The sequence below is a fragment of the Vibrio sp. 10N.261.54.A5 genome (assembly GCF_041471145.1).
GTDB classification, from domain to species: Bacteria; Pseudomonadota; Gammaproteobacteria; order Enterobacterales; family Vibrionaceae; genus Vibrio; species Vibrio crassostreae_C.
Map to the genome: position 1 here is coordinate 1 of NZ_JBFRNU010000020.1, position 57,671 is coordinate 57,671.

52 protein-coding genes and 1 other RNA gene (1 of these 53 running past the window's edge) are annotated in these 57,671 nt (G+C 45.8%); 14 read left to right on the forward strand and 39 right to left on the reverse strand.

Annotation, left to right across the window (positions count from 1 at the left end; genetic code table 11):
- The 14 genes from ftsA to rsmI all read right to left on the reverse strand — a co-directional run.
- Positions 1–853, reverse strand: an 853-nt coding sequence (ftsA, locus tag AB4329_RS05550; protein WP_371962959.1) for a cell division protein FtsA, incomplete at its 3' end; no start/stop codon positions are given.
- Complete coding sequence (locus AB4329_RS05555; RefSeq protein ID WP_017059290.1) at positions 846–1,538, reverse strand: cell division protein FtsQ/DivIB; 693 nt, start codon at positions 1,536–1,538, stop codon at positions 846–848. The genes AB4329_RS05555 and ftsA, both read right to left, overlap by 8 nt.
- 278 nt (positions 1,539–1,816) lie before the next feature.
- The gene (murC, locus tag AB4329_RS05560) at positions 1,817–3,277 is read right to left on the reverse strand and encodes a UDP-N-acetylmuramate--L-alanine ligase (protein WP_017059288.1); all 1,461 of its coding nucleotides are present in this window, start codon (positions 3,275–3,277) and stop codon (positions 1,817–1,819) included.
- Positions 3,278–3,290: 13 nt separating this feature from the next.
- Positions 3,291–4,352: an undecaprenyldiphospho-muramoylpentapeptide beta-N-acetylglucosaminyltransferase gene (murG, locus tag AB4329_RS05565; RefSeq protein ID WP_017059287.1), complete on the reverse strand. Its 1,062-nt coding sequence runs from the start codon at positions 4,350–4,352 to the stop codon at positions 3,291–3,293.
- A gap of 12 nt (positions 4,353–4,364) precedes the next feature.
- Positions 4,365–5,561, reverse strand: a complete 1,197-nt coding sequence (ftsW, locus tag AB4329_RS05570; protein ID WP_017059286.1) for a cell division protein FtsW — start codon at positions 5,559–5,561, stop codon at positions 4,365–4,367.
- Between the two features lie 22 nt (positions 5,562–5,583).
- Positions 5,584–6,900 (reverse strand): UDP-N-acetylmuramoyl-L-alanine--D-glutamate ligase, encoded by a 1,317-nt coding sequence (murD, locus tag AB4329_RS05575; RefSeq protein ID WP_372137793.1) that lies wholly within the window; start codon positions 6,898–6,900, stop codon positions 5,584–5,586.
- A gap of 57 nt (positions 6,901–6,957) precedes the next feature.
- Positions 6,958–8,040: a phospho-N-acetylmuramoyl-pentapeptide-transferase gene (gene mraY / locus AB4329_RS05580; RefSeq protein ID WP_136973928.1), complete on the reverse strand. Its 1,083-nt coding sequence runs from the start codon at positions 8,038–8,040 to the stop codon at positions 6,958–6,960.
- Positions 8,037–9,410 (reverse strand): UDP-N-acetylmuramoyl-tripeptide--D-alanyl-D-alanine ligase, encoded by a 1,374-nt coding sequence (gene murF, locus AB4329_RS05585; protein ID WP_017070828.1) that lies wholly within the window; start codon positions 9,408–9,410, stop codon positions 8,037–8,039. Before murF ends, mraY begins: the two co-directional genes overlap by 4 nt.
- Positions 9,410–10,894: a UDP-N-acetylmuramoyl-L-alanyl-D-glutamate--2,6-diaminopimelate ligase gene (murE, locus tag AB4329_RS05590; protein ID WP_017059282.1), complete on the reverse strand. Its 1,485-nt coding sequence runs from the start codon at positions 10,892–10,894 to the stop codon at positions 9,410–9,412. The genes murF and murE overlap by 1 nt, the downstream gene beginning before the upstream one ends.
- Before the next feature lie 18 nt (positions 10,895–10,912).
- On the reverse strand, positions 10,913–12,670 hold the full coding sequence (locus AB4329_RS05595; protein WP_136978384.1) for a penicillin-binding transpeptidase domain-containing protein: 1,758 nt from the start codon (positions 12,668–12,670) through the stop codon (positions 10,913–10,915).
- Positions 12,667–12,984, reverse strand: a complete 318-nt coding sequence (ftsL, locus tag AB4329_RS05600; protein WP_061019056.1) for a cell division protein FtsL — start codon at positions 12,982–12,984, stop codon at positions 12,667–12,669. The genes AB4329_RS05595 and ftsL overlap by 4 nt, the downstream gene beginning before the upstream one ends.
- Before the next feature lie 3 nt (positions 12,985–12,987).
- Positions 12,988–13,938 carry a 16S rRNA (cytosine(1402)-N(4))-methyltransferase RsmH gene (rsmH, locus tag AB4329_RS05605; protein WP_017059280.1) on the reverse strand — a complete coding sequence of 317 codons (951 nt, stop codon included), beginning with the start codon at positions 13,936–13,938 and terminating at the stop codon, positions 12,988–12,990.
- A gap of 228 nt (positions 13,939–14,166) precedes the next feature.
- Positions 14,167–14,606, reverse strand: an RNA gene (gene rnpB / locus AB4329_RS05610) — RNase P RNA component class A.
- A gap of 176 nt (positions 14,607–14,782) precedes the next feature.
- Positions 14,783–15,649 (reverse strand): 16S rRNA (cytidine(1402)-2'-O)-methyltransferase, encoded by an 867-nt coding sequence (gene rsmI, locus AB4329_RS05615; RefSeq protein WP_017066241.1) that lies wholly within the window; start codon positions 15,647–15,649, stop codon positions 14,783–14,785.
- A gap of 61 nt (positions 15,650–15,710) precedes the next feature.
- Here rsmI and AB4329_RS05620 point away from each other — a divergent pair, with 61 nt between their 5' ends.
- The 4 genes from AB4329_RS05620 to AB4329_RS05635 are packed head-to-tail and all read left to right on the forward strand — an operon-like array spanning position 15,711 to position 19,128.
- On the forward strand, positions 15,711–17,528 hold the full coding sequence (locus AB4329_RS05620) for a penicillin-binding protein activator (RefSeq protein ID WP_065584707.1): 1,818 nt from the start codon (positions 15,711–15,713) through the stop codon (positions 17,526–17,528).
- Positions 17,515–17,913 (forward strand): YraN family protein, encoded by a 399-nt coding sequence (locus tag AB4329_RS05625; protein WP_017059277.1) that lies wholly within the window; start codon positions 17,515–17,517, stop codon positions 17,911–17,913. Before AB4329_RS05620 ends, AB4329_RS05625 begins: the two co-directional genes overlap by 14 nt.
- A gap of 2 nt (positions 17,914–17,915) precedes the next feature.
- Complete coding sequence (locus AB4329_RS05630; protein WP_004729817.1) at positions 17,916–18,506, forward strand: phosphoheptose isomerase; 591 nt, start codon at positions 17,916–17,918, stop codon at positions 18,504–18,506.
- A 16-nt stretch (positions 18,507–18,522) separates the two neighbouring features.
- Positions 18,523–19,128 (forward strand): BON domain-containing protein, encoded by a 606-nt coding sequence (locus tag AB4329_RS05635; protein WP_017059276.1) that lies wholly within the window; start codon positions 18,523–18,525, stop codon positions 19,126–19,128.
- 254 nt (positions 19,129–19,382) lie between these two features.
- Here the strand turns inward: AB4329_RS05635 and sspB are convergent, their stop codons facing one another.
- From sspB to zapE, 8 genes are all read right to left on the reverse strand, one after another.
- Entirely contained in the window at positions 19,383–19,877 is a 495-nt protein-coding gene (gene sspB, locus AB4329_RS05640; protein WP_017072808.1) for a ClpXP protease specificity-enhancing factor, read from the reverse strand.
- A gap of 6 nt (positions 19,878–19,883) precedes the next feature.
- Positions 19,884–20,519 carry a stringent starvation protein SspA gene (sspA, locus tag AB4329_RS05645; protein ID WP_009848943.1) on the reverse strand — a complete coding sequence of 212 codons (636 nt, stop codon included), beginning with the start codon at positions 20,517–20,519 and terminating at the stop codon, positions 19,884–19,886.
- Between the two features lie 97 nt (positions 20,520–20,616).
- On the reverse strand, positions 20,617–21,354 hold the full coding sequence (locus AB4329_RS05650; RefSeq protein WP_017061436.1) for a cytochrome c1: 738 nt from the start codon (positions 21,352–21,354) through the stop codon (positions 20,617–20,619).
- Positions 21,351–22,616: a cytochrome bc complex cytochrome b subunit gene (locus tag AB4329_RS05655; protein WP_017061435.1), complete on the reverse strand. Its 1,266-nt coding sequence runs from the start codon at positions 22,614–22,616 to the stop codon at positions 21,351–21,353. Before AB4329_RS05655 ends, AB4329_RS05650 begins: the two co-directional genes overlap by 4 nt.
- A complete protein-coding gene (petA, locus tag AB4329_RS05660) occupies positions 22,616–23,206 on the reverse strand; it encodes a ubiquinol-cytochrome c reductase iron-sulfur subunit (protein ID WP_017061434.1) in 591 nt (196 codons plus the stop codon). Before petA ends, AB4329_RS05655 begins: the two co-directional genes overlap by 1 nt.
- A gap of 330 nt (positions 23,207–23,536) precedes the next feature.
- Entirely contained in the window at positions 23,537–23,929 is a 393-nt protein-coding gene (gene rpsI, locus AB4329_RS05665; RefSeq protein ID WP_004740758.1) for a 30S ribosomal protein S9, read from the reverse strand.
- A gap of 13 nt (positions 23,930–23,942) precedes the next feature.
- Positions 23,943–24,371 (reverse strand): 50S ribosomal protein L13, encoded by a 429-nt coding sequence (rplM, locus tag AB4329_RS05670; RefSeq protein WP_010434689.1) that lies wholly within the window; start codon positions 24,369–24,371, stop codon positions 23,943–23,945.
- A gap of 247 nt (positions 24,372–24,618) precedes the next feature.
- Entirely contained in the window at positions 24,619–25,722 is a 1,104-nt protein-coding gene (gene zapE, locus AB4329_RS05675; RefSeq protein ID WP_017061433.1) for a cell division protein ZapE, read from the reverse strand.
- 219 nt (positions 25,723–25,941) lie between these two features.
- Here zapE and zapG point away from each other — a divergent pair, with 219 nt between their 5' ends.
- From zapG to degS, 3 genes are all read left to right on the forward strand, one after another.
- On the forward strand, positions 25,942–26,397 hold the full coding sequence (gene zapG / locus AB4329_RS05680) for a Z-ring associated protein ZapG (RefSeq protein ID WP_017061432.1): 456 nt from the start codon (positions 25,942–25,944) through the stop codon (positions 26,395–26,397).
- A 126-nt stretch (positions 26,398–26,523) separates the two neighbouring features.
- Complete coding sequence (locus AB4329_RS05685; protein WP_372137843.1) at positions 26,524–27,879, forward strand: Do family serine endopeptidase; 1,356 nt, start codon at positions 26,524–26,526, stop codon at positions 27,877–27,879.
- 158 nt (positions 27,880–28,037) lie between these two features.
- Positions 28,038–29,102, forward strand: coding sequence for an outer membrane-stress sensor serine endopeptidase DegS (degS, locus tag AB4329_RS05690; protein ID WP_017061430.1), 1,065 nt, complete (start codon positions 28,038–28,040; stop codon positions 29,100–29,102).
- 102 nt (positions 29,103–29,204) lie between these two features.
- On the opposite strand, the gene parC is transcribed toward degS, so the two are convergent.
- From parC to nudF, 6 genes are all read right to left on the reverse strand, one after another.
- Positions 29,205–31,463, reverse strand: coding sequence for a DNA topoisomerase IV subunit A (parC, locus tag AB4329_RS05695; RefSeq protein ID WP_017067236.1), 2,259 nt, complete (start codon positions 31,461–31,463; stop codon positions 29,205–29,207).
- Between the two features lie 3 nt (positions 31,464–31,466).
- Complete coding sequence (gene parE, locus AB4329_RS05700) at positions 31,467–33,347, reverse strand: DNA topoisomerase IV subunit B (protein WP_017061428.1); 1,881 nt, start codon at positions 33,345–33,347, stop codon at positions 31,467–31,469.
- A gap of 239 nt (positions 33,348–33,586) precedes the next feature.
- Complete coding sequence (gene yqiA / locus AB4329_RS05705) at positions 33,587–34,192, reverse strand: esterase YqiA (protein WP_017061427.1); 606 nt, start codon at positions 34,190–34,192, stop codon at positions 33,587–33,589.
- Between the two features lie 15 nt (positions 34,193–34,207).
- On the reverse strand, positions 34,208–35,032 hold the full coding sequence (gene cpdA, locus AB4329_RS05710) for a 3',5'-cyclic-AMP phosphodiesterase (protein WP_017061426.1): 825 nt from the start codon (positions 35,030–35,032) through the stop codon (positions 34,208–34,210).
- 59 nt (positions 35,033–35,091) lie between these two features.
- Complete coding sequence (locus AB4329_RS05715) at positions 35,092–35,532, reverse strand: DUF1249 family protein (protein ID WP_008222561.1); 441 nt, start codon at positions 35,530–35,532, stop codon at positions 35,092–35,094.
- Between the two features lie 4 nt (positions 35,533–35,536).
- A complete protein-coding gene (gene nudF / locus AB4329_RS05720) occupies positions 35,537–36,166 on the reverse strand; it encodes an ADP-ribose diphosphatase (RefSeq protein WP_017061425.1) in 630 nt (209 codons plus the stop codon).
- A gap of 227 nt (positions 36,167–36,393) precedes the next feature.
- On the opposite strand from nudF, the gene tolC reads away from it, so the two are divergent.
- Positions 36,394–37,719: an outer membrane channel protein TolC gene (gene tolC, locus AB4329_RS05725; RefSeq protein WP_372137797.1), complete on the forward strand. Its 1,326-nt coding sequence runs from the start codon at positions 36,394–36,396 to the stop codon at positions 37,717–37,719.
- A 114-nt stretch (positions 37,720–37,833) separates the two neighbouring features.
- On the opposite strand, the gene hldE is transcribed toward tolC, so the two are convergent.
- The 3 genes from hldE to AB4329_RS05740 all read right to left on the reverse strand — a co-directional run bounded on the left by hldE (position 37,834) and on the right by AB4329_RS05740 (position 43,717).
- Positions 37,834–39,264, reverse strand: coding sequence for a bifunctional D-glycero-beta-D-manno-heptose-7-phosphate kinase/D-glycero-beta-D-manno-heptose 1-phosphate adenylyltransferase HldE (hldE, locus tag AB4329_RS05730; protein ID WP_017069485.1), 1,431 nt, complete (start codon positions 39,262–39,264; stop codon positions 37,834–37,836).
- A 121-nt stretch (positions 39,265–39,385) separates the two neighbouring features.
- Complete coding sequence (gene glnE, locus AB4329_RS05735) at positions 39,386–42,235, reverse strand: bifunctional [glutamate--ammonia ligase]-adenylyl-L-tyrosine phosphorylase/[glutamate--ammonia-ligase] adenylyltransferase (protein WP_372137799.1); 2,850 nt, start codon at positions 42,233–42,235, stop codon at positions 39,386–39,388.
- 225 nt (positions 42,236–42,460) lie between these two features.
- Positions 42,461–43,717: a methyl-accepting chemotaxis protein gene (locus AB4329_RS05740; RefSeq protein ID WP_102321460.1), complete on the reverse strand. Its 1,257-nt coding sequence runs from the start codon at positions 43,715–43,717 to the stop codon at positions 42,461–42,463.
- Between the two features lie 97 nt (positions 43,718–43,814).
- Here AB4329_RS05740 and AB4329_RS05745 point away from each other — a divergent pair, with 97 nt between their 5' ends.
- Positions 43,815–44,564 carry a potassium channel family protein gene (locus tag AB4329_RS05745; RefSeq protein WP_102321461.1) on the forward strand — a complete coding sequence of 250 codons (750 nt, stop codon included), beginning with the start codon at positions 43,815–43,817 and terminating at the stop codon, positions 44,562–44,564.
- 51 nt (positions 44,565–44,615) lie between these two features.
- Here the strand turns inward: AB4329_RS05745 and AB4329_RS05750 are convergent, their stop codons facing one another.
- On the reverse strand, positions 44,616–46,133 hold the full coding sequence (locus AB4329_RS05750) for a CYTH domain-containing protein (RefSeq protein WP_372137800.1): 1,518 nt from the start codon (positions 46,131–46,133) through the stop codon (positions 44,616–44,618).
- Between the two features lie 207 nt (positions 46,134–46,340).
- Here AB4329_RS05750 and AB4329_RS05755 point away from each other — a divergent pair, with 207 nt between their 5' ends.
- From AB4329_RS05755 to AB4329_RS05765, 3 genes are all read left to right on the forward strand, one after another.
- Positions 46,341–47,021: a TIGR00153 family protein gene (locus tag AB4329_RS05755; RefSeq protein WP_010434644.1), complete on the forward strand. Its 681-nt coding sequence runs from the start codon at positions 46,341–46,343 to the stop codon at positions 47,019–47,021.
- 128 nt (positions 47,022–47,149) lie between these two features.
- Positions 47,150–48,412, forward strand: coding sequence for an inorganic phosphate transporter (locus AB4329_RS05760; protein WP_017061418.1), 1,263 nt, complete (start codon positions 47,150–47,152; stop codon positions 48,410–48,412).
- Positions 48,413–48,617: 205 nt separating this feature from the next.
- Positions 48,618–49,229, forward strand: coding sequence for a TIGR04211 family SH3 domain-containing protein (locus AB4329_RS05765; RefSeq protein ID WP_017061417.1), 612 nt, complete (start codon positions 48,618–48,620; stop codon positions 49,227–49,229).
- A gap of 105 nt (positions 49,230–49,334) precedes the next feature.
- On the opposite strand, the gene AB4329_RS05770 is transcribed toward AB4329_RS05765, so the two are convergent.
- Positions 49,335–50,327, reverse strand: a complete 993-nt coding sequence (locus tag AB4329_RS05770; protein ID WP_372137801.1) for a general secretion pathway protein GspB — start codon at positions 50,325–50,327, stop codon at positions 49,335–49,337.
- Positions 50,327–51,997, reverse strand: coding sequence for an AAA family ATPase (locus tag AB4329_RS05775; RefSeq protein ID WP_372137803.1), 1,671 nt, complete (start codon positions 51,995–51,997; stop codon positions 50,327–50,329). Before AB4329_RS05775 ends, AB4329_RS05770 begins: the two co-directional genes overlap by 1 nt.
- 36 nt (positions 51,998–52,033) lie before the next feature.
- On the opposite strand from AB4329_RS05775, the gene AB4329_RS05780 reads away from it, so the two are divergent.
- On the forward strand, positions 52,034–53,350 hold the full coding sequence (locus tag AB4329_RS05780) for a multifunctional CCA addition/repair protein (protein WP_372137804.1): 1,317 nt from the start codon (positions 52,034–52,036) through the stop codon (positions 53,348–53,350).
- A gap of 91 nt (positions 53,351–53,441) precedes the next feature.
- On the opposite strand, the gene AB4329_RS05785 is transcribed toward AB4329_RS05780, so the two are convergent.
- From AB4329_RS05785 to folB, 3 genes are read right to left on the reverse strand one after another with little or no spacing between them, the layout of a single operon-like run.
- Positions 53,442–54,245: an undecaprenyl-diphosphate phosphatase gene (locus AB4329_RS05785; protein WP_017069477.1), complete on the reverse strand. Its 804-nt coding sequence runs from the start codon at positions 54,243–54,245 to the stop codon at positions 53,442–53,444.
- 15 nt (positions 54,246–54,260) lie between these two features.
- Positions 54,261–54,743: a 2-amino-4-hydroxy-6-hydroxymethyldihydropteridine diphosphokinase gene (gene folK, locus AB4329_RS05790; RefSeq protein ID WP_017062921.1), complete on the reverse strand. Its 483-nt coding sequence runs from the start codon at positions 54,741–54,743 to the stop codon at positions 54,261–54,263.
- Positions 54,740–55,099 carry a dihydroneopterin aldolase gene (gene folB, locus AB4329_RS05795; protein WP_017061412.1) on the reverse strand — a complete coding sequence of 120 codons (360 nt, stop codon included), beginning with the start codon at positions 55,097–55,099 and terminating at the stop codon, positions 54,740–54,742. Before folB ends, folK begins: the two co-directional genes overlap by 4 nt.
- Positions 55,100–55,237: 138 nt before the next feature.
- On the opposite strand from folB, the gene plsY reads away from it, so the two are divergent.
- On the forward strand, positions 55,238–55,834 hold the full coding sequence (plsY, locus tag AB4329_RS05800; RefSeq protein WP_009847793.1) for a glycerol-3-phosphate 1-O-acyltransferase PlsY: 597 nt from the start codon (positions 55,238–55,240) through the stop codon (positions 55,832–55,834).
- 92 nt (positions 55,835–55,926) lie between these two features.
- Here plsY and AB4329_RS05805 read toward each other — a convergent pair whose 3' ends face one another.
- Both AB4329_RS05805 and tsaD read right to left on the reverse strand, forming a co-directional pair.
- Positions 55,927–56,742, reverse strand: a complete 816-nt coding sequence (locus tag AB4329_RS05805; protein ID WP_372137806.1) for an alpha/beta fold hydrolase — start codon at positions 56,740–56,742, stop codon at positions 55,927–55,929.
- A gap of 106 nt (positions 56,743–56,848) precedes the next feature.
- Positions 56,849–57,671 carry the 3' portion of a tRNA (adenosine(37)-N6)-threonylcarbamoyltransferase complex transferase subunit TsaD gene (gene tsaD, locus AB4329_RS05810; protein ID WP_372137808.1) on the reverse strand. Its footprint extends 194 nt past the window's final position, so 823 of the gene's 1,017 nt are visible here — the last part of the coding sequence; the start codon falls outside the window, past its right edge — the gene reads right to left on this strand; its stop codon occupies positions 56,849–56,851.

Consider the following 57,671-nt stretch of genomic DNA (forward strand, 5'->3'; position numbering starts at 1 on the left):
ATGGGCGACCACCAACACTTGGGACGTTAACAGAGTCATCCTTGCTTACGAGTTCACTCAGAGCGCAACCATGGTTTACTTTTATCTCTTCAGCATCGCTCACTGGCGTGCCGAAAGCGAAGGCAATATCACTGGTTACTGCATTTCCTGCGTAGGAAAAGACTTCTGTGTGTCGAAGTGCGCCGCCAGTCCAAATGGAAATATCCATTGTACCCGCACCGATATCGACAACACATACTCCAAGCTCTCTCTCGTCTTCAGTAATTACCGCATTGCTTGAGGCAAGTCCTGAAAACACGATTTGTTCTACTGTGAGACCACATCGTTCAACAGCTTTAATAATGTTTCTCGCCATGTCGCTATGGCAAGAAATTAGGTGAACACTGACTTCCATTCGAACACCAGATAAGCCAAGTGGGTTCTTAATCCCTTCTTGATAATCAATGGTAAATTCTTGTGGGATCACGTGCAGAATTCTCTGCTCATCACCTATTTTAATTGATTTCGCGGTATGGATCGCTCGATCCATATCGTCTTGAGACACCTCTTCATCAGAGATAGTGCCCATGCCTTTTTCAATTCGGCTTGCGATATGTTTACCCGATAGCGAGATAAATACATTGCTGATTTGGCATTCCGCCATCAACTCTGCTTGATCAATAGCTCGCTGAACCGACTTAACTACCGACTCTAGGTCGTTTACACCACCTTTATCCATACCTCTGGATGGGCTTTGCCCAGAACCAATGATATTGATTTGACCATCAGGCAATATTTCACCAACCAGAGCTGATATGGTCGCAGTGCCTATATCAAGACCAACGATTATGTTGTCATCTGCGGTCTTAGTCATCTGTGCTCTCTTCTAACTCTTGCTCTGGAAACCAGCCTACAGCGGCTCCCGTATCATACCTGAGGTCGATGTAGCTCACTTGATTCGCTTTACTACCAAGTTCGTTGTAAAGCGAAATGAAGCGTTCAACACGCTCATCTAAAGAATCTTTACCTAGTTCTAAACGGATACCGTTATCTAGGATTATTTGCCAAGCGCGACGCTCATTGAGAACGAGAGAGGTAACGGTTAACCCTAGACTGTTAATCAAAGGGGTTATCTGTCGCCACTTTTCTATCACTTCTTGGCTGGTGCCGTCTGGGCCGTAAAGCTTAACTCTATCGCCCTTCAACAGGCCGATATCACCATTAAACACCTGACCATCGTCATTCAGCAGCATGTTACCGTTCCAGATTGCTGCCGCATGGTACTCAGTCAAAAATACTTTTATTGTGTCTGGCCACTGCTTACGAATGGAGACCACTGAAACCCAAGGTAACGCTTCTAAACTGTCTTGCAACACACCGATGTCTTGCGACATGAAGGTTCCAATGTGCTCTAGCTCGCTAAAGGCATGTTGAACATCACCAGCGGTTACGTAAGTTAAGTCGCCTTGAAGTACTATTTTGGAGAGAGGCAATCGCTGATCGTCCCACATCCAAGTTAGTGTGGTATAGAAAAGAAACCCAATGAATAGCAATACCATGACAAAAAAAGACCCGCCTAAGGCGTGTTTCTTGAGCGACGGTAAACTGAATAGGTGGCGGTTTTCGCTAAAAGTACTTTCTACCAAAGCCCGCATTCCCTGTCGTTGGTTCGCAATTCTATTCCCTATCTTCGTAATAGAGGTAAAAGCACTTACTTTAACCTATGAATTATACTGAGCAAAATCAAACTATCAAACGTTGATAATAAGATTTTTGGTCAATTTTAGGTCAATCGCAAGAAGTGAGCGATTGACCACAGTCTGTAGACAGTATTCTGTTACGCGTTCTGCATTTTATTAATGTCTAACTGTAACGATTCCAACTGCTTCGCTACTCGACCAACATCGCCTGCACCCTGCGTTAAAACAAGGTCACCGCCTTGAATTACGTTGGCTAAAGCCGATGGCAGTGCGTTGATATCGGCAACAAAGATTGGGTCTATCTTACCACGCCCACGAATAGTTCGACTTAATGAACGTCCGTCAGCCCCTGCAATCGGTTTCTCACCTGCAGAATAAACATCTAACAGAATTAGGACATCAACCTGCTCAAGAACGTTCGCGAAATCATCATACAGATCGCGAGTACGGCTATAACGGTGCGGTTGGAAGATCATAACAAGACGTTTATCAGTCCAGCCACTACGAGCAGCTTGAATCGTCACATCAACTTCGGTTGGGTGATGACCGTAATCATCGACCAGCATTGCAACGCCTTTACCTGTTTCATACTCACCTAGGTGATCGAAACGGCGACCCGTGCCTTCCGTTCCCGCCATCGCTTTGAGAATCGCTTCATCGCTGATGTCATCTTCTGTTGCAACAGCAATCGCCGCGGATGCATTCAATGCATTGTGACGACCTGGAATGTTTAACGTGATATCAAGGTTAGCTTTACCTTCACGTACCACTGTGAATTTGCCTTGCTGGCCTTCTTGTACGTAGTTCTCAATACGAATATCCGCATCTTCAGAGAAACCGTAAGTAATCACCTGGCGACTTACCTGAGGAATAAGCTCACGCACTACTGGATCATCAACACACATCACAGCCTGACCGTAGAATGGTAGGTTGTGTAAAAAATCAATAAACGTCTGCTTTAGCGTTTCAAAATCGCCGCCGTAGGTATCCATATGATCCGCTTCAATGTTAGTTACGATACTAACCATAGGTTGCAGATGTAAAAATGAAGCATCACTCTCATCGGCTTCAGCGATAAGAATACGGCTTGAACCTAAACGTGCGTTAGTACCAGCACTTTTAACCAAACCACCGTTTACGAAGGTTGGATCTAGGCCGGCTTCCGAGTAAATCTGTGTCACTAGCGCAGTCGTGGTTGTTTTACCGTGCGTACCTGCCACAGCAATACCGTGACGAAAACGCATCAGCTCAGCCAGCATTTCTGCACGACGAACGATCGGTGTGCGCGCTTCACGAGCTGCAATAATTTCTGGGTTTTCTTCGTTGATAGCGGTTGAAACAACCACCACACTTGCGTCGGCAACGTTACTCGCTTGGTGACCGATATAAACGGTCGCACCCTTGCTAACTAAACGATCAGTCACTGGGTTTTGAGCAATATCAGAACCCGTGATCTGGTAGCCTTCATTTAGCAAGACTTCAGCAATCCCGCTCATTCCGGCACCACCAATACCAATGAAGTGGATAGATTTAACACGGCGCATCTCTGGCACCATTGCACGGATTTGCGCTAAGTCTTGGGTATGTTCAATCGTCATCAATTCAATCTCATTATTTTGCTAAAGCTTTAATCGCTTCAGCGACGGTCACATCAGCATCAAGCTTGGCGGCTTGACGAGCTTTTGTTGCCATCATTTTTAATTCATTTCTATCAAGCTGCGTGATAGTGTTCGCTAGCTTATCAGCCGTTAGTTGAGGCTGTTCAATCATTAACGCTGCGCCACATTCAACTAAATGGTCGGCATTCAACGCTTGTTGTCTGTCTTTGTGCATAAACGGAACGAAGATAGAACCGACACCTGCCGCAGACACTTCTGATACGGTTAATGCACCTGAGCGACACACTAATAGATCTGCCCACTCATAAGCTTGCGCCACATCATCAATAAATTCAGTCACTTGAACATTACCAACAGAATGTGATTTGTATTGCTCAATAACTTGTTGTTGATTGTTCTTACCCGCTTGGTGCATCACAGTGAAGCCTTCACCAAGCTGCGCCATCGTTACTGGCAAGGTATCGTTTAGGATTTTTGCGCCCTGACTGCCGCCCATAACCAAGATGCGAATATCGCCGTCACGCTCCGCCATGCGTTGCTCGGGTTCAGCTAAGGCAACCACATCTTCGCGTACTGGGTTACCCACCACTTCTGCGGTAGGAAACGCACCAGGGAAAGCTTGGAAAACCTTTTTAGCAATCTTAGACAGCCATTGGTTGGTTAAACCTGCCACTGCATTTTGTTCATGGAGAACCACTGGAATGCCAGACAACCATGCCGCGATACCACCCGGGCCACTCACGTAACCACCCATGCCAAGTACCACATCAGGCTGCCATGCTTTAATGTGTTGTCTTGCTTGAAGTATGGCATTAATAATCTGGAACGGCGCTTTAATTAACTTGCTAATGCCTTGACCACGCAGGCCTTTCACTTTGATGAAGTCGATTTCAATGCCATGCTTTGGCACTAAATCCGCTTCCATTCTGTCTGCTGTGCCTAACCAGCGAATTTCCCAACCTTGTTGCTGAAGCTTTTTCGCTACTGCTAACCCTGGGAAAACGTGACCGCCAGTACCACCAGCCATCACTAAAAGTTTTTTGTTTTGTTTCATCACGTTAGATTCTTATTCTACTAATTCGTTTTGACTATCAGCTTGTTCTTTTTGTTGCATTCGGCATTCGTGGTCAATGCGCAGCAGCATTGATACCGCCACAGACATAACAATTAAACTCGAACCACCATAACTGATTAGCGGTAGGGTTAGACCTTTGGTCGGAACGATGCCAGATGCAGCACCTACGTTAACAAGCGTCTGAAACGCAAACCAAATACCAATACCAAAAGCCAGATAGCCGCTGAACACTTGATCGTGTTCAAAGGCTTTTTTGCCAATAAAAATGGCTTTAAAAACCAAGCTAAAGATGAGTATCAAGACCAAGGTCACGCCAACAAAACCCAATTCTTCTGCCAACACAGCAAATACAAAATCGGTGTGCGCTTCGGGTAAGTATTCGAGTTTCTGAATTGAGTTACCGAGCCCTTGCCCCATCCAATCACCACGGCCAAACGCCATCAATGACTGAGTTAACTGGTAACCACTGCCGAACGGGTCGTTCCAAGGTTCCCAGAATGAGGTAACACGTCGAACACGATAAGGTTCTATAACAATCAAACCGACGACCGCGGCAATACCTGCCACCATCAAGGCGATAAACTGTGAAAGCTTGGCACCAGCAATGAATAGCATGCCGAACAGGGTCACTAGCATTACGACCACAGTACCTAAATCGGGCTGGCCTAGCAGCAGCACGGCAAAAGCGCCGAATACCATGATCGGTTTACCAAAACCACCGAAGAAGGTTTTTCTCACTTCATCTTGCTTCCGAACCAAGTAGCCCGCCATAAAGATAAACAGCGATAACTTGGCGACTTCAGCGGGTTGTAAGTTAAATAGCCCTAATGGGATCCAACGCGATGCGCCGTTAACCGACTTACCGACGGCTAATACCACAATCAGCAAGAAGAAGGACAAGCCCAGTAGATACATACTGTATTGAAACCAGCGTTGCATCGGGATTTGCAATATGACGCTAGAGACACCTAACGCCAATACAAGGAAGATGGCATGACGGAACATAAAGTGAAACGGCTGATCGGTTAAACGAGCACTGATGGGGAACGAAGCAGACGTCACCATCACCAAACCTGTCAGCATTAGCCCAAGAGCAATCCACACCAATTGACGATCGTAAAGCGCCTCGGGAGTAGCACGGTTTAGCCACTGCCAGATGGATTGATTAATCTCTTTGACTCTTTGCACTGAATGTTAGTCCTTCAACACGTTAAGCATACTCATGAGCAAGCTCAGTGAACGCATCACCTCTTGCCATGAAATTATTAAATTGATCGAAGCTTGCGCACGCCGGAGACAGCATCACCATATCTCTAGCCACCAGCTGTGGCGAGATAGATTCGATTATCTGCTGCATGGTATCGAACTTTTGTGCCGATGGGTGCAGAGGCATGAATTGATCTGCATCTTCACCGAAACAACACAGCTGAACACGCTCAAGTTGCGCCAATACTGGTTCAAGCTCACTAAAGTCAGCACCTTTACCAACGCCGCCAACCAAAAGATATAACGTACCTTGATACTCCAACCCAGACAGGGCTGCCAATGTGCTGGCTACATTCGTTGCTTTGGAGTCATTAACCCATTTGATTTCGCGCTTGTCAGCCACGACTTGGCAACGATGCGTCAAACCGTTATAGGCCTTCAAAGCATCAAGACTTTTGCTGTAGTCGATACCAACTTGCTTCAATAGTGCAAGTGAGACTAACGCATTCGCCACATTGTGACGTCCAACCAATGTTAAATCTTGGGTAGCAAGGACAGGTTTACCGTGATCGACCAACCACTCAGTACTATCAATCGTTGATACACCAAACTCTTGGTTATCTAGGCCAAAAGTCAACAATGGCATTGTCTGGTCAGGGTAAGTCTCTTTGTCTTCACGATTAACAATCGCACACTGCGCGTTATTAAAAATTCTTAACTTGGCTTCACGATAATCAGCCATACCCTGATAGCGATCCATGTGATCTTCTGACAGGTTCAAAAAGGCTGCTGCTACAAGGTTTAGGTTCGATGTGGTTTCTAACTGGAAGCTTGAAAGCTCAAGCACATATAAATCCGCATCAAGTTCTAGAAGGTCTAGGGCAGGAATGCCAATATTGCCGCCAACGCCAACGTTAAGGCCAGCCGCTTTAGCAAGTACGCCTGTCAAATCCGTCACGGTACTCTTGCCGTTTGAACCAGTAATCGCCACGACAGGTTTATTCACCGCCCAGCCAAACAACTCAATGTCACCGACAACAGGCGTACCTGCTTGAAGCACATCTTGAATTTCAGGGGTTGCTAAGGCGATACCTGGGTTAGCTACCACCAAATCAGCTTCCGCTAACCATTGGCTATTCCAGCTTCCAGAATGCAGCTCTACCGACTCAGGCAAAGATTCCTTTCCTGGTGGTAGCTCTCGCGTATCAATCACCTTCACATGAGTATGAGGCTGATATTTTACGAGATGTTTAACGACAGAGAGCCCGGTAATACCGAGCCCCACAACCACTACATTTTGAATATTTTGCCAACGTTCCATTTAAACAAGATGCTCTTAATAGTTTTAAAGAGCCCCTACTCAGAGGCTCACATAGGATTAACGAACTTTCAGTGTCGCTAGGCCAACCAGTACTAATACCATTGAGATTATCCAAAAACGCACGATAACACGCGGCTCTGGCCAACCTTTAAGTTCATAGTGGTGGTGAATCGGTGCCATGCGGAAAATACGCTGACCACGCAATTTGTAAGAGCCCACCTGCAGAATCACTGACAGAGTCTCCATTACAAACACACCACCCATGATCACTAGTACCAACTCTTGACGAACGAGTACCGCAATCACACCTAACGCACCACCCAGTGCTAGAGAGCCAACATCGCCCATGAATACTTGTGCTGGGTAAGTGTTAAACCATAGGAAGCCAAGGCCTGCACCAACGATAGCAGTACATACCACCACCAGTTCAGAGGTGTATGGGATGTATGGAATGTGTAGGTATGCTGCAAAGTTAACGTTACCTGTCGCCCAAGCGATAACAGCAAAACCCGCAGCAACCATAACCGTTGGCATAATCGCCAAGCCATCTAGGCCATCAGTTAGGTTTACCGCGTTACTGGTACCCACAATAACAAAGTAAGTTAGAACAATGTACAGTAAACCAAGTTGTGGCATCACATCTTTAAAGAAAGGCACCACTAATTGTGTCGCAGCAGTGTCTTGCCCATGAGCATACAGAGCAAACGCCACAACCAATGCAATAGCCGATTGCCAGAAGTACTTCCAACGCGCAATCAAGCCATCAGTGTTCTTACGAACGACTTTACGATAATCATCAACAAAACCAACTGCACCGTAACCGCCTAGCACGACAAGTACGGCCCAAACGTAAGGGTTTGATAAGTCAGCCCAAAGTAAGACCGTAATGATGATCGCAGCAAGGATCATCACACCACCCATGGTTGGTGTACCACGCTTACTGAAGTGAGACTCTGGGCCGTCATTACGAACAACTTGGCCAATTTGCAGCATTTGCAGACGCTCAATTAAACGAGGTCCCATCCACAGCGACAGACATAAAGCCGTCAAAATGCTCGCGATTGCACGAAACGATAAGTATTCGAACAAACGGAAAAAAGAAAGGTGTGGCTGTAGTAGCTCTGCAAGCCAAATTATCATGAAAAGTTCTCCTTTAAAGCAGCGGCTATTTTACTCATTCCTGCACTATTGGCGCCTTTTACCAACAAGGTATGTGGCGCGTTTTCTGGCAAGCTCAAGTGCTGCTCTATGTGCGCGATCATCGCTTCATGCGTTGCAAAGTGAGTGCCGTTACACACTTCACTAATCACCTTGGTATCATCACCGTAAGTGAGTACATGCTCAAAAGCGAATGGGGCAGCATATTCACCGACTTGACGGTGAAGTGCAAGGCTTTCATCGCCTAATTCAGCCATATTGCCTAAAATCAACCAACGCTGACCTTTGAAGCTCGACAACAACTTAGCTGCCGCCTTCATTGCCGGTACGCTGGCGTTGTAACTGTCATCTATCAGCTTGATATTCTGACTTAATTGTTGAACCTCAACTCGGCCTTTAACTGAGATAAGATTCGCTAAACCGCTTTTTATTTCTGCAAGCGTGGCACCGAATTGAATGCTCAGTGCAGCTGCCGCTAATGCGTTTGCTACATTGTGCTGACCAATAATGCCAAGTTCGACATCGATAGCGCCTTGCGGGGTCTGCATATCAAAGCAAGCTTCACCCTGCTCGTTGATGCGAATATTCGTCGAAAAGTAATCCGCCGTGTCATCACTTTCAGAAAAGGTCAGTACGTTTTTGTCTGCAAGCACATCTTTCCAGAAGTCACCACCATTGCTCTCTAGGTTAACAATAGCAGTATCACCAGCAGCAAGCCCCTGAAAAATTTCGCCTTTCGCTTGTTTAACACCATCAATTGAGCCAAAGCCCTCTAGATGCGCGGCAGCAACGTTATTCACTAAGGCCACCTGTGGTTTCACAAGCTGCGTGGTATAGGCAATTTCACCAATGTGGTTCGCGCCCAGTTCTATCACGGCATAGTCGTCATTGGGTTCACTGCGCAGCAAGGTTAGTGGTACTCCAATATCATTATTGAAGTTACCCGCTGTAAACAGCACTTTGCCACGTTGTTGTAGAATACTCGCGACCATCTCTTTGACGGTCGTTTTGCCACAGCTTCCTGTTATCGCCATGGTTGGCACGTTACATTGTTTGTGGATCCAAGCACTTAGCTGACCTAAAGCAAGTTTAGTGTCTTCAACAACAACTTGAGTAATATTTAGGTCAAGTTTTCGTTGAACTAATAACGCACTCGCATTGGCCTCAACAGCCTGACCACAAAAATCATGCGCATCAAAACGTTCACCTACAAGAGCAACAAACAGTGCACCTTCTTCAACGGTGCGAGTATCGGTAGAAACCGCATTGATCAAACTATTGCTCGATTTGCCAGCCTCTATCAGCTGACCGTACACCGCTGAGCAGATCTGCTCGAGTGATACATCAATCATTATGAAATACCTAAAAGTTGTAGTGCTGACTCTCGATCCGAATAGTGGATCGTTTTGTCTTTCAATACTTGGTAATCCTCATGGCCTTTACCTGCCAGAAGAATAATGTCGTTATTACCCGCCTGCTCTAGAGCAAACTTAACCGCCTGAAAGCGATCGTGTTCAACAAAGGCGACTTCAGGCTCACTTAAACCTGCCAGCATGTCTTTAACAATCAATGCCGGGTCTTCACTGCGAGGGTTGTCATCTGAAATAATAATGTTATCGGCGAACTGCTCTGCGGTAACCGCCATCATAGGGCGCTTGCCTGTATCTCGATCACCACCGCAGCCAAAGATTGCCCATAGCTTTCCAGAGCAATGTACACGTAGTGCTGCCAATGCTTTCTCTAATGCGTCAGGTGTATGCGCGTAGTCGACAACCACTTTCGCTTTGTTTGGTACTTGGAACAATTCCATACGGCCAATCACAGGTTGCAATTGAGGTGCTGTGTCGATCAAGGTTTGCTTGTCGATGCCTAGTACAAGTAGGGTCGCGAAAGCAACCAATACATTTGATGCGTTGAACTGGCCAATTAAAGGAACAGACAGTTGTCCCTGCCCCCAGCTACCATCAAAAGCGAGTTTGATACCCGTCTCTGCATAAGCAACATCCGATGCCCATACTGACTGCTGGTAGCCCGATAACGGAAGCAATGACACAGCTACTGCATTGGACAGATCAGCCATCCAAGCTTTACCGACTTCATCATCAACATTAATCACAGCGTGCTTACACTTATGCTGAGTAAACAAGCTCTTCTTAGCCAGAGCGTACTCTTGCATCGTGCCGTGGTAATCCAAGTGGTCACGGCTCAAGTTAGTAAATACACCAGCCTCAAAATCCAATGCCTTAACTCGGCCTTGAACCAAACCATGAGACGAGATTTCCATCGCGGTATAAACAGCGTTTTCTTCAGCCAACTCACTCAGCGTACGTTGTATTTCAATCGCACTACCGGTCGTATTCGCCGCCGTTTTAAGGTTGTCTAGAAAACCGTTACCCGTGGTGCCCATTACCGCAGAGCGTTGGCCGACTAAATCTAGCCACTGAGCAATCAATTGGGTGATAGTGGTTTTGCCATTGGTGCCGGTAACACCAATCAGCTTAGTCGCCTGAGACGAGTAAACACGACCGGCCAACTCAGATAACACCAAGTTAAGGTCTTTAATGTAAACAACCGGAACAGCATCCAACCACTCAATCAGACCATGGGCCTTTTCAGCATCAGCTTGTGCGATAACGGCATTGGCTCCCTGTGAGACCGCTTTGTCAATGAAACGACGGCCATCAACAGCATGCCCAACTACAGCAACAAAAATATCGCCGTCTTTGATGGCACGACTATCCAACTCCAACTGTTCAACGGCAATCGCATCCAGCTCAGGTGAACTAAAGTCACCCCAAGGAGAAAGTAAAGATGACAGCGTGAGGCTATTACTCATATTGAATCCTGATTGGCTCTATTCTTGAAACTTGTTTTCATCAGCAGGGACATTCAGAATTTGCAGTGCGCCCTTCATGATTTCAGAAAAAACAGGGGCTGCGACCGAGCCACCATAGTAGAGGTCACCTTGAGGTTCATTGATCATCACAACCAAAGAGACTCTTGGGTCACTCACTGGAGCAACACCTGCGGTATAGGCGAAGTACTCGTCTCCATAACCACCGGAAATCGCTTTTCTAGATGTACCTGTTTTTGCTGCTACTCGGTAACCCGGCACGGCGGCTCTTGTCGCTGTACCGCCCTTTTGGGTTACGCCTTCTAGCATGTTCAAAACCAACTCAGCATTTTCGCGCTTGATGATCTGTTTTGAGAAATCTTGGTCGTTGCTTTTAACGATATGGATAGGTTCGTAAACACCGTGATTCGCTAACGTCGCATAGGCATGAGCCAATTGCAGCGGAGTAATCGCTAGACCATAACCAAAGGATAAGGTAGCGATTTCAAACTTAGACCAGCGTCGACGGTTCGGGAAAATACCCGCGGTCTCACCGACTAGATTCAGCCCAGACATCTCGCCAAGACCAACAGAACTGTACATGCCCAGTAGCGCTTCAAGTGGCATATCCAGTGCTAACTTCGCCACACCGATGTTACTCGACTTCTTAAGGATTAACGCCAAGTCTGCCTTACCAACTTTGGAAGTATCACGTACACGGCTACCACCGATTTGCATGATGCCGTTACCCGTATCAATTACAGTATCAGCATCCGCGGTACCATTTTCGAGAGCGGCAAGAACAACAAACGGCTTAACCGTCGAACCTGGCTCAAAAGCATCGGTGATCACGCGGTTACGCATCTTAAAGCTTTGTAAATCAGCACGATTGTTTGGGTTGTAAGACGGTGCGTTAACCATGGCCAAAACCGCACCCGTTTTTACGTCTAATAAGATGGCAGATCCAGACGTCGCCTTGTGATCGGCTACCGCCTGTTTAATCGCTCGATAAGCGATGGCTTGTAAGCGCTGATCGATGGTCAATTCGAGTGGTTTACCTTCTTCACGCTCTTCTAGTGCAATGTTTTCAACTACTCGCCCGTAACGGTCTTTACGGATTGTACGTTTACCTGCTTCACCCGTGAGCCACTTATCGTAGCTGCGCTCGACACCTTCTAGGCCGTGTCCATCAATTCCGGTCACACCAATAAGATGCGCGCTGACTTCACCGGCTGGGTAATAACGACGTGATTCTGCTTTAAGACCAATACCCACCAGCTTTAAGTCGCGGATGTATTTCGCCATTGCTGGGCTAACTTGTCTTTGTAGGTAGATAAAACGACGAGATTTGTCGCTGGAGATCTTGTTGATCATCGATTGTCGATCTAAGCCAAGTACATCGGCTAACGCGTACCAACGATCAATTTGGGCCATGCCGTTTTTATCGAAAATCGTTTTAGGATCGGCCCATACCGCTTCAACTGGAACACTCACAGCAAGCGGCTCGCCATTGCGGTCTGAAATAATACCGCGAGCAGAAGGAATGGCCTTAACACGTACTGAGCGAAGGTCGCCCTGACGAATTAAGTTATCTGGTTCAATAATTTGGATGTAAGCCACACGACCAACCAGCGCAGCAAAGGCAAGAAACACGAAAGCAATAACGACGTTGAAACGCCATTTAATCAGAATTGGATCCGAGTCCTTTTCGCTCTTCACTCGCTCTTTCGTTGGTTTCTTAACGGCTTTCGCGGGTGCTTTTTCCTTTTTACCGGTCATTTCAGTGTGATCACAACTTCTTTGTCAGAGTCTGGACGTTTCATGTCTAGCTCTCTTTTTGCCGATGCTTGAACGCGACTGTGTTCAGCCAGAGCCGTCTCTTCAAGCATTAAATTTCGCCACTCATCATCAAGCTGTTCTCGCTCCACCAATGCCATGTCTTTTTGAGTGATCGCCTGACGTGACATATGTGTCGTAAGAACGACCCCCATCGCACTTGCAAAGATACAGATAAGAAGCATCAATGGGATCTTACCCACGGAGATCAAATCAAAAAATATTATCTTGGCTAAGTTAGGTTTGGAGGTCTTCATTGACTATAGCTTTTCTGCGATTCGTAATACTGAGCTACGTGAACGAGTATTCTCATCCACTTCGCCTTTTGATGGCTTAATCGCTTTACCAACAGGCTTAAGATCAGCACTGCCTAGCGCTTTGATCTGCTCTTCTGTTAATGGCAAGCCATGTGGTACTTGCGGGCCTTGGCTCTCTTTACGGATAAAGCGCTTCACCATGCGGTCTTCAAGTGAATGGAAGCTGATAACAGATAAACGACCTTCTGGAGCAAGAATACTTGCAGCACCTTTCAGTGCCGTGTCGATCTCTTCAAGCTCGCTGTTGATGTAGATACGGAATGCTTGGAAAGCACGTGTCGCTGGGTGCTTTTTCTCTTTAAAGCTTTTTGGTGCTACATCTGAGATAAGCTTAGCCAACTGGCCAGTGCGCGTTAGCGGTTCGTTCTCTTCATTCTCTTGATAAGCAATGATGCCTTTCGCGATACGGCGAGCGTGTTTGTCTTCACCAAACTCACGGATAACCCATGTGATGTCATCAAGGTCAGCTTCAACTAACCACTGAGATACAGGAATGCCAGTTGTTGGGTCCATACGCATATCAAGCGGGCCGTCTTTCATGAAGCTAAAGCCACGCTCTGCGTCATCCAACTGTGGTGAAGAAACACCTAAATCCAGTAATACGCCATCCACTTGACCGACTAAGTCGTAACGCTCTGCATATTCAGCCATACCTGAGAATGGGCCGTGAATAATCGTAAAACGAGGGTCATCAATCTTTTGTGCTTCTGCAATCGCTTGTGGATCGCGGTCGATACTAAAGAGTCGTCCATTCTCGCCCAGTTTAGACAGGATTGTACGGCTGTGACCACCACGACCAAAAGTACCATCGATGTAGGTACCGTCAGGTTTGATCGCAAGTCCGTCAATAGATTCGTTAAGCAATACTGAAATATGTTTGAATGCTTCTGTCATAGTCTTCTCAGTGAGTGGATTGAGCCATTAGTTCGGCAATAATTTGTTCTATTAACGTTTTAGTGTACTGATTTCACGCTGTATCTCCACCATATTGTGTATAGGCTTTGGGAATTTTTGACCCAAGCTCATATCAGGGTGAAGGATTCTAAGGAAATCTAAATAATTTACGTCAATATAAAGCAAAAAACCCATCACTACCGTTAAGTAATGATGGGTTCTTTATATAGGTGGAGTTGACACATACGCCGGGTTCTGTTCCGCTTGCGCGGCGGTAACCATTCGTCTAGGCCTGCAATCGCTCACAGGCTCAAGCAATCTACCCGCCCCCATACGCGAGCAACGCAATGCGAGGGCCTATTTGATCTTGCTCCGGGTGGAGTTTACCTTGCTACGAACTGTTGCCAGTCGCACGGTGCGCTCTTACCGCACCCTTTCAGCCTTACCTGTGCCCCTTCCGAAGAAATGAGGCCATCGGCGGTCTTCTCTCTGCTGCACTTGTCGTGGGCTCGCGCCCCCCAGACGTTATCTGGCACCCTGCTCTATGGAGCCCGGACGTTCCTCCCCTCTGCCAGTCTCCCGAAGGACTTCAACGTCAGTTTCCCGAAGGACCTCAACGTCAGTCTCCCGAAGGACATCAGCAAAGCAGCGATTACCCGTTCAACTCCGAGGGCGGATTGTATAGAGATTAGAGTGCAGTGTCTAGCGAGATCACAAATATGCTGCAAACCGCTAAGTAAACGCATGAATTTCACACAATTCAGACAAAAAAAGAGGAATAACGGCAATACCATCACTCCTCACAAGCTTTTCAATACAGGTTAGCTACTCTATAAAGAGGTTTCTAGTGGTCTAGATGCTCTAGGCCCCATTTGTATAACGCGTTCTTTTTCAGATTGTAGATTTCTGCCGTCATCGCCGCCGCTTTTTTAAGAGGCAGCTCTTTGGTTAGAATGCCTAGTGTGCGAGTCGCTTCGTCTGGCAGTTCTGTGCTCGCTTCTTCACGGTGGCCGTGAATCAGTAACACCATCTCACCGCGTTTACGGTTCGCGTCTTCTTCAATCCACTCAATAAGTTCACCAAGTGGCAGCCCTTGGATGGTTTCGAAGGTTTTGGTTAGCTCACGCGCCAATACAACCTCACGGTCAGGGCCAAGAATCTCAAGCATGTCTTGTAGAGAATCTGAAATACGGTGTGGTGATTCATAGAAGATGCACGTGCGCTCTGCCTTTGCGATCTCTAAGAACTTGTCTTTGCGACCCTTGCTCTTTGGCGGTAAGAAGCCCTCAAAGCTGAAACGATCTGACGGTAAACCAGAAGCACTTAACGCGGTAATCACAGCACAAGCACCAGGAAGTGGCACAACTCTCACACCCGCTTGACGACATTGTGAGACAAGATGGTAACCTGGGTCACTAATTAAAGGAGTACCCGCATCAGAGACTAATGCGATAGACTGACCTTCTAATAACCTTTCGACTAGAACTTGCGCTTTAGTTTGTTCATTATGATCATGTAAAGCGAACGTTCTGGTTGATATATTGAAGTGAGCAAGCAGCTTACCCGTGTGGCGTGTGTCTTCGGCTGCAATAACATCGACACTTGATAAAATTTCAATTGCTCTTTGAGTGATATCTCCCAAATTTCCGATTGGGGTTGGCACAATGTAGAGAGTTGGGCTCTCTGTGAGCAAGGTTTTGTTATCTGTCATTTGTTTACCATCACTTCAACGATTAATATAGATACAAATTTATACGGAATTTAAAGAACTCATGGCAACGATGAACCATAAGAGACTCAGTGTACCACGCTTACTAACTCCAATTGCATTAGCAATTACATTGGCGGCTTGTTCTTCAGGTCCTCAAGCACCAACGAGCGTTGATATTACACTAGATCCAGCGCAATCAACTGAAAGTTACATGATGCAGGCGGATAGTAGCAAAGGAAGTCTACAAAACGACTGGTTAATCATGGCGCTTAAGGCTTCTGTGCAAGTTGGAAAAACCGATCAAGCAACTCTGCTGATTAAACGCTTAGCAAAACAAGAGCTGAGCGAAACGCAACAAGCGGAATGGCAATTAGCGCGCGCTCAGCTGCTGGTGAATAACTCACAGCCAGATCAAGCTTATAGCCAACTAAACTTCCAGCCTTGGTGGAAGCTTCCGAACGAGCAGTGGAAAGATTATCACGAGCTACGCGCGAACATCTCAGAGATGAAGAGTGAGTATTTCGAGGCAAGCCGTGAGTTAGTGCTCTATTCAGAGTACCTAGAGGCTGACGACGAGCTTCAACAGCAAACTGCCGACCGTATTTGGCAAAACCTGAATAGCTACTCTCAATACGAGATTCTAGAACTGAAAACATCACCGACAGAAGATGTGCTTTCAGGTTGGTTACAACTGGCAATCTACATGAAGACGCTGAACTCAAATCTTCCAAACCTGCAGGAAACCTTATCGGATTGGTTAGCCGAGAATCCTCAGCACCCAGCTGCTACTTACACACCTCAGGCGATCACCGACATCTTGGCGCTAGAGATCAGCAAGCCAACCAGCACTGCACTGTTGCTGCCGCTAACGGGTAAATACGGTAAGCAAGCACAACTGGTACGTGATGGCTTCATCTTTGCGATGATGAACGACAAAGAACGCGAAGAAGATGCAACGCTGACAGTAATGGATACCAACGTGCAAAGTGCTGCTGAGATTAAAGCGACACTGGAAGAGAACAACGTTGATTTCATTGTGGGTCCGCTGATCAAGAGCAACATTACTAAGCTTCAGCAAGCGCAGAAAAACCACGAGAATTCGATTCCAGCTTTAGCTCTGAACATTCCAACGCAACTAGAACCTGATACCAATATTTGCTATCTCGCTCTATCGCCTGAACAAGAAGTTGCTCAGGCAGCGAAACACCTATTTGCTCAAGGCTACAAGTATCCGCTTATCCTTGCGCCAAGAGGACGTTTAGGTGAGCGTGTTGAGCAAGCGTTTAAAGAAGAGTGGAAAAAATACAGCAGCAACGATGTGGCTATCAGCTTGTTCTCTGACAAACGCCAACTGCAACGTAATGTGAATCAGGTATTTGGCTTGCAAGAGAGCCAACAACGTATCGCTCAAATGGATGGGTTACTGAACCTAGACCTAGAAACAGAGCCACGCAGCCGTCGTGATATCGATTCTGTCTACATTGTGGCTAAGAACTCAGAGCTAACGCTAATCAAACCCTTCATTGAAGTTGCAATTAACCCTGATGCTAGCCAGCCCGCTCTTTTCTCAAACTCACGCAGCAACAGCGGTGATAAGCAGTATGAAGACCTAACCGGCGTGTTCTACAGCGACATCCCACTATTGGTTGAGAACAAAAACGAGCTTAATAAAGAGCTAAACGACCTATGGCCTGCACACTCAAACGGCCAAAAGCGTCTGCAAGCACTGGGAATGGATGCATACTACCTAATGGATGCACTGCCACAGATGAAAGCCGTACAGGGTTACAGCATTCCAGGTGAAACGGGTGTGCTAACCATCGATAACAACTGTGTGGTTCAACGTGAAATCAGCTGGGCAGAGCATGGGGCTTTTTAGCCGAAAGTTCCTATCCAAACCAACCATCACCCACAAACAAGTGGGTGATAAATACGAGGCCGTGGCAAAATCTTATCTGATTAACCACGGTTTATCGTTAATAGAAGAAAACTTCATAGCAAAATGTGGCGAGATTGATCTTATAATGCGCCATAACAATACGGTTGTGTTTGCTGAGGTAAAATACCGCAAGCAAACCCGCTACGGACATGCCGCTGAAATGGTGACTGCCAAGAAGTCACAGAAACTGCTCAAAACAGCCAATGTTTGGCTTATGCAGCAAGGATTGTCGGTGCACTCTACAGATTTCAGGTTTGATATTGTTGCCATTGAAGGGCCGAATGACACTATCGACTGGATTCAAAACGCGATTACCCAAGGATAAACATGCTAGACAGCATTAAAGAAAGTTTCACAGAAAGTATTCAAATCCAAATTGCGGCTGCAGAAGCTCTGCCTGACGCAATCACGCATGCCGCTCAAGCAATGGTTGCGACCTTGCTTAACGGAAACAAAATTCTTTGTTGTGGTAATGGTGGTTCGGCGTCGAATGCTCAGCAATTTGTATCGTGCCTACTCAACCGGTTTGAAACAGAGCGCCCTAGCCTTCCAGCAATGGCACTCACAGCAGACAACACCACGCTAACGGCTGTGGCTAACGACTACCACTATGAAGAGATCTTCTCTAAGCAGGTGCGTGCATTCGGTCAAACTGGCGATATTCTGTTGGCTATCTCGACTAGCGGTAACAGCAAAAACATCATCAAGGCAATGGAAGCGGCGGTAACTCGCGACATGACCATCATCGCCTTTACCGGTAAAGATGGTGGTGAGATGGCAGGTTTGCTTGGTGAACACGATGTAGAGATTCGTATCCCGTCACACCGTACAGCGCGCATTCATGAAGTACACATGGTGACACTGCACTGCCTATGTGACCTAATCGATCAAGTACTCTTCCCTGCCCACGAAGAGTGATATACGGAGCATCACAATGAAATCATTAACCTCTATGAGGCTGTTTAAGCTGATTAGTGTTTCGCTACTTACACTGTCTCTGTCTGGTTGTGCTGGCATTTTCATTGCTGGTGCTGCAACCACTGCAAACCTAGTCACGGATACGCGAACAACCAAAGAGATTTGGAACGACAACAACATCGAATTTGAAGTCGCAGCGATTACCAATAAACAACCATTCCGTGGCAACGTACGTGTCACCGCAAGCTCGTACCGAGGTTCGGTGGTATTGATGGGACAAGCAACCACAGATTCAGAACGTCGCGCTTTTGAAAACCAAGCCAAAGAAGTGGCTGGCGTTGAGAGCATCCACAATCAGGTTCGAGTGAAAGAACCTTTGTCTGTAAGTGCTATTAGTAAAGACAGCTGGATTACCACTAAAGTGAAATCAGCTCTGCTTGCGAATGCTGAGCTTAACGGCATCAAAGTAAAAGTGATTACTGAGGATTCAGAAGTATTCCTGCTTGGACTCGTGACTCGAGAGCATGCCGATATCGCAACAGAAGTTGCTCGTAACATCTCTGGCGTAAAACAGGTCATTCGAGCGTTTGAATATGGTGAAGAAGAGACGGCTGTTAACTAGCCGTAAGCCAGTCAATTGAATGCTATATAGCAGAAAAGAAAAAGCAGCGACGAGTCGCTGCTTTTTTATTTGGTTCGTTATCTAATACCAATCGTAGTAAATAATCTATCATTCTAGCTTGTTAAAAATCTCGATAACTGCGTTAGAATTTTTGATTGTAGAATAACTACTTATCAAAAAATTCCGCCTTGCTCTCAAGCTTTTTTCCTGCGCTATTTCTGATCACTTACTTACTGTGATTGGTATAACTAACGTTATTTGATAACACGAAGGCTTGGGCGACCTTTCGCTGGACGAGGTGGCTCAGGATCTGAGTCTGGCTCTTCAGCATCTACGTCTGCCGTTGCTACGCTCAAAGATGGGCCTTTTTCTGGTTCTTCAAAAGGACTTTCTTCAATCCCTTCTTCAAACGCTTCCATGTAAGCCTCTTCAGGTTCAAACATGGTACCAGCACCATTTTCACGAGCATAAATCGCTTGTACTGCGTAAAGCGGAACGATCACAGAGTGTGGACGACCACTAAAGCGAGCACTAAACGTCACAGCTTCGTTACCCAGTTCAAGTTGTCCAACCGCACGAGGCGCGATGTTCAGAATGATCTGACCATCTTGAACAAACTCTTCTGGAACTCGCACACCCGGTAATGTTGCTTCAACAACAAGGTGTGGAGTTAGTTCGTTATCAACCAGCCACTCATAAAATGCACGAAGCATGTATGGTCGGCGTGGAGTCATATTAGAAATATCCATAAACGCTTAGCGAACGAGTCGCATCTCACGCTCAGCTTCAGTTAGAGAAGCTAGGAATGAATCACGTTCGAATACGCGGTTCATGTAAATCTTAAGCTCTTTAGAACCAGGACCAATTAGTTCGATACCAAGCTCAGGTAAACGCCATAATAGCGGAGCTAGGTAACAATCAATTAGGCTAAACTCTTCGCTCATGAAGTATTCATACTCAGCGAAGATAGGAGCAAGAGTCAGTAGGTCGTTGCGCAGTTTAACGCGAGCTGCTTCAGATTCTTCAGCGTTGCCTTTAACGATCTTCTCTGCAACTGAATACCAGTTACGCTCAATGCGGTACATCATTAGACGGCTGTTACCACGAGCAACCGGGTATACAGGCATCAACGGTGGGTGAGGGAAACGCTCATCTAGGTATTCCATGATGATCTTCGAGTCATATAGAGCAAGCTCACGATCAACAAGAGTAGGTACTGATTTGTACGGGTTCAGTTCAACAAGCTCTGCTGGTAGATTTTTTTCATCAACCAACTCAACTTCAACACTTACGCCTTTTTCAGCAAGAACGATGCGCACCTGATGGCTATACATATCAGAAGCACTTGAGAAAAGAGTCATTACAGAACGTTTATTGGCAGCTACAGCCATGGAGCCCTCCAGTACACTTTAAATAAAAACAATGGAGGCCTAAAGCCTCCATTGAACATTAACATAATTTGGGAATTAGCACGGTATTATAGCACAATTAGTGCACATCACGCCAATACTCTTTCTTCAGCAAAATCACGATGATAGTGAAGATTACTAAGAAGGCCATTACCCACCAACCCATAGCGTGACGCTCAAGTTGAACTGGGTCGCCCGAGTAAACCAAAAAGTTAACAAGGTCACGAACTGCTTCGTCGTATTCACCAGCACTTAATTCGCCAGAGCCGTCAGTCTCAGTGCCAACAACAACCGTCACTTCCTCGCCATCTACCATATGAGTATCGTAGATTGGTGTTGGGATACCTTGCAGTTCTTCAAGAACGTGCGGCATACCAACGCTTGGGAAAACAATGTTGTTCACGCCAAATGGACGAGACGGATCTTCATAGAAAGTACGAAGGTAAGTGTACAGCCAGTCTGCGCCACGAACACGAGCAACCAATGTTAGGTCTGGTGGCGGAGCACCAAACCAACTTGCCGCTTGATCAGAAGGCATAGCATTAACCATCAAGTCACCGATTTTCGCTTCAGGGTCGAAAATCAGATTTTCCTTCATAAGATCAACGGGGATCTCTAAATCATTCGCAACACGTTCATAGCGCTGGTACTGCGTTGAGTGACAAGCGAAACAGTAGTTCATGAACATCTTAGCGCCATTTTGCAATGAAGCTTTGTCTGTTAAATCATTGTTCGCTTTGTCTAATGGTACGTTTGCACCCGCTGCCATCACCAGTGACGGCAACATAGCAAATAAAATTACAATCCACTTTTTCATTTGAATGTCACCCTTTCTGGTAATGGTTTCGTCGCTTCATTTTTACTGTAGAACCACAGTAGAACGAAGAACATGAAGTAACCTAAGCTAAAGATTTGAGCCAGTAGCGTGTATGTTGGCGTTGCTGGAAGCGCACCAAGTACACCAAGCGCAATAAAGCTTATTGTGAATTGGATGATGTTAATCAAATGCAGTTTGCTACGGTAACGGTAAGAACGCACTTTACAACGGTCGAACCATGGTAGTAGGAATAGCACAACAATAGATGCGCCCATTGCTACAACACCTAGCAACTTATCAGGAACAGCACGCAGAATTGCGTAAAACGGCGTGAAGTACCATACCGGAGCGATGTGCTCTGGTGTTTTCAGTGGGTTAGCAGCTTCAAAGTTTGGCGGCTCAAGGAAGAATCCACCCATCTCTGGGTTAAAGAACAGCACATAACAGAAGAAGAATAGGAAACCGGCCACACCAACCATATCTTTCACGGTCCCGTATGGGTGGAAAGGAATAGAGTCAATGATGTCGTATTTCTTAGTGTAATCCTTGTGGAATGGGAACTGCGTTTTGTAGTCGTCGCCCATTGTGCCTTTAGGAAGTTTCGTCTCAATACCGTCTGGGTTGTTCGAACCCACTTCGTGCAGTGCTAGTACGTGAAGTACGATAAGCAGCAGAAGTACAATTGGTAGAGCGATAACGTGCAGTGCGAAGAAACGGTTCAGCGTTGCACCAGAGATGATGTAGTCACCACGGATCCAAAGCGTTAGGTCATCACCGATAACAGGGATCGCACCAAACAGAGAAATGATTACCTGAGCACCCCAGTAAGACATTTGACCCCATGGTAGTAGGTAACCCATGAAAGCCTCAGCCATAAGCACTAAGAAGATCAACATACCGAAGATCCAAAGTAGCTCACGAGGCTTTTGGTAAGAACCATAGATTAGGCCACGGAACATGTGCAGGTAGATAACAACGAAGAATGCCGAAGCACCTGTTGAGTGCATGTAACGTAGTAGCCAACCGTATTCCACATCACGCATGATGTATTCAACAGAAGCAAATGCACCCTCACCTGACGGTACGTAGTTCATTGTTAGCCAAATACCCGTAAGGATTTGGTTAACCAATACCAACATTGCCAAAGAACCGAAAAGGTACCAAAAGTTAAAGTTCTTAGGCATTGGGTATTCAGATAAATGCTTTTTATACGCATTCATCGCGGGTAGACGTTTCTCTACCCAATCAAGCAATCCTTGCATTACGCGTCTCCCTCGTCCACACCGATCATGATCTTAGTGTCACTCAAATACATATGCTTTGGTACAACAAGATTCAATGGAGCTGGTACGCCTTGGAATACTCGACCTGCCATATCAAACTTTGAACCATGACAAGGACAGAAGAAACCAGACTTAACACCCTGAACTTGTTCTGCAAAAGAATCCGGCAGGTAAGTTGGAGAACAACCTAAGTGCGTACAGAAACCAACAGCAACGAAGAATTCCGGCTTAATTGAACGGAACTCGTTCTGTGCGTATTCTGGTTGTTGTTCAGCTTCAGATTGAGGGTCACGAAGTTGACCACCGATCGATTTTAGGTTTTCTAGTACCGACTCAGCACGGCGTACAACCCATACAGGTTTACCTTGCCACTCGACACGAACCATTTGTCCCGGTTCTAACTTACTGACTTCCACTTCCACCGGCGCGCCCGCAGCTTTCGCCTTGGCACTCGGATTCCATGATTTAATAAAAGGCACGGCTACAGCAGCTGCTCCTAAACCACCAACAACGGCTGTTGTTGCGGTTAAGAAACGCCTGCGACCGTTATTTAAAGGCGCGTTGCTCATCCAAACATTCTCCCATTTGCTCCTTGTGGATTGAAATAATTCCGATTAAAGAGCATGGCTAACAAAATATGTATTTAGTTCTATTTATTGACGGCAAATGATAAATAAAACCCTACTTTTTGACAAGATAAAGCTACCTTTTTGTAACAATCATGAGGCAAAGCGCACATTGGGTTACAAAAGCTTTCAAAATATAAGAATTTGGAAATAAAACGAGGAAGGGAAAGCGTTTAGAGGGGGTATAAAAACAAAAAGCCCGGCATATAGCCGAGCTTTGAACCACAATTCCAGTCGTAAAACTGGGGGCGTGTACTTTTTCGTAAAGAAAAATTAACGCTTAGAGAATTGAGGTTTACGACGTGCTTTACGTAGACCAACTTTCTTACGTTCAACGCAACGAGCGTCACGAGTAACGTAGCCAGCTGCACGTAGAGCAGGACGTAGAGTTTCATCGTACTCCATAAGAGCGCGAGTGATACCGTGGCGGATTGCGCCAGCTTGACCAGAAATACCACCACCAGAAACAGTGATGTAAAGGTCAAGTTTCTCAGTTAGTTCAACTAGCTCAAGAGGTTGCTTAACAACCATACGAGAAGTTGGACGACCGAAGTAAACATCAAGGCTACGCTTGTTGATTACGATCTCACCAGAGCCTGGTTTGATGAAAACACGAGCTGCTGAGCTTTTGCGACGACCAGTGCCGTAGTATTGATTCTCTGCCATTTTCATAATCCCCTTAGATGTCTAGTACTTGTGGCTGTTGAGCAACATGGTTGTGCTCAGTACCAGCGTACACTTTAAGCTTACGGTACATCGCGCGGCCTAGAGGACCACGTGGAAGCATACCTTTAACTGCTAGTTCTAGAACCATTTCTGGTTTCTTAGCAATTAGCTTTTCAAAAGTGATAGTTTTAAGACCACCTGGGAACTCTGAGTGACGGTAGTAAACCTTACCCTTAGCTTTGTTACCAGTTACAGCAACTTTCTCAGCGTTAACAACGATGATGTAATCACCAGTGTCTACGTGAGGAGTGTATTCTGCTTTGTGCTTGCCGCGTAGGCGAGAAGCGATTTCACTTGCTAGACGGCCAAGAGTTTTGCCTTCAGCGTCTACAACATACCAGTCGCGTTTTACAGTTTCTGGTTTAGCAACGAAAGTTTTCATGCTAATAATTACCTATTTAAAAAATTTACACTTAAGGAATACTCGCGTATTCCCACTGTCTAAGAGTTACCATTCATCACCCCTTCGAGTGTTGGAAAACTCTTGGCATAACGTGATTTTACTCATCGCTAGAGGCCCGCAGTAACGGTAGGTCGCAGGATTATAGAGAAGAGCGAAGAAAAAATCACCTCTTTTTGAACAAAATCACGATTTTTTTAATTCTATTTCTTATTCGAGATAATCAAAGCTAACTTAAGTGTTCTTTTGCCAAATATTCATGGCTCTGCATTTCAATTAAACGCGACTGACAACGTTTAAATTCAAACTCTAGCTGACCATGGGTGTATAGCTTTTCTAGCTCCACTTCCGCTGAAATAATCAGCTTCACATTGCGCTCGTAGAACTCATCAACTAATGCAATGAAGCGCCTCGCAGCGTCATCTGAAGTCGCGCCCATTTGCAATACATCCGCCAATAGAACTGTGTGATAAACCCGAGACAACTCAATATAGTCGTTCTGGCTACGAGCCGACTGACAAAGCTGAGCAAAGGTACCATGCAGTACGCCATCACTCGCTTCGACTACATCTAATTGACGGTGGTTAACCTCTATCTGCTTAAGCTTCTCTTTATCTTCACCAACGAGCTGAGCGTAATACTTTTCGAGATTAATATTCGCTTGGCTATCTAGCGGGTAATGGTAAATCTCAGCCTGTTCTAAGGTACGTAGACGATAGTCAATACCACTATCGACATTAAGGATATGACAGTTGTCTTGAATGAGCTTGATGGCAGGTAAGAAACGCGCTCGCTGTAACCCGTTGCGATACAGATCCGCAGGTGGAATATTAGAGGTCGCAACCAAGATAGCGTTTCGAGCGAATAACTCTTGGAACAAGGTTCCTAGGATCATCGCATCGGTGATGTCTGAAACAAAGAATTCGTCGAAACAGATAATGTCCGCTTCTTCCTTCAACTTGTCTGCGACTAAAGGCAATGGATCACTCACATTACCTAGCGCCTTTAGCTCATCATGAACTCGATACATAAAGCGGTGAAAGTGAACACGCATTTTTTTAGTGGTCGGTAAGGCATCATAGAACGTATCCATTAGGTACGTTTTTCCTCGCCCTACGCCACCCCAAAAATAGAGACCTTTCGGTGGTTGTGGCAGTTCTGGCTTTTTGCCTAGTAATTTCTGGAAGCGAGTCAGTTGAGGAATGGGCGTATTCATGTAATCTTGAAATTGATGAAAGAGTTCATCTAAAGATTTTACGGCTTGCTCTTGTGCTGGATCTCTTTGAAATCCATGTTCTTTTATATCTTGTTCGTATTTTTTAATGGGATTCATGACGACATTTCCACAATGAAAGCAATATCAGACAACAACTAAAAATGAGCCCAAACAGTACGAGGAATAACGTGATGTGGTGAATAATGCAGCATCAAACTGCTAACTAGCGCACACGCATTTCTCTTTATACTGCGGCTTTCTCATAGTACCATGGAGCCGTATCACGTGTAACTAAGCAGTAACAAACATGTTAAAAAACAATAATAAGGAGCTGTTATGCCTTGGATGTATGCCGTTGCCGGTTTACTAGTCGGAGTTATTTTAGGGGTCGCTATTTCTCGTCTCATGACACCTGAATACAAAAAACAAAAGAACGTACAGAAAGAATTGGATAGCGCAAAGTTTGCCCTTGAGCAGCAGCGACAAGAGCTGGCTGATCACTTTGCGAAATCAGCAGAAATGTTGGACACATTAGGTAAAGACTACACAAAACTGTACCAACACATGGAAAAAACAAGCTCAGAGCTGATTCCTAACCTGCCAGAGCAAGATAACCCGTTTGTGAAAACAGCCGCTGCCCATTCGGACAAGCCACAAGAGAAGCCTTCAGTAAAAGAGGCGACACTTGAGGAACAACCGAAAGATTACGCTAATGGCGCAACCGGTTTATTTACAGAGCAGAAGAAAGAAATCATGAATGCTCCCGATGTTGTTACAGCAAAAGCATCGTAAACATTTAACACTTCTGTGAACTTTACAAAGGTTTTTGAGTCATAACTTTCACTCAGGTCATTTGAAACTTATCATACTTATTAAACGTATAAGAGGGTTAAGACCTTAACTAGAGAGGAGTTTATGATGAAAAAACCTTTGCTTGCTTTATCAGTGCTAACTTTAATCTTAAGTTCAATCATCACCCCCATTAAAGCAACAGCCGCACTGCCATTAAGTGTGGGTAATGAACAATTACCGAGCCTTGCTCCTATGCTTGAACAAGTGACCCCCGCTGTGGTTAGTATTGCCGTAGAAGGCAAACAGGTACAACGTCAGCAAATCCCTGAACAATTTCAATTCTTTTTTGGTCCAGAACAAACACGAGAGCGTCCCTTCCGCGGATTAGGCTCTGGTGTCATCATTGACGCCGAGAAAGGTCATATCGTGACCAATTACCATGTCATTAATGGTGCGGACGATATCAAAGTAAAACTGCATGATGGTCGAGAGTACGATGCTGAGCTAATCGGCGGCGACCAGATGTCTGATATCGCACTGCTAAAATTAGAAGAAGCCAAAAACCTGACCCAGATAAAAGTCGCAGACTCAGACAAACTAAGAGTTGGTGATTTTAGTGTCGCGATCGGTAACCCATTCGGACTTGGGCAAACCGTGACATCCGGTATTGTTTCTGCACTCGGCCGTAGCGGCCTGAATCTAGAAAACTTTGAAAACTTCATTCAAACCGATGCAGCAATCAACAGCGGCAACTCTGGTGGTGCGCTAGTGAACCTTAACGGTGAGCTAATTGGTATCAACACCGCCATTCTTGGCCCTAACGGAGGTAATGTCGGTATCGGCTTTGCAATCCCTTCTAATATGATGACAAACCTGACAGAACAAATTCTCGACTTCGGTGAAGTAAAACGCGGCATGCTTGGCGTTCAAGGCGGAGAAGTGACCTCTGAATTGGCAGAAGCACTCGGTTATGAATCAAGCAAGGGCGCCTTTGTTAGCCAAATCGTCCCTGACAGCGCAGCCGATAAAGCAGGACTGAAAGCGGGCGATATTATTGTCTCTATTAATGGCAAACGCATTGATACCTTCAGCGAGTTAAGAGCTAAGGTCGCAACACTCGGCGCTGGTAAGCAGATTGAACTGGGTGTGGTTCGTGACGGTAAGAGCAAAACCTTTGATGTGACGCTTGGTGAATCCACCAATAATAAAACACAAGCTGAGAAGCTCCATGAAGGACTAGCTGGTGCTGAGTTAACCAACACAACAGAGAGTGACTCTGCAACGGGCGTCAAGGTATCGAATGTTGCTCAAGGTTCACCAGCCGAAGCCTATCAACTCCTGAAAGATGACATCATCATCGGAGTAAACCGCCAGCCCGTTAAGAACCTTGCTGAGTTTAGAGAGATTCTTGAAAAACAACCTGGTGTACTGGCGCTTAATATCCAGCGAGGCGACCGAACTATCTATCTTGTGATTCGATAGTCTTACGTCAGCGCAATTACAGGGAGGCTCAGTAAGTTTGCTTTAAACTTACTCAGTCTCCCTTTTCTTTAGATCAATCAAAATGCTATGCTTCACTTGTAATCAAATCAGTCATCCATTGATGGAGGCTTCACACCTTACTTGTTGAAGAGGGAAACATGCTGTCCTTTCTATTTCGTTCTATTTCCCTTGGACTCGTTTCAGCGGCGCTTATTCTTCTCGCCTTCCCGAGCTTAAGACCAGCGATTGTCGCTGACGTCACTAGCCCTAAAGTCGATAATATTGGCTCTCTTCAGATTTCATTTAACCAAGCAGTTCGCCGCGCGGCGCCTGCAGTGGTTAACATTTATAGCCGTAAATACGCTGAAAGCGATCGAAACAAACTGCTCACACAAGGTTTGGGCTCTGGGGTGATTGTTAGCGAGAAAGGCTACATCATTACCAACTTCCATGTGGTGGCTCAAGCAGACCAAATAGTTGTGGCACTTCAAGATGGCCGAGTAGCAGCTGCGCAACTTGTCGGTTCAGACAAACGCACCGATATCGCGATACTTAGAGTCAGCGGTGATAATCTACCGGTGATCCCACTCAATCCTAATTACAAAGCCAATGTCGGTGATGTTGTACTGGCTATCGGTAATCCATACAACCTAGGTCAAACAACAACCTTTGGTATCATCTCTGCAACCGGCCGTTCTTCGATCAGTGCCGATGGCCATCAAGCCTTTATCCAGACCGATGCGGCAATCAATGAAGGTAACTCAGGTGGCGCACTGGTGAACTCACAAGGTGAGCTAGTCGGTATCAATACCGCCTCTTTCCAGCAAGCTACCGACATGGAAACCTATGGGATCTCATTCGCTATCCCCTATCCGCTTGCTAATAAAATCATGGAAAAGATCATCGCCGATGGTCGTGTGATTCGTGGCTATATTGGTATCGATGGACAAGACATCAACTCAGTCACCTCACGCATGTTGGGTACTAAGAATATCGGCGGGATCGTTGTGTTGGGGATAGACCCTAATGGTCCGGCTGCCGATGCGGGTTTTGAAGCTCAAGACATTATTGTCAGTATCAACGATAACCAAGTAAATGGTCGCCAGAGTGTAATGGACATCGTTACCGACCTGCGACCTGGTACAGTTATCGATGTGGGTATATTGCGCCAAGGTGAAAGCAAAACCTTAAAGGTGACCATCGCCGAAGATACTCGCCTGTAGAGCAAACTCTGTAAGCAATGATTCAAGCTGCTAATACACAAGTACAAAAAACCCAGCTCATAGGCTGGGTTTTCTTTTATCTAAAGATTGTTTCAAGTATCTCTACGATTCACTTTGCTCTTCGATATCGATGCGAGTCACTCGCTGTAGTCCTCTAGGCAGTAGACCACCACGACGACCACGTTCACCACGGAAGTTTTCAAGATCCGCAGGTTTCAAACCAAGCTTACGTTTACCGGCGTAGATAGTCAGCGTCGCATTCTCTGGGATAGCCATAAGATGTGAGACAAACTCTTCACGCTCTTTTGCTTTCGCAGAAGGGATGTTGATGATCTTGTTGCCTTTACCTTTGCTCAGCTGAGGGAGATCTTTAATCGGGAACAACAACATACGACCTTGGTTAGTAATCGCCAAAATCTGATTACTGTCCAAGTCAGCAATAGGGCTTGGCATCATCACTTCAGAAGCTTGTGGCAAGTTAACCAAGGCTTTACCGCTCTTGTTCTTGGACAGCAGATCGCTACCCTTACAAACAAAACCATAACCTGCATCAGAACCGACTAACCATAATTGTTCATTCTCTCCCATCACCACTTGGCGAATAGAAGTACCTGGGCTGACGTTCAAGCGGCCTGTAATTGGCTCACCTTGGCTTCGCGCCGACGGTAATGAATGTGACTCAAGGGAGTAGCTTCGACCATCACTGCCGAGGAACACCGCTTGCTGGTTACTCTTACCCTTAGCACTCGCTAAGAATTTATCACCCGATTTGTAGTTCAAACCTTCAGCGTCAACTTCATGCCCCTTGGCATGACGAATCCAACCTTTCTCAGACAACACAACCGTGATTGGTTCGCTTGGTACTAAGTCGCGCTCTGTTAGCGCTTTCGCTTCAGCGCGCTCAATCAGAGGTGAACGACGATCATCGCCGTATTTATCCGCATCTGCTTGGATTTCTTTCTTGATCAGCGTATTCAAGCGACGCTCTGAACCGAGTAGCTTTTCAAGCTTCTCACGTTCAGCTTCAAGCTCTTCTTGTTCCGCTCGGATTTTAAACTCTTCTAACTTAGCTAAGTTACGAAGTTTAATATCAAGAATCGCATTGGCTTGAATTTCAGAAATGTTGAAACGGCTCATTAGGACAGGACATGGTTCGTCTTCTGTACGAATGATCTCAATCACTTCATCGATATTAAGATAAGCAGCAAGCAAACCTTCTAAGATGTGCAAGCGTGCCAGTACTTTATCTAAACGGTACTGCAAACGACGGCGAACCGTTGTGCGACGGAACTCGATCCACTCTTTCAGGATTTGAACTAAGCCTTTAACTTGAGGACGATTATCTAAACCAATCATGTTCAAGTTAACGCGGAAGTTTTTCTCTAGATCCGTCGACGCGAACAGGTGACTCATCAATTGGTCACAGTCGATACGATTCGAACGAGGAACGACAACGATACGCGTTGGGTTCTCGTGATCCGATTCATCTCGCAAGTCGTCAACCATTGGCAGCTTCTTAGCGCGCATCTGGTTAGCGATTTGCTCAAGTAACTTCGCACCTGACACTTGATGAGGTAAAGCCGTGATAACAATATCAGAGCCTTCCTTGTGCCAAACCGCGCGCATCTTGATGCTGCCACGTCCAGTACGGTAGATCTTTTCGATGTCCGATTTCGGGGAGATAATCTCAGCTTCAGTCGGGTAATCTGGACCTTGAATGAAACCCATCACGTCTGAAAGCTCAGACTTAGGCGTATCAATTAGGTGAATGGCTGCATTAGCGACTTCACGCACGTTGTGTGGTGGAATATCGGTCGCCATACCTACCGCGATACCTGTAATACCGTTAAGTAGGATGTGAGGTAGGCGAGCAGGCAACATTTGAGGCTCTTTCATCGTGCCATCAAAGTTTGGTTGCCAGTCAACAGTGCCTTGACCTAGTTCACCTAGAAGAACCTCAGCAAACTTAGATAATTTGGCTTCGGTATAACGCATCGCAGCGAACGATTTCGGATCATCAGGAGCACCCCAGTTACCTTGACCATCGACCAATGGGTAGCGGTAAGAGAAAGGCTGCGCCATCAGTACCATCGCTTCGTAACAAGCAGAGTCACCGTGTGGGTGATACTTACCTAATACGTCACCAACGGTACGTGCTGATTTTTTGTATTTCGATGCAGCCGATAAGCCTAGCTCAGACATCGCGTAGATAATACGACGCTGTACTGGCTTCAAGCCATCACCGATATACGGCAATGCACGATCCATGATCACGTACATTGAGTAATTTAAGTAGGCATCTTCGGTGAACTTGCGCATTGGCAGCTGTTCAACGCCATCATATGTAATTTCGTTAGACATCCATTATACCTCGGCCATATCACCGTTAGTCTGTAGCCATGTACGGCGATCATCTGCACGTTTCTTACCAAGCAGCATGTCCATCATCTCGTTGGTCGCTTCGCTATCATCAATCGTTAACTGAACAAGGCGACGAGTGTTTGGATCCATGGTGGTTTCACGCAACTGAAGTGGGTTCATTTCACCCAGACCTTTGAATCGTTGCACGTTGATCTTGGCTTTCTTCTGCGATAGTCGTTCAAGCACACCGTCTTTCTCTGCGTCATCAAGTGCGTAGAACACTTCTTTACCGCAATCGATACGATACAGAGGAGGCATTGCCACATAGATATGACCCGCTTCAACCAATGCATGGAAATGGCGAGTAAACAAAGCACATAGCAGTGTCGCGATATGAAGACCATCCGAGTCCGCATCGGCAAGGATACAGATCTTACCGTAACGCAGGCCTGATAAATCATCGTTGTCCGGGTCGATACCTAGAGCCACCGAGATGTCGTGCACTTCTTGCGAAGCCAATACTTGGTCTGCTGACACTTCCCATGTATTTAGGATCTTACCGCGAAGTGGCATAACTGCTTGGAACTCACGGTCACGTGCTTGTTTAGCAGAACCACCCGCCGAGTCCCCTTCCACGAAGAAGATTTCGGTACGGCTTAAATCTTGAACTGAACAGTCAGTTAGCTTACCCGGCAGTGCTGGGCCAGAAGCGATTTTCTTACGCACAACCTTTTTGCTTGCGCGCATACGGCGGTGGGCATTCGCAATACAAGCTTCTGCTAGTTGTTCTGCCAGTTGTGGCTTTTCGTTCAACCACAGGCTAAACGCATCTTTTACCACACCAGACACAAACGCAGCGGTTTGACGAGAAGACAAGCGCTCTTTTGTTTGGCCAGCAAATTGCGGATCTTGCATCTTCACTGATAATACGTACGAACAGCGATCGAAGATATCGTCGCCCGTTAACTTAACGCCACGCGGCAGCAAATTACGGAATTCACAGAACTCACGCATTGCATCAAGAAGACCTTGGCGAAGACCGTTTACGTGTGTACCTCCTTGTTTAGTCGGTACTAAGTTCACGTAACTTTCGGTGATCATGTCGCCGCCTTCTGGCTGCCAGATGATCGCCCAGTTTGCCATTTCTGTTTCAGCAACGAATTCGCCAACATACGGTTCTTCAGGCAGCAAGGTGTAACCTTTCACGCCTTCGGCAAGGTAGTCTTTTAGACCATCTTCATAGAACCATTTATGCTCTTCACCACCGACTTTGTCGATAAAGGTAATTTCTAAACCTGGGCAAAGCACTGCTTTTGCACGTAGGTTGTTAATCAGACGAAGTGTCGAGAATTTAGGGCTATCGAAGTACTTAGGATCAGGCCAGAAATGTACTGATGTACCACTGTTACGATGACCACAAGTGCCCGTCACAGTAAGCTCTGTTACTGCATGACCGCCTTCAAGTGCGATCTCGTGAACCTGACCTTCTCGGCGTACGGTCACTTCAACACGTTTTGACAGCGCGTTTACAACCGAGATACCTACACCGTGCAGACCACCAGAGAACTTATAGTTGTTATTCGAGAATTTACCGCCAGAGTGGAGCTTAGTTAAAATCAGCTCAACACCTGAGATCCCTTTTTCAGGGTGGATATCGACAGGCATACCACGGCCGTCATCGGTAACTTCTAACGATTGGTCTGCATGAAGTACCACTTTGATCTTCTTAGCGTGTCCCGCTAGTGCTTCATCGACCGAGTTATCAATGACTTCTTGGGCAAGGTGGTTAGGTCTTTCTGTCTCGGTATACATTCCCGGGCGGTGTCGCACAGGGTCGAGACCTTCAAGTACCTCGAGGTCTTTTGCATTATATTGTTCAGTCATAATACGGAGTTTACTCAAAAAGTTTGCGTCAGTTCGCTGGCTCCAGTTTCACTAAAGCAGAATCATTACTATGAACCGTCATAGTAGAGCGAACGAGCGAAGTATTGGGGAATATAGTCTGGAAGCTGAGTAATGATGTCAAGCTAGTTCAAAAACTAAGACATCAAACTATGATATTTCACCATTGATAGATGAAATAACAGGCAAACAAGAGAAAATCACTTGGTTGGTGGAACAGATTAAAGATTTAGAAAGGTGATGATTTGTTGTGGGTAGCGTTCAAAATCAACAAAGCTATGATCCCCGCCCTCTTCTACTGTCTGCGTTGCACCTTGGTACTTCTCTACCGCTTGTCGGTAATCCAGAACTTCGTCTTCCGTTTGCTGAAGTAACCAGAAGTCGCTCGGCTTAGCGATAGCCGAAACCTCTAACGCCTTCAGTTCATCAATATGTTTTGTTTCCAGTACATATCGTTCATCTGTGTATGGGTTTACTTGTTCACCTAAATAGTCAGCAAGAAGCTCATACGGCTTCACTGCTGGGTTTACAACCACCGCTTTAAAACCATAGTGGCTATTCAGCCATGTTGAAAGATAGCCACCCAGCGAGCTACCGACCAACGCTATTTGATATTGCTCTTTGTATTGCTCCACCAGCTGCTGTAAATGAAGTGCCGCTTGTTGAGGGAAACTCGGCAGTTGAGGGGTTACGACTTTAATATCAGCGCGATGCTCCGCACAGTAATCTGCCATCACATTCGCTTTATGAGAACGTGATGAGCTGTTAAATCCGTGAATATAGAGAAGCAGCGATGGCTTATTAGCTTGTTGATTAGAGCCTGGCATCAATAACCGCCTTCATTAGTAACCAGCAGCCTTAAAATCAGGCAAGAACTGCCCATGAGGCAGACGACGAACTTGCGTGCTAACGGTACCGTCTTGATGTAATTCAATCTCTCTCCAGCCCGGAGACAAAGTATCAACCGCGAAGTCATCTGAGTTAGGTTTGAATTGCACACAAGTCGACGGTGTTGCCATGACTTGTACACCATGATGATCTCGGTTCATGTCTTGATGAACGTGACCACACAGTACGGCTTTAACATTGGTGTGCTGTTGAACCACATCCCAAAATTGATCGGCGTCTTTTAGGTTATGTTGATCTAACCATGCGCTGCCAACCAACAATGGATGGTGGTGCAATAGAACCAAGGTATTACGTTCAGGGAACTCCGTCAGCTTCTGTTCTAATAGGTCAAGCTGTTGATCGCTGAGGCGACCATGAGGCACACCAACCACCTGCGAGTCTAGCATCACCATCTGCCAGTTATCGCCTAGCAAGACATGCTCAACACACTGTATTTGTGGTGATGGTAAAACACTGCCCATATTAGGCTTAAAGTCATGGTTCCCTGGCAGCCAATAGCATGGCTTTTCCAAAGGCTGAATCCCTGACTCAAATTTCTGGTACGACTCAGCACTGTGATCTTGAGATATATCACCGGTTGCTAAAATCGCTTGATAGTCAAAGCCCTGACTAACAATGCCATCGACTACAGCACGAAAGCTATCTTGAGTGTTGATGCTTAATAAGCTGCCATTGCTCGGCGCAAATAAATGCGTGTCCGTTAGCTGCACAAGCTTAATAGTGCTCTCATCAAATTTTGAAGTGTGTGATAATTCCAAAATAACAAATCCAGATACGTTACTGTTTAGACTTTAAAAGTGTTGATAAATAGGCTCAATTAAAAGGCAATTGGGGTTCGGCTGATACCCGTTTTTAAACAAAACGTTAACCATTCCCCAAGAAATTTATTCAATTGAAATTTCTCGTCCTTTTGCAGAAGCTTAGTGTTGGGGTAGTCATATTTCGCTTTGACTCGCGAAAAATCCCCGCTAGCGCACACTTCTGCAACTCGAGCGTCGTGATATAGCCTGACAGACATTTTTGGCAAAGGAAACACTGGCATCGCATCACTCTGACATATATCTATTAATGTGGTGTATTTTGTGACCTCATTCACTGTCAATTGATACACCATATTAACGGCTTGGTAACAGCGAACGTCACCAACCTCATGCCCAACCGGTAACAAAGCGTTCAGTTTGGCATAGTTAGTCTCGTAAACTCGCATCAATTCAGCAAGATCAACATGATACGGTTTTTTGACCGCGATATTTGGCATGACGTTAATCTATCCACTCTGACTGTAATTCTTGGTAGTTCAATTGTAGCCACTGTAGCGCAATGATCGTGGCTCCATTTTCAAATACACCATCTTTTACCAACTGATAAGCAGCTTCGCGACTCATCACTTGTACACGAATGTCTTCACCTTCGTAGTCCAATCCGTGTACCCCTTTGGCTGTCGTTGCATCAACACAGCCAACAAAGACGTCGAGCTTTTCAGAGCAACCACCAGATGAAGGATAATACGAAGTAATAGGCAATACAGATCCGACTTCGACTCCGGCTTCTTCCATTGCTTCACGACGAGCGACGTCTTGTGGCGATTCGTCCGTATCAATGATCCCAGCAACAATTTCGTATTGCCATGGGTTCTCATGCTCTAGGGCTCCGACACGGATCTGTTCGACGATCACCACTTCATCACGCACAGGATCATAAGGTAGCAAAGCGGCAGCATGTCCACGCTCAAACATCTCACGCTCTATTGGTTGGCTCCAGCCTCCCTCAAATAGTCTATGTTTAAATGTGTACTTGACCATTTTGAAAAAACCACGAAACAGCGTCTCTTTTGAGACTATTTCCACATCTTGCGGAGTAAACTCATGTCGTTGATTGTCATACTGTTGCATTTGGTACCTCACTAAGTGATCTTTATAGTTTACTCATTGTCCGAGTTAACTACCAAGGATAAGGTTCAACTTTTTATATAAAATTTATAATTAAAGTTAAGCTTTAAAAAATAAATATTGCACAAGTGGACAGTTAACTGTAAAAAAGTGCAAAGTTTCGAGTAAATTACCACCAAACTGGGTTAAACTCTTCTAAAGAAAATTCCATAAAAGGCAGGAATAGGAAAATGAAAAAACTGCTTCCACTATTTATCAGTGCAGCAATTGGCAACCTGAGTTCGTCAGCTTTTGCTGATACGCTAGCTGAAGTTTACGACCAAGCAAAACAGAACGATCCACAACTTCTTCGTTCAGCAGCGCAGCGCGATGCCGCTTTTGAAGCAGTAACGTCAAGTCGTAGCTCTTTGTTACCGCAAATCAACCTAACAGCAAACTACGACATTAATCGTGGTGATCGAGATACATCAGGTGTTGGTAATTCAAGCATTGATAACAACACTTGGGGAGCTGCTATCGGCTTCAGCCAAGAGCTTTACCAGCGTTCTTCATGGATCACACTAGATACGGCAGAGAAAACCGCTCGTCAATCTGATTCAGCTTACGCGGCAGAACAACAAGCCTTGATCCTTCGTGTTGCGACAGCATACTTCGAAGTGCTTCGCGCTCAAGATAACCTAGAATTTGTTCGTGCAGAGAAAGCAGCGGTTGCTCGTCAACTAGAACAAACTAAGCAACGTTTTGAAGTAGGTCTTTCAGCAATCACCGATGTACATGATGCGCAAGCTCAGTACGATGGTGTTTTGGCTGATGAAGTTCTTGCAGAGAACGACCTAACGAATAGCTACGAAGGTCTTCGTGAGATTACAGGTCAGGAACACTCTAACCTAAGCATCCTAGATACTGATCGTTTCTCAGCAAGCAAATCTTCTGAGTCTGCAGTTGCACTTGTTGAACAAGCAGAACAAAAGAACCTTAGCTTATTGGCTGCACGTATCTCTCAAGACGTAGCAAAAGACAACATCTCTCTAGCAAGCTCTGGTCACCTACCAAGCTTAACCCTAGATGGTAGCTACGCTGTTTCAGATCAATCAAACAGCACCCAAGATTACGACCAAGACAACCTAAACATTGGTTTGAACTTAGTTGTACCTCTATACACGGGTGGTAACACAACTTCATTGACTAAACAGGCTGAATACAACTACGTTGCAGCAAGTGAAGATCTAGAAGCAACTTACCGTAGCGTTGTAAAAGACGTACGTGCATTCAACAACAACATCAGCGCTTCGATCGGTGCTCTACGCGCTTACGAACAGTCTGTAGTTTCTGCTCAGTCTGCTCTAGAAGCAACAGAAGCTGGTTTTGATGTAGGTACTCGTACTATCGTTGACGTACTAGATTCGACTCGTCGTCTATATGATGCGAACAAAAACCTTTCAGATGCTCGTTACAACTACATCCTAAGTGTACTTCAGCTTCGTCAAGCAGTTGGTACGCTAAGCGAACAAGACATTGTTGATGTAAACGCAGGTCTAAAAGTAGCAAGTAAGTAACTCTTAATTACTCAAGTTACCGTTACAAAAATGCCGCTCATTGAGCGGCATTTTTATTATCGATTAAAGCGAGATTTACTGCCTAACTAAAAGCTTAACGCCAAAAACTAAAAACTAGCCTCGACCACCTTTAATCGCTTTAATGATTTCAGTGGTAGAGCAACCATCTTCAAAGTTAAGTACTTTCACTTCACCACCAGCAGCAATCACTTCCGCACCACCAGCAATCTCTTCAGGCTTGTAATCACCACCTTTCACAAGAATGCTTGGCAGTACCTCAGAGATTAAACGTTGAGGGGTATCTTCAGAGAATGGCACAACCCAATCAACTGCACCTAAGCCAGCCAATACCGCCATACGACGATCAGTTGGGTTCACAGGGCGACCAGGGCCTTTCAAGCGTTTCACTGATTCATCGGTATTTACCGCAACGATCAAACGATCGCCCAGCTCAGCCGCGTGATTCATGTAAGAAACATGACCAGCATGTAGAATATCAAAGCAGCCATTGGTCATAACTACCTTCTCGCCTTTCGCACGAGCACGCTTCACCGCTTCAACCAGTGCCGCTTCTGAGATCACACCGTAGTCTGTGTCTTGACTGCCGTGAATCGCTTCAGCTAGCTCTATCGTGGATAACGTTGACGTACCTAGCTTACCAACAACGACACCAGCTGCAGCGTTCGCTAATGCACACGCCTCATCCAATGGCTTACCAGCTGCAACAGACGCAGCCAGTACTGAGATAACCGTATCACCAGCACCAGTTACGTCGTACACTTCTTTCGCTTGGGTTGGCAAGTGGAATGGTGCCTGACCTTTACGTAATAAAGTCATACCATTTTCACTGCGAGTCACCAATAGAGCTTCAAAGTCATACTTCTCGATCAAGGCAATACCCTTCTCGATAAGATCTTCTTCTGATTTCACTTTACCTGCAACCAGCTCAAACTCTGCCATGTTTGGTGTAAGTAATGTCGCACCACGGTAGCGCTCTAAATCCGCGCCTTTGGGATCGATGAATACAGGAACATTGGCTGCGCGTGCTTTTTGAATGAAGCTCTGTACATGCTCTAATGCACCTTTCGCGTAATCTGACAAGATAACCGAACGTACATTTGGTAGGGCTTGCTCCATGCGAGACAGAATAAGCTCTGGGTTGGTGTTTTCGAATTTGTCTTCAAAATCCAAGCGAATCAACTGCTGACCACGGCTCATCACTCGTAGTTTGGTGATGGTTGGATAGTCTTCTAACTCAACGAAATCACACTTAACCTTCAGAGCACCTAAAGTGCTTTTCAACACCTCAGCAGGCTCATCTTTACCAGTCAAACCAACAACATGAGCATGCCCACCAAGAGAGGCAATGTTCATTGCTACGTTGGCAGCACCACCAGGACGCTCTTCGTTATTTTCTACTTTCACAACGGGGACTGGTGCTTCTGGTGAAATACGGCCAGTTGGGCCATACCAGTAACGGTCAAGCATTACGTCACCGACAATAAGAACACCTGATTGGCTGTAGTCAGGTAGAATTGGTTTCATTGTTGAGCTCCAAAAATCGAATCTGGCTAGAGTCTAGCACACTGATTACAGTGGCTAAACTACAGATAAATGAGTAAAAGCCTATCAAGATAAACATAGCACTCGCTACGCTATGACTGAATTATGCTTCCATCCACTGCTTCCATGCCTGAACAACATATTCTCTTTCCATTTCGAACTTTTCAATCGCCACATCCGCATCAAGGTTAAGTAGATTACGGTGGTGGATTTCATCCCTTAATGTGGTGTACGCATTGGTCAATGCCATACCTTGTTGCTCGTCCATTATCCCTTGCGACAACAAGCTTTCAAAGATTCTCACATTGTCACACCAACGAGTAAGCTTAGGTTTCTCGTTGCTGTATCTCAGCACTAAGTATTGCGCCAAGAACTCAATATCAGTAATACCGCCCGCATCTTGTTTAAGCATGAATCGATCGGCTTTTTTACCGCCTAAATGGCCACGCATTTTTTCACGCATATCCACAACTGACTTTTTGAGTGTTGCCTCATCTCGTGGCAAGCACAAAACCTCATGCCTAGTTTTGTTAAACGCAGATACCAATAAGTCATCACCGTAAATCATACGAGCACGAGTGAGGGCCTGGTGCTCCCATGTCCACGCGTCATTGTGCTGATACTCGTCAAAGGCATCGGTTGGACTCACCAATAGACCAGATGCACCAGAAGGGCGTAGGCGAGTATCGACTTCGTACAAAATGCCAGAAGCAGTTCTGGTCGAGAAAATATGAATAATACGCTGCGCTAATCTTAAGTAGAATTGGCGTCCATCGATCTCTTTCTTTCCATCAGTATAGATGTGTACCGGGCAGTCGTGCATGAACACGATATCAAGATCGGAGTTATAACCAAGCTCCCAACCACCGACTTTGCCATAACCAACGACAGCAAAACCGCGACCTTCGCGATCTTTAACATGGGTCGGTTCACCAAACTTGGCGGATACTTGTAACCAAGCTTGATTGACCCCCGCCTCCACAATGGCTTCTGCTAAGTAGGTCAGGTGATCACTGACCTTCATGACAGGTAGAGCACCCGCAATATCCGCGGCTGCAATTCTCAATATACAGGTCTGCTTAAACTGACGCAGACCTTCCATCTGTTGCTCCATATCATCTTCAGGGATACGGGCTAGGTAATCACGCAGCTCGGTCTTGTAAGACTCAAGTGGCACCGGATTGTAGAGTTGTTGAGGGTCGATAAGCTCATCTAACAGAATTGGGTAACGACCTAGCTGCTCTGAGATCATCGGGCTTGCCGTACACAGGCGAACTAGCTGAGTCAACGCGGCAGGGTGTTCATCTAGTAGTTCAAGGTAAGTGGTACGCGTAACGATTTTATGCAGCAGATGCAGTACTCGCGACAAACCAAACTCGGCATCCTTAGCGGTGTACAGCGCTTGAAACACTTTCGGCATCAGTCGATTGAGGACTTCCCGCCCACGAGGGCCAAGAGTCTTTTTAGCCAAATCGGCTTTAAACTGAATGATCGTTTTCGCCGCATCAGGCGGGCTCGCGACCGCAATGTCGTGTTCCAACACGTGCTCAATTACATCGGGTTTATGGGCCATATCCCACAACTCGCTAAAGTGGCTCGCGATCGGATTAGCGTCATCTTCATCAACGCCAATTAGGTCTTCGAACACGGTATGTACATTCGCCATATGGGCGCGAGTTGCCACAATCAAGCTATCCCAATCGGAAAATTGCATGGCAACCGCAAGCTGCAGTTGTTCGAATTCACCGTCAGGTAAGGTTTGAGTTTGCTTATCAGCCATGGCTTGTAACAGGTTCTCAAGGCGACGCAAAAACAGATAAGCTTCACGTAGGTGCCCCACCTCTTCAGACTCTAGCAGATGAAGGGATTCAATCGCACTTAAGGTTTCGAGTAACCCTCGACCGCGTAAGCTAGGCTCGCGTCCACCACGAATCAATTGGAAGACTTGTGCGATAAACTCAACTTCACGAATACCACCAGAGCCAAGCTTGATGTTGTTCGAGAGACCACGACGACGCACTTCGCTGCTGATCATAGACTTCATTCGGCGCAGAGATTGAATCGCACTAAAATCAATATAACGGCGGAACACAAACGGGCGTAGCATTTGGCGAAGCTCTTGATACTCAGGGTACATCTCACTGCCCATCACACGCGCTTTGACCATAGCGTAGCGTTCCCAATCGCGACCTTGTTCTTGATAGTAATCTTCTAGCGCAGCGTAACTCATGACCAGTGGACCACTCTCACCGAATGGACGCAGGCGCATGTCTACTCGATAACAGAATCCATCGAAGGTTTGCTGATCAAGCGCCTTAATAATACGTTGCCCGAGACGTGTAAAGAACTGCGCATTGGCAATGCTGCGTCTTGCACCTTGGGTTTCACCATTCTCTGGGTAGGTGAAGATCAGATCGATATCGGAAGAGAAGTTAAGCTCACCGCCCCCTAGCTTGCCCATACCAATGATCAACATCGGCTGTGCTTCGCCTTGTTCATTACAAGGTGTGCCCCACTCTTTACAACAAATATCGTACTGCCATTGGTAGGTTTCGAAGATCATCGCCTCAGCCAACATCGATAGATGATTTAGGCTCTGCTCTAGCTCCCACGAACCCATAAAATCACGCCAAGCAATGTAGGTCATTTCTCGATTTCGGAATTGACGCAGCACGCGCTGACCGCTCATTTCATCGGTGCAACTAGAAAGTAATTCAGCCAAGCGTTCTCGGTATCCTTCAGCGCGTTCTTCGCATGCCAACATATTAGGTAAGTCACCACATAAAACCGTATCACGCTGCAGGCAATCACCAATAAAACAGCTTAAACCGAGTACACGTTTAAGATCTTCAGTCAGTGGCTCAGACCAAGTATTGATGGCTTCACTTTGATGCTCTAATAATTGCTCAAAAGCAGACTGGGAGTGAGTGATGAGTTGAGAAGGCAATGGCATGTTTCTTCCTTGTATAAGCTGCGCGCCGAACAATCGGTTTATCGATTCAGTTCTTCAATAACGAGTTTTCATAACTAAAGATAAGTTATACCAAAGTTACGCCAATAAAAAACGCCCACATTAGCAATGTGGGCGTTTTATCGATTAACTTATCTGGTTGAGCTTACAACCGAGAAACAGTCTCTGGGAATTAGCCTTTGACGGATGAAGATTGGGTGCTGAGGACTAAACCTTAAATTGCTTAATCTTACCGTCGAGTTCTTGCGCGTTACTTTCCATAAGCTGAGAGGTCTCGAGCAGTTCACCAACCACCACAACTGAAGCTTCAACAAGCTCGCGTACATTGGTCAGGTTGACGCTCATCTCTTCAGCAACACTGCTCTGTTGGCCTGCAGCGGTCGCGATCTGGAAGTTCATATCATTGATTTGATTGACTTGGCTTACAATGCCGTCAAGCTCACTTCCCGCGTTAGTCACCAGATCAACACCTTCAGCCGCTTCAACAACACTCTTCTCCATCAGTTCTACCGCAGAGTTAGCGCTGCTTTGTAGATGACTGATCATGTCTTGAATCTCTACCGTCGCTTGCTGAGTGCGCTGTGCAAGGTTACGAACCTCATCAGCAACAACCGCAAAACCACGACCCGCTTCACCGGCACGTGCCGCTTCAATTGCAGCGTTCAATGCTAGTAGGTTTGTCTGTTCTGAAATGCCTTGGATAGTACCAACCACACTGCCAATTGAGTCAACGCGTTCTTCTACTTGGTTTACCGCTGCTGCAGATGCTGCGATATCTGAAGATAGCTCACTCATCTTAGACACTGATCCTTGAACGAACTTCTGACCAGTAAGAGCTTGGCCTGATGCCTGTTCAGTCAATGACGAAGCGCTTTGCGCATGCTCAGCGACAGTTTGCACCGTCGACGTCATCTCACTCATTGCTGTTGCCAGTTGATCGATCTCGTTGAACTCTTCTTGAGCTGACTCCTTGGTTTCAGACATGCTGATGGTCATCACTTCCGTCAGAGCAAACAGCTCATCAGAAGAGGCCACCTGAGTTTTGATCATGTCGTTCAGTTGGACGCGAGTTTTTTCAAGTTCGCGTGCCACATCGCCGTATTCATCTTTACAGTCCATTTGAATCGGCACTGAAAAGTTCTTATCTGCCATGGTTTTAATGGCGTCATTAAGGTATTGAGTCTGGCGCAGCATAACGCGCGCCGCTGCTAACAGAAGAACCACAAACACAATGATCATCAAGGCTGTTTGCCAAGCCACTTGAACTAGGTAAGTCTCGTAATGCTGTTGTGCGACTTGCGCATTGTTCGTTACAGCAAGCAATGAATCGTAAAACGTACTTGCGTCCCATAGCTGCTTCGAAATGATCAAGATAGTGCTGAATATCATCAACATGACCATTTTTGGAACGAGACGAACGTCAGAGATTACCCTTTCCCACGGCTTGAATGACAGTTTAGTCATTGTCAGTTCTCCATTAATTCTTATATATTGATGGCTTCTATATCCGCGAGTTGGCTATGTCAGTCAAAGTTCGCGATTTATTTTGAGCCTCGTATGAATGTTGAATAATACCAAAGACGCCACCAAGCCGATGAGCTTATTGTCACTGATTCTCTCTTTCTTAGCGTTATTTGTGATCTCAGGCTTATTGTTCGTACCGATCGATAAAGAATCGAAACAAGTCCTTATCGGCCTCGATTTTATAATCTGTAGTGTTTTTCTTTTTCAGCTCACAATTGATCTATTTAGATCACAAAACAAAAAAGAATTTCTAAAAGTACACTGGATCGATTTCTTAGCAAGTATCCCAATGATCGAGCCTCTTCGTTTCGCCCGTATTTTTCAAATTCTGCGAGTCATCTTAGTTCTGCGTTCAAGTAAACGTATTTTCAGAGAGTTATTTCGTAATAGGAAAGAGACCACTTTCGCTTCCATCATTCTGCTTTTGGTGATCTTACTGACTATCGGTGCTGGCACGATCCTGCTATTGGAACACAAAGATCCGAACGCCAACATCACTACAGGTCATGATGCTTTATGGTGGGCGTTTGTGACCATCAGTACTGTGGGTTATGGCGACCATTACCCAGTGACAACTTCCGGTCAGTTAGTGGCTTCAATGGTGATCATCTGTGGTGTCGGTGTGTTTGGTATGATTTCAGGCTTGATTACTTCTTTGATCACCTCCCCAACTCATCATGAGAATCAACGAGCGGAAAACAAAGAGAAACACCTTGAGAAGATCATCGAGCAGCAACAGAAAATCTTAGAGCGACTCGAAAAACTTGAGCAACAAACAAAAAAATAGGGCCCGAGCCCTATTTTCAAATTCATACTTCTATTGATACAGGTATCGAGTTTAGTCTTGCCAGTATGGCTCAACCTCAACACTGATTTGGCGTGTCTGTTCCATCGCATGCAGAATGGACACTTCTTGACGAGCTAACCAACGCTCTAGCTGAAGCTTCTCATCGCCTTCCAGCTTCTCAGTCAAAGGCTCTAATGTTTTAAGTGCCAGCAAGTCATCAATGCCTTGCACCATATCGGCCCATGGCAAGCGGAAGCTGTTTCGTTCATCGTCATCATACAAACTCGCGAAACCAACGCCAGAATACAGATTACGCATCAAACGGTATTGCTGATCAATATACGCTTGGCTAGTCATCACTCGCTCTGGCGGGAAAGCTTCCATCAAATCGGCCCATGTACGATCGAGTTGCTGCACGGAAAACCATTCGATACCACGAGCCATTTGCTCACGTGCTTTTTCATCTAAGAAAGGTTGCCAGCCACGAGACAAGATCCAACGGCTCAGATCTAACAATAAACCGGTGTAACGAGCAGAGCTCAGCAAGGTAAGCAGATCTTCACGATCTGGCAGTTGCTCTTGCATCTCTTTAAGCTCAGCGACTAAGAACTTACGCGCATCGAGTTTACGTAGTACATGGCCTTTATCTTCCAGCAAGTCTTCGAAGTGATCATAGCTTTTCAGCCAGTCGAGCTCTTGCTCAAGCCACTTCAACTCTTGACGTAAAATCGCACTTGCTCGTCTAGGGACAATGCCGCCATAGATAGTGAAAGTTTGGCGAATAAAACTCAGCGAGTGACTGATCTCATGCAAAGCTTCAATCGATTGACGCTCTGTGAAAATCTGCTCGTGATAATGCCAATGAGCGAGAGCATGCTCTAAAGATTGAATAAAACACGATTCAACGGTATCACTTTTGTCAGTATCAACTAAGGTCAAAGGAGTAACTTCATCTCCTTGATAACCTTGAGCAAGACGGTAACCCTTAGCTGCTTTACTTAGGTTACCCAAACGCATGCCACCTTGTTCGCAGAATTGGCGAGACAATGTAAATAGCGCATCCGTTTGACCGGATTTAAGTTCCAATTCGACTTCGCAAATCGGTTCTTGCAGGTCGCCTGATTCAACAAAGCCTTGATCGAATGCGACCTCGACTTGGCTACCATCAGGCATGCCAATCAGCCACTGCTCTCGTGTAAAGTTAGTAGAGAAGAGTGGAGTAAGCTCGGCTTCCAGTGTTTCGATATTTTTACCTTCAGGCCAGATATCTTCTGGATGCAAGGCAAGCTTGGGTTGATTGCTGTCGTGTTCTGCATTGTATTCAGGCCTTTGGTGTAGACCAGCAACCACACGACCAGCAGTCTTTACGGTTTGTACAAATACGTCATCAAAGCGTCGAATGCGTAAGCCTGTATCGTGCTTACGTAGCCAGTTGTCAGCGGTGTCAAAGTAGATGTTACCTAGCTCACGACAACTGTGCTGAAGTACTTTAGTTTCAGCAATTTTATTGCGTAAAGTCTCTGAAAATTCAGGAGAAACAAAAAACTTCAGTTCTATCTCGGTTTCCATAGTTATACCTTTCTGTGAAGATAGGGACAGGATATTGCCAATTTGAAAAGTCGGCAAGTCAGAAATATCGCCCTTATGATGATCTAAAACAGTTTTAATGAGAGATTGATTAGGTTAACATGCGCGACTTTGTAGCCATCGCTTAACATTTCACCATGAATATGGTGTATGTTGTTTTAAGGTTATTATTTATTAGGTTGGATGACCATGCCAGTAAATACAATTATGGGGTTATTTGCAAAGTCCCCAATTAAACCTTTGCAGCGTCACGTAGTATGCGTGAACGAATGTTGTTCTCACCTAGTTAATTTCTTTGAAGTTTCTTCAAAAGGTGACTGGGAAAAAGCATCAGAAATTCGAGCTCAAATTTCTCACCTTGAGAAAGAAGCTGACGTACTAAAACGTGAAATTCGCCTTAAACTTCCTCGTGGTTTGTTTATGCCAGTTGATCGCACCGATATGTTGGAGCTATTAACTCAACAAGACAAACTCGCAAACCTAGCGAAAGACATTGCTGGCCGTGTATATGGTCGTCAACTTGTCATTCCTGCTCCTATGCAAGAAAACTTCATCGCTTACGTTAAACGTTGTCTAGATGCAGCGAACCAAGCACAAAACGTAATCAATGAATTAGACGAATTACTTGAGACTGGCTTTAAAGGCCGTGAAGTAACACTCGTTGCCGAAATGATTCATCAATTAGATGTAATTGAAGATGACACGGATGCGATGCAGATCGAACTACGCCAACAACTAATGGCAATTGAAGGCGATCTGAATCCAGTTGATATCATGTTCTTATACAAAATTCTTGAATGGGTTGGTGGTATTGCAGATCAAGCACAGCGTGTAGGCGCTCGTCTTGAAGTAATGCTTTCTCGATCTTAAATCATACGTTAACCATATAACGAAGAGCATTTTTTGAACAAACCACTTATGCGTTGAGTATTCCTCTCGCTGAGCGGTTTTTTGCGTCTAAATTTGTTCCGCTTGTTATCAAACAACTAGGTATTACGATGGATATCCTTGCTAACTACGGCACTGTCCTGATTATTGTTGCAGCAGCTTTCGGTTTCTTGATGGCTATTGGTATTGGTGCAAATGACGTTGCGAACGCAATGGGCACCTCAGTAGGCTCTAAAGCTTTAACCGTTAAACAAGCGATCATTATCGCAATGATCTTTGAATTCGCAGGTGCTTACCTTGCGGGCGGCGAAGTAACAGACACGATCCGTAAAGGTGTTATCGAAACGTCTCTATTCGCTCATCAACCAGATGTACTTGTGTACGGCATGATGTCAGCACTTCTTGCTGCTGGTACATGGCTACTTCTCGCTTCTTACATGGGCTGGCCGGTTTCTACGACTCACTCAATCATCGGTGCAATCATCGGTTTTGCGTGTATTTCTGTAGGTACTGAAGCTGTAGACTGGAACAGTGTTCAAGGTATTGTGGGTAGTTGGATTATCACACCCGTTATTTCCGGCTTCTTCGCTTACGTCATATTTGTAAGTGCTCAACGACTGATTTTTGATACAGAGAACCCGCTATTTAACGCGAAACGCTTTGTACCGGTATACATGTTCATTACAACAATGGTAATTGCACTTGTAACCATCAAGAAAGGCCTTAAGCACGTTGGTCTTCACCTAAGCAACACTGAAGCATGGGTTTGGGCTGCTGGCGTTTCTGCGCTTGTAATGATCGGCGGTTACCTATACATCCAGAAGAAATTCGCTAACCGCGAAGAAGACCACGGCTTTGCAGGTGTTGAAGGCATCTTCTCTGTACTCATGGTTATCACAGCTTGTGCGATGGCATTTGCACACGGTTCAAACGACGTTGCGAACGCGATTGGTCCACTGTCTGCTGTTGTATCAACCGTTGAGCACATGGGTGAAATCACAGGTAAGAGTACTATCGCATGGTGGATTCTTCCTCTAGGTGGATTCGGTATCGTTGTTGGTCTTGCAACAATGGGTCATAAAGTAATGGCAACCGTTGGTACTGGTATTACAGAACTAACACCAAGCCGTGGCTTTGCTGCACAACTTGCAACTGCATGTACGGTTGTACTAGCTTCAGGTACTGGCCTTCCAATCTCTACTACACAAACACTCGTTGGTGCTGTTTTAGGTGTTGGTTTTGCTCGTGGTATCGCAGCACTAAACTTAGGCGTTGTACGTAATATCGTGGCTTCTTGGATTGTGACACTACCTGCAGGTGCTCTACTTGCTGTTGTGTTCTTCTACGGAATTCAAGCTGCGTTTACTATGTAATCGCGACTGCGTTAGTGAATACTAGCGTCAGAACAGTGTGAGCTTCAGTAACGATATGTAAATGCCATGTCATTATTGACTCAAACGCACAGAAAGGGAGGCTTTGCCTCCCTTCTTTGTTGCACCGCATAAAGAAACTAAATATTATTTGCTGATTGAGGCTGACTCATACGCCTACCCAATTTGAATCGTTAAGGGATTTACTGTGAAAAAACTGATTAGCTTAGTTTTGTTCGCAATGCTTGCGGCTCCAGCTGCCTTTGCACAAGACCGTTATATTGCTGACAAACTATTTACTTATATGCATTCTGGCCCAAACAACACATTCCGTATCATCGGTAGTGTTGATGCTGGTGAAAAGATTACATTCCTACAAACTAACAAGAGTACGGGTTACACCCAAATTCAAGACAACCGTGGCCGTAAAGGTTGGGTTGAAAGCAAGTTTGTAAGCACTCAAGAAAGCATGGCACTGCGTATGCCTAAGCTAGAGAAAGAGCTGACGGAAGTTAAAGGCAAGCTAGCGAATGCTCGTCAGAGTGCTGACAGCGAAAAAGCTGGCCTAGCAAGCTCTCTAGATTCTCGTAACAAGCAGATTGCTGAACTAGAACAGAACTACAGTGAAATTAGCCAACAGCTAACGAGTTCTCAAACAGAGAACCGTGAACTGCGCGCTAAGCTAGACACTCAAAAAGACGACCTACTATTGAAGTACTTCATGTACGGTGGTGGTGTTGCGGGTATTGGTCTAGTTCTAGGCCTTGTTCTGCCACACATCATGCCTCGTCGCAGAAAATCACCAAACGGTTGGGCGTAGACGTAACGCTTGTATCAGGTACAGTAAATTCAGTATCGAATATCAAAAAGGAGCACCGAGGTGCTCCTTTTTATTTGTCTGTTATCTAAATACGTATAGAAATCGCTAACCTTTCCACTCGTACAGAGCCGGGATTTCTATCTTCTGTTGATTGAACTCTATGATCACTGATTGTGGCTTAATCTCTAGTAATTGAATGTCTTGTCCAATCCAATCTCCTTGCGCCACTTCTTGGCCGTTCACTTTTACCCAACGTTTGGTCTCGCTGCTCGAGTACATATGAGTTTGTAGGTCTAACTTAGGAAGGACGCCTGATAAGCTATTTGTGTGCGTTTCCAACTCAATAACCTGAGAGCCTGTTTGCCCTGCGGGTCTAGAGTCCATCGGCTCAGGAGTGCTTTGTTGCTCCCCCATAATGGATTCAAGCTTCAATGCCAAATCAGGTGGCAACTCACTGAGGTCTAGCCCTTGCAGCAGATCACTGTCCGATTGTAAGTCACTATTTGATTGCTGATCAGTGCTTGATTGCAGAGCAGTCGTTTCATCACTCGCGCCTGGCTGAACGGATGACGATTCAGAACTGGCTGTCATTTGAGTGTTGTTATCAGCATTAGCGAAGATCACTGCTGAGCCACCAGCGGTGTTTGCACGATTAGCGCCAGAATCAATCTGTGCATACATCTCTTGGCGTGGCAATGCTTTCAACGGTTGGCTCGCCGGTGCAGGGCGAACGGTGAACAAGGCATCTTCTTCCTCAGACACGGCATCCATGCTTGCTATATCAGCATCCGCAATTTCAGGCTCAATGTCTGATTCAGTTTTAAATTCTGGCAGAGCGACATTGGCAGCTTGGTTCACGGCTTCTTGTTGTTGGCTATACGATTGATAAGCCAAGACGCCACCCACCAACAAAGAAGGAACCAAGATTAAGAGTAGCCCCATCGCTAACGATGAACCTCGCTTGTTGCTCATCCCTTTTGCAGAATTAGGAACATGATGATTCTGGTAGCCTTTGAAGCTTGGTTTGCTAAGAGAGTGCTGATTAATAGAAGATGGCTTGTGAGACGGCTGTTTAAGTTCGTGCATAATACGTGACATTAGCTTTCGCCCCCTTCTAGTGACATCAGCTTAGGCGAATCGAGTTGAGCTAATCTCTGCAATCTTGCTAAGGTGCGCTTACCTGCAATGCCATCAACAGACATACCTTGCCACGTTTGAAATGCTTCGATTTTCATTTTTAACTCATAATCAAATACATCACTACCGGAAACAACCTCTCCTAATACTTCAGAAAGCAGTAGATCAAGCAAAGCAACCGCTTCACCTTGATAGCCCTCTTTAAGGGTCTCTCGCAGCGGCTGCTTCCAAATAGCGACGTAATCGCCTTGCCAGATTTGCTCTAAGGATTGCTTCGGCATCACCAAGAGCTTTTCATTAACCAGCAACTCGACAGAATCCTTAGACACGCCATACAGCACAGCAAACACTGGTTTTTGGTCTATGTCGAGATTAAGTACCACAGGAACACCAAGTTCTAACAAGGTATCCAAACTGGCCTGCTGCTGCTCACACACAAAAACACTTTGTGGCTCACTTAAGCACAATCCATCACGCAGTGAAGATTGATATCCCCACAGCGTATACAAGTCTTTGATAGCGAGAGAACGATTGGTCCCCTGCATCAAATGTTGTTGAATGTGTTGTGGCAATTCAAACTTGGCAGGTTTTGGCTCAGCAACCAACTTAGGAACATCTGATACCAAAGAACGCTGAGTACGTGCTAACACTTCCGTCTTTGCTTCATTTGATGCATCCGCAGGCAACCAAGCATTGATATAGCTTGGAGCGAAGTTAAAGGTCGCTATTGCAAGACCAACGCTTAACGTCGCAATCCCTGCGTATTGGAATAACTTAGGCGCGACACGAGAAGTTAGAGCTTTCTCGACGTGATACACATCGGCCTGAAAGGACATAACCTGCTGACACGCTCGGTTAACCGTTTCATTGCTCGGTAGCTGCTCACCGTCATGAAAAGCCAACTGCAGTGCTTTATCACACACCAAGTTAATGAGCCTTGGAATACCATGCGTATATTGAGCAATCAGCTTGATAGAACGGTTCGAAAACAACATCTGCTCGCCACCCGCCGTCTCCAAACGAAACGCGATGTACTTGCCCGTTTCTTCGGTATTAAGAGGCAGTAAGTGATAACGACCAGTAATGCGCTGTGCTAGCTGACGTAGCTGCGTGGTTTGTAAGTGCTGTTGTAATTCCGGCTGGCCGACCAACAGTACTTTTAACAGCTTACGATTGTCGGTTTCCAAGTTTGTTAGAAGGCGTAACTGCTCCAACACATCGGCAGCGAGGTGTTGGGCTTCATCGATCACCAATAGGGTTTGAATGCCTTCGGCATGGCTATCAAGTAGAAAATAATGAATAGCCTGACTGAGCTGTTTCAACGATGCTTGTTCTGGGTACTCGACCTCAAACTCATCGCAGATAGCTTCTAGTAAATCCGTATTTGAAAACGTAGGGTTAAGTATAAGGCCAGCCTGAGTATGACTATCCAATGAAGACAACATCGCCTTAGCGACCGTTGTTTTCCCTGTACCAACCTCACCAGTAAGCATCGCAAAGCCCCCACCCTCGCCTAAACCGGCTTGTAGGTTCTGCATCGCTTCTTGATGGCGCTGACTCAAAAACAAGTAGCGAGAATTTGGTACAATCGAAAATGGCATCTCAACGAAGCCAAAATATTCCTTATACATGTGCTGCCCTATAATTACGATTAATGGAAAGTACCATTGCTTGCAGTAAAGTCCAGCAGTGATAAAACATTTCGAGGTGATAAGTTGCAAATTTACGATAGCCTACCAAAAGACAACGGGCTACAACGCTATCTAGTCGGTGGAGCAGTGCGCGATAAGCTGCTCAATATTGATAGTTATGATAGAGATTGGGTCGTGGTAGGGAGTACCCCTCAAGAGATGGAAAAACTTGGCTTTACTGCTGTGGGAAAAGATTTCCCGGTATTCTTGCACCCAAAAACCAAAGAAGAGCACGCACTGGCTCGCACTGAGAGAAAATCAGGCTCTGGTTACACAGGCTTCGAATGTTACTTCGCGCCAGACGTGAGTTTGGAAGAAGACCTGATGCGTCGAGATCTGACCATCAACTCTATAGCTCAAGATGATAAAGGCCAACTTCACGATCCTTATCATGGCCAGAAAGATCTCTCGGATCGTATCTTAAGACACGTTTCAGACGCTTTTGTTGAAGACCCTCTTCGTGTACTGCGTGTGGCTCGCTTCGCCGCCAAGCTTCACCATCTTAACTTCACGGTTGCACCTGAAACCATGGATATGATGAGTGAGATCGTCCAATCTGGTGAACTGGCACACCTTACTGCAGAGCGAGTTTGGCAAGAGTGGCATAAGTCTCTTAGTACACCGCACCCTGAAGTGTTCCTCTCTGTATTGAAAGAGTGTGGTGCATTGGCAGTCGTATTACCTGAGATTGACGCTCTATTTGGCGTCCCTCAACCTGAAAAATGGCACCCTGAAATCGACACGGGTATTCACACTCTGATGGTTGCTCAGCAAGCCGCACTATTAAGCCCATCGCTACCGGTACGCTTTGCAGCTCAAGTGCATGACTTAGGTAAAGGCGTCACACCACAAGCTGAATGGCCAAGCCATAAAATGCACTGCCACACAGGTGTTAAGATAATCAAGAAACTGTGTGAGCGAGTGAGAGTGCCCAATGAGTTCAGAGACCTTGCGTTGTTAGTGTGCGAGCAACATTCTAATATCCACCGCGCAGGCGAGCTCAAACCAACCACCTTTCTCAAGGTTCTCAACAAGTTCGATGTTTGGCGTAAGCCAGATAGGTTCGACGATATACTACTTTGCTGCCAGGCCGACCACGCAGGCCGAAAAGGATTAGAAGATCAGCCTTATCCTCAAAAAGCGCGCTTTGAAGTCGCCTACCAAGCGGCGCTTCAAGTCGAAGTAAAAGCGATCATTACCGATGGTTTTAAAGGCAAAGATATTCGAGAAGAACAAGAGAAACGCAGAGCCATCGCAATTGAAAACGCCCTATCAGAACTCGCTAGCAGTTAATCGTCGCCGCTCTACCTAAAACGTATAAAAAGCCCGCAGTTAAGCGGGCCTTTTGTTTCAATTCTTACAGCGAGACCGTTGCCTGTGTCTGTTACTGCATCATTAAGAAAGCAAACAGACCACAACCTAGAATCAGGCGGTAGATAACGAACGGTGTCATGCCCATACGAGAGATAAGCTTCAAGAAGAAGTGGATACAGATGTAAGCACTGATGAAAGACACCGCAACGCCCGTTAGCAAAGTGCCAACATGGATTGGATCACCGCTTGTCACCAACTTAAGACCTAAATAACCACCAGCCAGAGTGATGATTGGGATAGACATCAAGAAAGAGAGTCGAGCCGCCGCTTCACGTGTGAAACCAAGGTAAAGCGCCGCGGTAATGGTTGCGCCAGAACGAGACGTGCCCGGAATGATCGCCATTGCTTGAGCAAGACCAATAAACAGCGCCTTTTTCCAACCCGCTTGGTATTCGTCATCGCGCAGGCTTGAGTTCTTGTCCACCCACCATAACAATAGACCAAAGATAATCGTTGTCGTCGCGATCACCCACGCACTGCGTAAGTAAAGCTCAACAATATCTTTCATCAACAAGCCAAAGATACACGCAGGAATCGTCGCGAGAATGATCATCCACGCTAACTTCGCTTCTTTACTACGATCGCCTTTAAACACTGAACCAAAGAATGCGCTCAACAGAGAGACCACTTCTTTACGGAAATAGATAACAACAGCTGCCAAAGTACCAACGTGGACAGCGACATCAAAAGCCAAACCTTGATCTTCCCAGCCTAAAACAGCTGAAGGAAGGATTAGGTGTGCAGAACTGGAAATAGGTAAAAACTCTGTAAAGCCTTGCACCAACGCCAATATAAACGCTTCAAAATAACTCATTACTTACCTTAAAAATTATAGTTTTATATCTACGACAGAGAGCGAGTCTAATTGCTGCATCTTCTGCCATATTTCACTGACGGTTCTTCCGTCTTGCGGGATCACTCGCGCAGGACAAAGATCATAAAGCGGCTGTGTTACAAAAGGATATTTGTAGATATCACTGCGTGGTAATTCTGGTTCACACTCAGAAACCTCCTCTCCAAACAGCACAATATCAAGATCGAGTTTTCGATCTTGTAGTTTGTGCGCATCTTGAGAGCGACCCCATTTAAACTCAATTTTACGCAGCTGCTGTGAAAATTCAGTCAATGAGAGTGACGTGTCGAGCTCTATCACAAAGTTATAAAACGGATGGCTATTAAAACCCACGGGCTCACAGTGATAGATTTTAGAGCATTTAAGGTTAGTCCCTAACGATTGAAGCTCTGTCCATGCCACCCTTGCATGCTTGTCGCGGTCTATGTTCGTGCCAACACCAACATAGGCTACTGTCATGCTTGACCTCGTTCGATGATCACACCAACGGCTTTTGCTTGTGGCACTGCGCCAGGTTTAGCCAATCGGATTTTAATCCACGGCACAGAGAACTGAGTCATAATAAGCTCTGCGACTTCTTCAGCAACACGTTCTACGAGTAGAAAACGGCCATTTGCAATGTGCTCAAGTACTGCAGTGCTCACTTTCGAATAATCCAAAGCATCAACCACATCATCACTCTTGCCTGCTGGGCGGTTGTCATGAGCCATTTCAATATCAAGCACAAGTTTTTGTTTAATCTCTTGTTCCCAATCGTAAACACCGATCGTTGTAATTACTTCTAGCTGTTCAATGAAAACTTTATCCAGTGCCATGACTTGTCCTTTTAGAGGTCGGATACCCATATGGGGGAAAAAAACGTATTATTTGCGTAATTCGAGATATGATATCAATTACTCTTGGATTGAGCATTATTTTCCCATCGTTAGGCTTATAACCGTTTAAGGAAAGACATGACCCCATTGGCACTAATCATGATCATTGCTGCCTACTTACTAGGTTCAATCTCTAGTGCGGTCTTGATATGCCGAGTCTTAAGACTTCCCGATCCAAGAACGGTAGGCTCCAATAACCCGGGCGCCACCAATGTACTGCGTGTTGGCGGTAAAGGCGCAGCTGCTGCCGTCCTCCTATGTGACATGCTGAAAGGCACTATCCCTGTCTGGCTTGGCTACTACCTAAAGATCGACCCAATCATTCTTGGGGTTGTGGCAATTGCGGCGTGTCTTGGCCATATGTATCCGATCTTCTTCCACTTCAAAGGTGGTAAAGGCGTGGCAACCGCACTTGGCGCTATCGCCCCAATAGGATTCGATCTAACCGGAATGATCATGGCGACTTGGTTAGTGGTCGCGTTTTTGTTTCGTTACTCTTCTTTAGCGGCACTGGTTACTGTGCTACTTGCCCCTTTCTACGCTTGGTTAGTCAAACCTCAATACACATTGCCAGTAGCCATGCTGTGCTGTTTGATCGTGTTACGTCACCACCAGAATATCCGCCGCCTACTCGATGGCAGCGAACCAAAACTCGGGCAAAAAAAATCGGCTTAAACTGTCATGTCTAAGCCGAACCATTTTAAAACCGAGATACGTTTAAAGCGACGTAAGTATGAGTCGATCAATCATACTCAGTATTTTAGAGCTTACAGCAGATGTTTATCTAAAAACGTCTTCAGCATAGCGTTAACAAACTCTGGCTGCTCTAGCGAACTAATATGACCCGCCCCAGGAATCACCACTAACTCACTGCCTGTAATGCAATCGTGCATTAAGTAAGATTCCAATGCTGGACGTGGCTTATCTTCTTGTCCTACAGCAATCAAAACAGGCAGAGCAAAGTTCTCTACCGATTCAATCATGTCACGACGTCCAAACACCATTCGACCAATTCGTGCCACTTCTTCAGCGTTGTCACCCTCAAGAGCAGATAACTGCTGAGTAAACCCTTCCACTAAAGTTGGCGTGTTGGTTTGAGCATCATTAGCGAAGAACAGTGGAACAACCGCTTCAACAATTGGCTGAGGAACCGTCTTGGTTTGAGTGATGGTATCTAACATGCTGAAGTACTTAGCGTGAGCAACCTCTGGTTCTAAACCCACAAAAGTATCCATTAGAACCAAAGACTTAATACGTGCAGGTGCAAGTTCCGCTAACTCTGTTCCCCACATACCGCCAACCGATAAGCCAACCACTGAGAATTCTTCGATCTCTAAATGATCAAGCAGAGCCAAAACGTGCTGAGCGTAATCTTTCAAGTTACGCATCGAAGCGGGTGCAGCTTGAGACTCACCGTGAGACCAAAGCTCTGGAACAATACAGCGATACTGAGTTTTTAATGCTTCGATCTGCGGCTTCCACATTGCACTATCCCAAAGGTAGCTGTGGCCGAGTACAACAACAGGGCCTTGACCTTCATCTAGGTACGCCATCGATTGATTGTCTACTGTGAACTTGTTCATTTTCTTCCCTAATCTCTATCAGCAATTATTTATCGACATACGGTCGGTAAGCTAGGATATAAAAACGGCCGCACAAGGCGACCGTTTATCGAAACACTATAGTCAATTACGCAATTGGCTCTAGCTGGTCAATAGGCCAACGCGGTGTGGCATGAACAGACAAATCAGCCGTTTCGCCATTCTTCAGGCGCTGCATGCCCGCATAAGCGATCATCGCACCATTATCTGTACAGAACTCAGTGCGTGGGTAGTACACCTCACCACCGACTTTCTTAGCAAGAGCTTCAAGCTCAACGCGCAGTTGTTTGTTGGCACTTACACCGCCAGCAATAACTATACGTTTCATGCCCGTTTCAACCAAGGCACGCTTACACTTGATTGCTAAGGTTGCACAAACGGCTTCTTGAAACGCGTAAGCAATATCAGCACGAGTCTGGTCATCATTATCGTTATCACGAATGGTATTCGCTGCGAACGTCTTCAGACCAGAAAAGCTCATATCTAAACCCGGACGATCGGTCATTGGACGCGGGAACTTAAAACGACCCGGAGTGCCTTTTTCTGCCAAGCGAGATAGCAATGGGCCACCAGGGTAATCTAAGCCCATCAGTTTCGCGGTTTTATCAAACGCTTCACCCGCTGCATCATCAATCGATTCACCAAGGATTCGGTATTCACCAATACCTTTCACTTCTACCATCATGGTATGGCCGCCAGAAACCAGCAGAGCCACAAATGGGAATGGAGGTGGATTGTCTTCTAACATTGGCGCAAGAAGGTGACCTTCCATATGGTGAACAGGCACAGCAGGCACTCCCCACGCATAAGCAATACTGCGACCAATCGTTGCACCAACCAGCAGTGCACCCACTAAACCAGGGCCAGCCGTGTAAGCCACACCATCAATGTCTTTCGACGTTAGGTTCGCT

Coding starts and splice junctions, on each gene's coding strand:
- AB4329_RS05555 (WP_017059290.1), bottom strand. CDS start 1,538: ATGGTATTGCTATTCATTGGGTTTCTTTTCTATACCACACTAACTTGG.
- murC (WP_017059288.1), bottom strand. CDS start 3,277: ATGACGATTGAACATACCCAAGACTTAGCGCAAATCCGTGCAATGGTG.
- murG (WP_017059287.1), bottom strand. CDS start 4,352: ATGAAACAAAACAAAAAACTTTTAGTGATGGCTGGTGGTACTGGCGGT.
- murD (WP_372137793.1), bottom strand. CDS start 6,900: ATGGAACGTTGGCAAAATATTCAAAATGTAGTGGTTGTGGGGCTCGGT.
- mraY (WP_136973928.1), bottom strand. CDS start 8,040: ATGATAATTTGGCTTGCAGAGCTACTACAGCCACACCTTTCTTTTTTC.
- murF (WP_017070828.1), bottom strand. CDS start 9,410: ATGATTGATGTATCACTCGAGCAGATCTGCTCAGCGGTGTACGGTCAG.
- murE (WP_017059282.1), bottom strand. CDS start 10,894: ATGAGTAATAGCCTCACGCTGTCATCTTTACTTTCTCCTTGGGGTGAC.
- AB4329_RS05595 (WP_136978384.1), bottom strand. CDS start 12,670: ATGACCGGTAAAAAGGAAAAAGCACCCGCGAAAGCCGTTAAGAAACCA.
- ftsL (WP_061019056.1), bottom strand. CDS start 12,984: ATGAAGACCTCCAAACCTAACTTAGCCAAGATAATATTTTTTGATTTG.
- rsmH (WP_017059280.1), bottom strand. CDS start 13,938: ATGACAGAAGCATTCAAACATATTTCAGTATTGCTTAACGAATCTATT.
- rsmI (WP_017066241.1), bottom strand. CDS start 15,649: ATGACAGATAACAAAACCTTGCTCACAGAGAGCCCAACTCTCTACATT.
- AB4329_RS05620 (WP_065584707.1), top strand. CDS start 15,711: ATGGCAACGATGAACCATAAGAGACTCAGTGTACCACGCTTACTAACT.
- AB4329_RS05625 (WP_017059277.1), top strand. CDS start 17,515: ATGGGGCTTTTTAGCCGAAAGTTCCTATCCAAACCAACCATCACCCAC.
- AB4329_RS05630 (WP_004729817.1), top strand. CDS start 17,916: ATGCTAGACAGCATTAAAGAAAGTTTCACAGAAAGTATTCAAATCCAA.
- AB4329_RS05635 (WP_017059276.1), top strand. CDS start 18,523: ATGAAATCATTAACCTCTATGAGGCTGTTTAAGCTGATTAGTGTTTCG.
- sspB (WP_017072808.1), bottom strand. CDS start 19,877: ATGGATATTTCTAATATGACTCCACGCCGACCATACATGCTTCGTGCA.
- sspA (WP_009848943.1), bottom strand. CDS start 20,519: ATGGCTGTAGCTGCCAATAAACGTTCTGTAATGACTCTTTTCTCAAGT.
- AB4329_RS05650 (WP_017061436.1), bottom strand. CDS start 21,354: ATGAAAAAGTGGATTGTAATTTTATTTGCTATGTTGCCGTCACTGGTG.
- AB4329_RS05655 (WP_017061435.1), bottom strand. CDS start 22,616: ATGCAAGGATTGCTTGATTGGGTAGAGAAACGTCTACCCGCGATGAAT.
- petA (WP_017061434.1), bottom strand. CDS start 23,206: ATGAGCAACGCGCCTTTAAATAACGGTCGCAGGCGTTTCTTAACCGCA.
- rpsI (WP_004740758.1), bottom strand. CDS start 23,929: ATGGCAGAGAATCAATACTACGGCACTGGTCGTCGCAAAAGCTCAGCA.
- rplM (WP_010434689.1), bottom strand. CDS start 24,371: ATGAAAACTTTCGTTGCTAAACCAGAAACTGTAAAACGCGACTGGTAT.
- zapE (WP_017061433.1), bottom strand. CDS start 25,722: ATGAATCCCATTAAAAAATACGAACAAGATATAAAAGAACATGGATTT.
- zapG (WP_017061432.1), top strand. CDS start 25,942: ATGCCTTGGATGTATGCCGTTGCCGGTTTACTAGTCGGAGTTATTTTA.
- AB4329_RS05685 (WP_372137843.1), top strand. CDS start 26,524: ATGAAAAAACCTTTGCTTGCTTTATCAGTGCTAACTTTAATCTTAAGT.
- degS (WP_017061430.1), top strand. CDS start 28,038: ATGCTGTCCTTTCTATTTCGTTCTATTTCCCTTGGACTCGTTTCAGCG.
- parC (WP_017067236.1), bottom strand. CDS start 31,463: ATGTCTAACGAAATTACATATGATGGCGTTGAACAGCTGCCAATGCGC.
- parE (WP_017061428.1), bottom strand. CDS start 33,347: ATGACTGAACAATATAATGCAAAAGACCTCGAGGTACTTGAAGGTCTC.
- yqiA (WP_017061427.1), bottom strand. CDS start 34,192: ATGCCAGGCTCTAATCAACAAGCTAATAAGCCATCGCTGCTTCTCTAT.
- AB4329_RS05715 (WP_008222561.1), bottom strand. CDS start 35,532: ATGCCAAATATCGCGGTCAAAAAACCGTATCATGTTGATCTTGCTGAA.
- nudF (WP_017061425.1), bottom strand. CDS start 36,166: ATGCAACAGTATGACAATCAACGACATGAGTTTACTCCGCAAGATGTG.
- tolC (WP_372137797.1), top strand. CDS start 36,394: ATGAAAAAACTGCTTCCACTATTTATCAGTGCAGCAATTGGCAACCTG.
- hldE (WP_017069485.1), bottom strand. CDS start 39,264: ATGAAACCAATTCTACCTGACTACAGCCAATCAGGTGTTCTTATTGTC.
- glnE (WP_372137799.1), bottom strand. CDS start 42,235: ATGCCATTGCCTTCTCAACTCATCACTCACTCCCAGTCTGCTTTTGAG.
- AB4329_RS05740 (WP_102321460.1), bottom strand. CDS start 43,717: ATGACTAAACTGTCATTCAAGCCGTGGGAAAGGGTAATCTCTGACGTT.
- AB4329_RS05745 (WP_102321461.1), top strand. CDS start 43,815: ATGTTGAATAATACCAAAGACGCCACCAAGCCGATGAGCTTATTGTCA.
- AB4329_RS05750 (WP_372137800.1), bottom strand. CDS start 46,133: ATGGAAACCGAGATAGAACTGAAGTTTTTTGTTTCTCCTGAATTTTCA.
- AB4329_RS05755 (WP_010434644.1), top strand. CDS start 46,341: ATGCCAGTAAATACAATTATGGGGTTATTTGCAAAGTCCCCAATTAAA.
- AB4329_RS05760 (WP_017061418.1), top strand. CDS start 47,150: ATGGATATCCTTGCTAACTACGGCACTGTCCTGATTATTGTTGCAGCA.
- AB4329_RS05770 (WP_372137801.1), bottom strand. CDS start 50,327: ATGTCACGTATTATGCACGAACTTAAACAGCCGTCTCACAAGCCATCT.
- AB4329_RS05775 (WP_372137803.1), bottom strand. CDS start 51,997: ATGTATAAGGAATATTTTGGCTTCGTTGAGATGCCATTTTCGATTGTA.
- AB4329_RS05785 (WP_017069477.1), bottom strand. CDS start 54,245: ATGAGTTATTTTGAAGCGTTTATATTGGCGTTGGTGCAAGGCTTTACA.
- folK (WP_017062921.1), bottom strand. CDS start 54,743: ATGACAGTAGCCTATGTTGGTGTTGGCACGAACATAGACCGCGACAAG.
- folB (WP_017061412.1), bottom strand. CDS start 55,099: ATGGCACTGGATAAAGTTTTCATTGAACAGCTAGAAGTAATTACAACG.
- plsY (WP_009847793.1), top strand. CDS start 55,238: ATGACCCCATTGGCACTAATCATGATCATTGCTGCCTACTTACTAGGT.
- AB4329_RS05805 (WP_372137806.1), bottom strand. CDS start 56,742: ATGAACAAGTTCACAGTAGACAATCAATCGATGGCGTACCTAGATGAA.